Origin of the sequence: Pseudomonas sp. GM49, from assembly GCF_000282355.1 — a bacterium.
Taxonomy (GTDB): domain Bacteria; phylum Pseudomonadota; class Gammaproteobacteria; order Pseudomonadales; family Pseudomonadaceae; genus Aquipseudomonas.
Genome location: NZ_AKJL01000163.1, coordinates 1 through 53402 on the forward strand (window position 1 = coordinate 1; position 53402 = coordinate 53402).

49 protein-coding genes are annotated in these 53402 nt (G+C 59.4%); 21 read left to right on the plus strand and 28 right to left on the minus strand.

All coding sequences use genetic code 11. The features are described from left to right. A partial coding sequence (locus tag PMI29_RS14000; protein WP_007998508.1) for a PhzF family phenazine biosynthesis protein occupies positions 1-344 on the minus strand: 344 nt, incomplete at its 3' end. A gap of 106 nt (positions 345-450) precedes the next feature. Beyond that, entirely contained in the window at positions 451-921 is a 471-nt protein-coding gene (gene ybaK, locus PMI29_RS13995; protein WP_007971306.1) for a Cys-tRNA(Pro) deacylase, read from the minus strand. A 348-nt stretch (positions 922-1269) separates the two neighbouring features. On the opposite strand from ybaK, the gene PMI29_RS13990 reads away from it, so the two are divergent. The 4 genes from PMI29_RS13990 to glpD all read left to right on the plus strand — a co-directional run bounded on the left by PMI29_RS13990 (position 1270) and on the right by glpD (position 6384). Continuing rightward, positions 1270-2121 (plus strand): MIP/aquaporin family protein, encoded by an 852-nt coding sequence (locus PMI29_RS13990; RefSeq protein WP_007998509.1) that lies wholly within the window; start codon positions 1270-1272, stop codon positions 2119-2121. 74 nt (positions 2122-2195) lie between these two features. Further along, positions 2196-3701 carry a glycerol kinase GlpK gene (gene glpK, locus PMI29_RS13985; RefSeq protein ID WP_007998510.1) on the plus strand — a complete coding sequence of 502 codons (1506 nt, stop codon included), beginning with the start codon at positions 2196-2198 and terminating at the stop codon, positions 3699-3701. A 95-nt stretch (positions 3702-3796) separates the two neighbouring features. Beyond that, entirely contained in the window at positions 3797-4552 is a 756-nt protein-coding gene (locus PMI29_RS13980; RefSeq protein ID WP_007971301.1) for a DeoR/GlpR family transcriptional regulator, read from the plus strand. Between the two features lie 293 nt (positions 4553-4845). Further along, positions 4846-6384: a glycerol-3-phosphate dehydrogenase gene (gene glpD / locus PMI29_RS13975; RefSeq protein WP_007998511.1), complete on the plus strand. Its 1539-nt coding sequence runs from the start codon at positions 4846-4848 to the stop codon at positions 6382-6384. Positions 6385-6451: 67 nt separating this feature from the next. Here glpD and PMI29_RS13970 read toward each other — a convergent pair whose 3' ends face one another. From PMI29_RS13970 to PMI29_RS13960, 3 genes are all read right to left on the minus strand, one after another. Beyond that, the gene (locus tag PMI29_RS13970) at positions 6452-7558 is read right to left on the minus strand and encodes an NADH:flavin oxidoreductase/NADH oxidase (RefSeq protein WP_007998512.1); all 1107 of its coding nucleotides are present in this window, start codon (positions 7556-7558) and stop codon (positions 6452-6454) included. Between the two features lie 275 nt (positions 7559-7833). Beyond that, positions 7834-9543: a single-stranded-DNA-specific exonuclease RecJ gene (gene recJ / locus PMI29_RS13965; RefSeq protein ID WP_007998513.1), complete on the minus strand. Its 1710-nt coding sequence runs from the start codon at positions 9541-9543 to the stop codon at positions 7834-7836. A gap of 66 nt (positions 9544-9609) precedes the next feature. Further along, positions 9610-10152: a YaeQ family protein gene (locus PMI29_RS13960; protein WP_007998514.1), complete on the minus strand. Its 543-nt coding sequence runs from the start codon at positions 10150-10152 to the stop codon at positions 9610-9612. Between the two features lie 148 nt (positions 10153-10300). Between PMI29_RS13960 and PMI29_RS13955 the strand changes: the two genes are divergently transcribed. Next, positions 10301-11500 carry a CaiB/BaiF CoA transferase family protein gene (locus PMI29_RS13955; protein ID WP_007998515.1) on the plus strand — a complete coding sequence of 400 codons (1200 nt, stop codon included), beginning with the start codon at positions 10301-10303 and terminating at the stop codon, positions 11498-11500. Beyond that, positions 11454-12410 (plus strand): TIGR02285 family protein, encoded by a 957-nt coding sequence (locus PMI29_RS13950; protein WP_007998517.1) that lies wholly within the window; start codon positions 11454-11456, stop codon positions 12408-12410. The genes PMI29_RS13955 and PMI29_RS13950 overlap by 47 nt, the downstream gene beginning before the upstream one ends. A gap of 170 nt (positions 12411-12580) precedes the next feature. Here the strand turns inward: PMI29_RS13950 and PMI29_RS13945 are convergent, their stop codons facing one another. From PMI29_RS13945 to ffh, 11 genes are all read right to left on the minus strand, one after another. After that, positions 12581-12868, minus strand: a complete 288-nt coding sequence (locus tag PMI29_RS13945) for a DUF3509 domain-containing protein (RefSeq protein ID WP_007998520.1) — start codon at positions 12866-12868, stop codon at positions 12581-12583. Positions 12869-13028: 160 nt separating this feature from the next. Then, entirely contained in the window at positions 13029-14384 is a 1356-nt protein-coding gene (locus PMI29_RS13940) for a transporter substrate-binding domain-containing protein (RefSeq protein WP_007998522.1), read from the minus strand. Positions 14385-14503: 119 nt separating this feature from the next. After that, on the minus strand, positions 14504-15913 hold the full coding sequence (gene thrC, locus PMI29_RS13935) for a threonine synthase (protein ID WP_007998524.1): 1410 nt from the start codon (positions 15911-15913) through the stop codon (positions 14504-14506). A 109-nt stretch (positions 15914-16022) separates the two neighbouring features. Beyond that, positions 16023-17327 (minus strand): homoserine dehydrogenase, encoded by a 1305-nt coding sequence (locus tag PMI29_RS13930; RefSeq protein ID WP_007998527.1) that lies wholly within the window; start codon positions 17325-17327, stop codon positions 16023-16025. Positions 17328-17459: 132 nt separating this feature from the next. After that, on the minus strand, positions 17460-18191 hold the full coding sequence (dsbC, locus tag PMI29_RS13925) for a bifunctional protein-disulfide isomerase/oxidoreductase DsbC (protein ID WP_007998529.1): 732 nt from the start codon (positions 18189-18191) through the stop codon (positions 17460-17462). 208 nt (positions 18192-18399) lie between these two features. Beyond that, positions 18400-19296 carry a site-specific tyrosine recombinase XerD gene (gene xerD / locus PMI29_RS13920; RefSeq protein WP_007998531.1) on the minus strand — a complete coding sequence of 299 codons (897 nt, stop codon included), beginning with the start codon at positions 19294-19296 and terminating at the stop codon, positions 18400-18402. A 99-nt stretch (positions 19297-19395) separates the two neighbouring features. Then, positions 19396-19746, minus strand: a complete 351-nt coding sequence (gene rplS, locus PMI29_RS13915; RefSeq protein WP_003440273.1) for a 50S ribosomal protein L19 — start codon at positions 19744-19746, stop codon at positions 19396-19398. 45 nt (positions 19747-19791) lie between these two features. Then, the gene (gene trmD / locus PMI29_RS13910) at positions 19792-20544 is read right to left on the minus strand and encodes a tRNA (guanosine(37)-N1)-methyltransferase TrmD (protein WP_007998533.1); all 753 of its coding nucleotides are present in this window, start codon (positions 20542-20544) and stop codon (positions 19792-19794) included. A gap of 2 nt (positions 20545-20546) precedes the next feature. After that, positions 20547-21083 (minus strand): ribosome maturation factor RimM, encoded by a 537-nt coding sequence (rimM, locus tag PMI29_RS13905; protein ID WP_007990026.1) that lies wholly within the window; start codon positions 21081-21083, stop codon positions 20547-20549. Positions 21084-21088: 5 nt separating this feature from the next. Beyond that, positions 21089-21340: a 30S ribosomal protein S16 gene (gene rpsP / locus PMI29_RS13900; RefSeq protein ID WP_007972721.1), complete on the minus strand. Its 252-nt coding sequence runs from the start codon at positions 21338-21340 to the stop codon at positions 21089-21091. A gap of 250 nt (positions 21341-21590) precedes the next feature. Continuing rightward, positions 21591-22967 carry a signal recognition particle protein gene (ffh, locus tag PMI29_RS13895; protein WP_007998535.1) on the minus strand — a complete coding sequence of 459 codons (1377 nt, stop codon included), beginning with the start codon at positions 22965-22967 and terminating at the stop codon, positions 21591-21593. Positions 22968-23177: 210 nt separating this feature from the next. Here ffh and PMI29_RS13890 point away from each other — a divergent pair, with 210 nt between their 5' ends. The 5 genes from PMI29_RS13890 to rlmF all read left to right on the plus strand — a co-directional run bounded on the left by PMI29_RS13890 (position 23178) and on the right by rlmF (position 31141). Next, positions 23178-23990: a cytochrome C assembly family protein gene (locus PMI29_RS13890; RefSeq protein ID WP_007998538.1), complete on the plus strand. Its 813-nt coding sequence runs from the start codon at positions 23178-23180 to the stop codon at positions 23988-23990. 12 nt (positions 23991-24002) lie between these two features. Further along, a complete protein-coding gene (locus tag PMI29_RS13885; protein ID WP_007998540.1) occupies positions 24003-25235 on the plus strand; it encodes a transporter associated domain-containing protein in 1233 nt (410 codons plus the stop codon). A gap of 220 nt (positions 25236-25455) precedes the next feature. Continuing rightward, on the plus strand, positions 25456-26772 hold the full coding sequence (locus tag PMI29_RS13880; RefSeq protein ID WP_007998541.1) for an MFS transporter: 1317 nt from the start codon (positions 25456-25458) through the stop codon (positions 26770-26772). Between the two features lie 245 nt (positions 26773-27017). After that, positions 27018-29864, plus strand: a complete 2847-nt coding sequence (locus PMI29_RS13875) for a valine--tRNA ligase (RefSeq protein WP_007998544.1) — start codon at positions 27018-27020, stop codon at positions 29862-29864. A 245-nt stretch (positions 29865-30109) separates the two neighbouring features. Continuing rightward, entirely contained in the window at positions 30110-31141 is a 1032-nt protein-coding gene (gene rlmF, locus PMI29_RS13870) for a 23S rRNA (adenine(1618)-N(6))-methyltransferase RlmF (RefSeq protein WP_007998546.1), read from the plus strand. A gap of 155 nt (positions 31142-31296) precedes the next feature. On the opposite strand, the gene PMI29_RS13865 is transcribed toward rlmF, so the two are convergent. Next, complete coding sequence (locus PMI29_RS13865; protein WP_007998548.1) at positions 31297-31731, minus strand: DUF3757 domain-containing protein; 435 nt, start codon at positions 31729-31731, stop codon at positions 31297-31299. A 304-nt stretch (positions 31732-32035) separates the two neighbouring features. Then, positions 32036-32317 (minus strand): HU family DNA-binding protein, encoded by a 282-nt coding sequence (locus PMI29_RS13860; RefSeq protein ID WP_007905514.1) that lies wholly within the window; start codon positions 32315-32317, stop codon positions 32036-32038. A 396-nt stretch (positions 32318-32713) separates the two neighbouring features. Here PMI29_RS13860 and yejK point away from each other — a divergent pair, with 396 nt between their 5' ends. Together yejK and PMI29_RS13850 are read left to right on the plus strand one after the other, a co-directional pair. Further along, positions 32714-33718 carry a nucleoid-associated protein YejK gene (yejK, locus tag PMI29_RS13855; RefSeq protein WP_007998551.1) on the plus strand — a complete coding sequence of 335 codons (1005 nt, stop codon included), beginning with the start codon at positions 32714-32716 and terminating at the stop codon, positions 33716-33718. After that, a complete protein-coding gene (locus tag PMI29_RS13850; protein ID WP_007998553.1) occupies positions 33718-34068 on the plus strand; it encodes a glutaredoxin family protein in 351 nt (116 codons plus the stop codon). The genes yejK and PMI29_RS13850 overlap by 1 nt, the downstream gene beginning before the upstream one ends. A 100-nt stretch (positions 34069-34168) precedes the next feature. On the opposite strand, the gene PMI29_RS13845 is transcribed toward PMI29_RS13850, so the two are convergent. The 4 genes from PMI29_RS13845 to PMI29_RS13830 form a co-directional block, all read right to left on the minus strand. After that, positions 34169-35104, minus strand: a complete 936-nt coding sequence (locus PMI29_RS13845) for a glutathione S-transferase family protein (RefSeq protein WP_007998556.1) — start codon at positions 35102-35104, stop codon at positions 34169-34171. Positions 35105-35192: 88 nt separating this feature from the next. After that, the gene (locus PMI29_RS13840) at positions 35193-35513 is read right to left on the minus strand and encodes a GIY-YIG nuclease family protein (protein WP_007998557.1); all 321 of its coding nucleotides are present in this window, start codon (positions 35511-35513) and stop codon (positions 35193-35195) included. Positions 35514-35553: 40 nt separating this feature from the next. Then, the gene (locus tag PMI29_RS13835; RefSeq protein ID WP_007998559.1) at positions 35554-36024 is read right to left on the minus strand and encodes a nuclear transport factor 2 family protein; all 471 of its coding nucleotides are present in this window, start codon (positions 36022-36024) and stop codon (positions 35554-35556) included. Positions 36025-36144: 120 nt separating this feature from the next. Then, positions 36145-36771 (minus strand): response regulator, encoded by a 627-nt coding sequence (locus tag PMI29_RS13830; RefSeq protein ID WP_007998561.1) that lies wholly within the window; start codon positions 36769-36771, stop codon positions 36145-36147. Positions 36772-37229: 458 nt separating this feature from the next. Between PMI29_RS13830 and PMI29_RS13825 the strand changes: the two genes are divergently transcribed. The 5 genes from PMI29_RS13825 to PMI29_RS13805 all read left to right on the plus strand — a co-directional run bounded on the left by PMI29_RS13825 (position 37230) and on the right by PMI29_RS13805 (position 43166). Next, positions 37230-37964, plus strand: coding sequence for a fimbria/pilus chaperone family protein (locus tag PMI29_RS13825; RefSeq protein ID WP_007998563.1), 735 nt, complete (start codon positions 37230-37232; stop codon positions 37962-37964). A 134-nt stretch (positions 37965-38098) separates the two neighbouring features. Then, on the plus strand, positions 38099-40582 hold the full coding sequence (locus tag PMI29_RS13820) for a fimbria/pilus outer membrane usher protein (protein WP_007998566.1): 2484 nt from the start codon (positions 38099-38101) through the stop codon (positions 40580-40582). A gap of 10 nt (positions 40583-40592) precedes the next feature. Continuing rightward, entirely contained in the window at positions 40593-41735 is a 1143-nt protein-coding gene (locus tag PMI29_RS13815) for a DUF1120 domain-containing protein (protein WP_007998568.1), read from the plus strand. 86 nt (positions 41736-41821) lie between these two features. Then, positions 41822-42430, plus strand: a complete 609-nt coding sequence (locus PMI29_RS13810; protein WP_007998570.1) for a DUF1120 domain-containing protein — start codon at positions 41822-41824, stop codon at positions 42428-42430. Between the two features lie 85 nt (positions 42431-42515). Beyond that, positions 42516-43166: a DUF1120 domain-containing protein gene (locus PMI29_RS13805; protein WP_007998572.1), complete on the plus strand. Its 651-nt coding sequence runs from the start codon at positions 42516-42518 to the stop codon at positions 43164-43166. Between the two features lie 14 nt (positions 43167-43180). On the opposite strand, the gene PMI29_RS13800 is transcribed toward PMI29_RS13805, so the two are convergent. The 6 genes from PMI29_RS13800 to PMI29_RS13775 form a co-directional block, all read right to left on the minus strand. Further along, positions 43181-44482, minus strand: a complete 1302-nt coding sequence (locus tag PMI29_RS13800; RefSeq protein WP_007998574.1) for a CynX/NimT family MFS transporter — start codon at positions 44480-44482, stop codon at positions 43181-43183. Then, the gene (locus PMI29_RS13795) at positions 44472-45131 is read right to left on the minus strand and encodes a FadR/GntR family transcriptional regulator (protein ID WP_007998576.1); all 660 of its coding nucleotides are present in this window, start codon (positions 45129-45131) and stop codon (positions 44472-44474) included. Before PMI29_RS13795 ends, PMI29_RS13800 begins: the two co-directional genes overlap by 11 nt. A 244-nt stretch (positions 45132-45375) precedes the next feature. Beyond that, positions 45376-46140, minus strand: coding sequence for an amino acid ABC transporter ATP-binding protein (locus tag PMI29_RS13790; RefSeq protein WP_007998578.1), 765 nt, complete (start codon positions 46138-46140; stop codon positions 45376-45378). 28 nt (positions 46141-46168) lie between these two features. After that, positions 46169-47266: an amino acid ABC transporter permease gene (locus PMI29_RS13785; RefSeq protein ID WP_007998580.1), complete on the minus strand. Its 1098-nt coding sequence runs from the start codon at positions 47264-47266 to the stop codon at positions 46169-46171. Positions 47267-47276: 10 nt separating this feature from the next. Next, on the minus strand, positions 47277-48458 hold the full coding sequence (locus PMI29_RS13780; protein ID WP_007998582.1) for an amino acid ABC transporter permease: 1182 nt from the start codon (positions 48456-48458) through the stop codon (positions 47277-47279). Positions 48459-48523: 65 nt separating this feature from the next. Further along, positions 48524-49555 (minus strand): amino acid ABC transporter substrate-binding protein, encoded by a 1032-nt coding sequence (locus PMI29_RS13775; RefSeq protein WP_007998584.1) that lies wholly within the window; start codon positions 49553-49555, stop codon positions 48524-48526. Positions 49556-50022: 467 nt separating this feature from the next. Here PMI29_RS13775 and PMI29_RS13770 point away from each other — a divergent pair, with 467 nt between their 5' ends. From PMI29_RS13770 to PMI29_RS13760, 3 genes are all read left to right on the plus strand, one after another. Then, on the plus strand, positions 50023-50679 hold the full coding sequence (locus PMI29_RS13770) for an alpha/beta hydrolase (RefSeq protein WP_007998587.1): 657 nt from the start codon (positions 50023-50025) through the stop codon (positions 50677-50679). A gap of 98 nt (positions 50680-50777) precedes the next feature. After that, positions 50778-52268, plus strand: a complete 1491-nt coding sequence (gene rhlB, locus PMI29_RS13765; RefSeq protein WP_007998588.1) for an ATP-dependent RNA helicase RhlB — start codon at positions 50778-50780, stop codon at positions 52266-52268. 137 nt (positions 52269-52405) lie between these two features. After that, complete coding sequence (locus PMI29_RS13760; RefSeq protein ID WP_007998590.1) at positions 52406-53350, plus strand: ornithine cyclodeaminase family protein; 945 nt, start codon at positions 52406-52408, stop codon at positions 53348-53350. Positions 53351-53402: the final 52 nt, after the last annotated feature.

A 53402-nucleotide genomic window follows, 5' to 3' on the forward strand; every position in this document is an offset into this window, starting at 1 on the left:
AAATCCAGCCACAGGCGCCCACCTTCACGGGTCACGCTCAACGGTCCGGATTTGCAGGTGAAGTCCAGTCGCTCGACCGGCTCTTTATAGATTTCAAACAATACATAGGCGCTAGCCAGCGTCGCGTGACCGCACAATGGCACCTCGGTGGTCGGCGTAAACCAGCGGATGTGCCAGCCCTGCCCTTCGCGCACGACAAATGCCGTTTCGGCGAGGTTGTGCTCGGCGGCAATCTTTTGCATCAACTCATCGGCGAGCCAGGTTTCGAGCCGATAGACCATCGCCGGGTTGCCACTGAATGGCTGATTGCTGAACGCGTCGACCTGATGAAACTCCAGCTGCATAACCTTCTCCCTTTGTCAGATCGTCGAGCATGCCGTGCTGGCTTAACTGGCACCAGTGACAGAGCGGGCTGATTTTCACCATACAGCGCTGCGTTCACTTCGACGCTCATGCGCGACCGATATCGGCAAACTTCGCCTGGGTGTGTTCGGCCAGCACGGCCGGCGCCAGTTCGACTTCCAGTCCGCGCCGGCCCGCACTGACAAAAATACTGGCGAAGGGCTGGGCTGAATTATCAATGAAGGTTCGCAAACGCTTTTTCTGCCCCAGCGGACTGATCCCGCCCAACAGATAGCCAGTGGAGCGCTGCGCCGCCGCCGGGTCGGCCATTTCGACCTTTTTCACGCCAGCGGCGTGGGCCAGCCCTTTCAAATCCAGGCTGCCGACAACCGGCACCACCGCCACCAACAATTCGCCCTTTTCGCTGGCCGCCAGCAAGGTCTTGAACACCTGAGCCGGGTCGAGCCCCAGTTTCTCCGCTGCTTCCAACCCGTAGGAGGCGGCCTTCGGGTCATGTTCGTAACTGTGTACGCGATGTTCGGCCCGAACCTTTTTCAACAAATCCAATGCGGGGGTCATGGTAGCTCCAGATTGGGCGGCAGAAGAAAAATACTGCGGCGGATTCTAGGACATTGATCGTTAAAAGGCTCCAGGGCAGCGCATCCATGACGCCATAACCCAGCCTTCCCAGCACCCAAAGACTCGTTCATTCATGCGACGAATAGTTTATTTATGACCGACGGTTCACTTTCGACCTTTGACAGCAGTGTTTCTTGTCTATATTTTTTCGTTTCTGAAACTGCACGAAACGTCCTACCGCAGCATCCAGCAGTAAACCGCGATCAGGATGGGGATCCTGCCTCGCTGAAAACCGCGCTCCGACCATGATGGAAACAGCGCCAGACAACAAAAAAAACCGAGGTTTCAATGACAACTGCTTTACAACAACCGTCGCTCTCGAGCCAATGCATGGCCGAATTCCTGGGTACGGCGCTGCTGATCTTTTTTGGTACGGGTTGCGTTGCCGCGCTCAAAGTCGCGGGTGCCAGTTTTGGCTTGTGGGAAATCAGCATTATCTGGGGCGTCGGCGTCAGCATGGCGATCTACCTCACCGCCGGAGTTTCCGGGGCACATCTGAACCCCGCCGTCAGCATTGCCCTGAGTATTTTCGCGGACTTCGAAAAGCGTAAATTACCTTTCTACATGCTTGCTCAAGTGGCAGGCGCCTTCTGTGGAGCGCTGTTGGTTTACACGCTTTACAGCAATCTATTCTTCGAATTCGAACAAACGCACCATATGGTTCGCGGAACCCAGGCAAGCCTTGAATTGGCCTCCGTGTTCTCCACTTTCCCGAATCCTGTGCTGACCACCGCCCAGGCGTTTCTGGTCGAGGTGATCATTACGGCCATCCTGATGGGCGTGATCATGTCCCTGACAGACGACAACAATGGCCTGCCAAAAGGCCCGCTGGCACCGCTGCTGATCGGCCTGCTGATTGCGGTGATCGGCAGCTCGATGGGACCGCTGACCGGTTTTGCCATGAACCCGGCGCGGGACTTCGGCCCTAAACTGATGACTTTCTTCGCTGGCTGGGGTGAAATTTCCTTCACCGGCGGACGCGATATTCCGTATTTCCTGATTCCTGTTTTTGCACCGATTGTCGGTGCCTGCCTCGGTGCTGCCGCCTATCGCGGGCTGATTGCCCGCCATCTGCCCAGCGCCGTGCCTGCTACAAAGGACGCACTACCTGCCATTGACGGCAAACCCAGAACTTCTTGATACCGTTGGCGCGTGCCCCTGCCCTTTGATCGCGCGCCAGACCTCACTCCCTTATTCACCCCAAGGCAATCGACATGACCGACACACAGAATAAGAACTACATCATTGCCCTCGATCAGGGTACGACCAGCTCCCGCGCGATCATTTTCGACCGCGACGCAAATGTGGTCTGCACCGCCCAACGGGAGTTCGCCCAGCATTACCCGCAAGCCGGCTGGGTCGAGCATGACCCGATGGAAATCTTCGCCACCCAAAGCGCCGTGATGGTCGAGGCCCTGGCACAAGCCGGCCTGCACCACGACCAGGTGGCAGCCATCGGTATCACCAACCAGCGCGAAACTACCGTGGTGTGGGACAAGAACACCGGCCGCCCGATCTACAACGCAATCGTCTGGCAATGCCGACGCAGCACCGAGATCTGCCAGCAGCTCAAACGCGATGGTCACGAGCAATACATCAGCGAAACCACCGGCCTGGTCACCGACCCTTACTTCTCCGGCACCAAGCTCAAGTGGATCCTCGACAATGTCGAAGGCAGCCGCGAACGCGCGCGCAACGGCGAGCTGCTGTTCGGCACCGTCGACAGCTGGCTGATCTGGAAATTTACCGGCGGCAAGGTGCATGTCACCGACTACACCAACGCTTCGCGCACCATGCTCTTCAACATCCACACCCTGGAGTGGGACGCGAAGATGCTGGAGATACTGGATATTCCGCGCGAAATGCTGCCGGAAGTTAAATCGTCCTCGGAAATTTATGGCCGTACCAAAAGCGGCATCGCCATCGGCGGCATTGCCGGTGACCAGCAAGCCGCCCTGTTCGGACAGATGTGCGTCGAGCCAGGCCAGGCGAAAAACACCTACGGCACTGGCTGCTTCCTGCTGATGAACACCGGTGACAAGGCGGTGAAATCCCGACACGGCATGCTGACCACCATCGCTTGCGGCCCACGTGGCGAAGTGGCCTACGCGCTGGAAGGCGCGGTGTTCAACGGCGGCTCTACCGTGCAGTGGCTGCGTGACGAACTGAAAATCATCAACGACGCCCACGACACCGAATACTTCGCCAACAAGGTCAAGGACAGCAACGGTGTGTACCTGGTGCCGGCCTTCACCGGTCTTGGCGCTCCCTACTGGGACCCGTACGCCCGTGGCGCACTGTTTGGCCTGACCCGCGGTGTACGCGTGGATCACATCATTCGTGCCGCGCTCGAGTCGATCGCCTACCAGACCCGCGATGTGCTGGACGCCATGCAGCAGGACTCCGGCGAACGCCTCAAGGCCCTGCGCGTGGATGGCGGCGCGGTGGCCAACAACTTCCTGATGCAGTTCCAGGCCGACATCCTCGGCACCCAGGTCGAGCGCCCGCAAATGCGCGAAACCACCGCACTCGGCGCCGCTTACCTGGCCGGCCTGGCCTGTGGCTTCTGGGGCAGCCTGGAAGAGTTGCGTGGCAAGGCCGTGATCGAGCGCCAGTTCGAGCCGACCCTGGATGAAGCTGCGAAGGAAAAACTCTACGCCGGCTGGAAAAAAGCCGTCAGCCGCACCCGCAATTGGGAGGCTGAAGACGCGGCTGAATAAGCCTGGTCCCAGACTCGTATCTGGTTGTAACTGGTAGGGAGCGGATTCCTGCGGCATCATGGGCAAATTTTGCACGGCAGCCCAAAGGACGCCCCATGAATCTGCCTCCCCGTCAGCAGCAAATCCTCGAACTGGTCCGCGAACGCGGCTATGTCAGCATCGAGGAAATGGCCACGTTGTTCGTTGTTACACCGCAGACCATCCGCCGCGATATCAATCAGCTCGCGGAAGCCAATTTATTGCGTCGCTACCACGGTGGCGCCGCCTATGATTCCAGTGTCGAAAACACCGCCTACGCCATGCGCGCCGATCAGATGCGCGATGAAAAACAGCGTATCGGCGAAGCCATTGCCGCGCAGATTCCCGACCATGCCTCGCTGTTCATCAACATCGGCACCACCACCGAATCCATCGCCCGGGCACTGCTCAACCACAGTCACCTGAAGATCATCACCAACAACCTGCATGTGGCGTCGATGCTCAGCGCCAAGGACGACTTCGACGTGCTGCTGACCGGTGGCAACGTACGGCGCGACGGCGGTGTGGTGGGTCAGGCCAGTGTCGACTTCATCAACCAGTTCAAGGTTGATTTCGCCCTGGTGGGCATCAGTGGTATCGATGAGGACGGTAGCCTGCTGGATTTCGACTATCAGGAAGTGCGGGTATCCCAGGCGATCATCGCCAATGCCCGGCAAGTGATCCTCGCGGCCGACTCCAGCAAGTTCGGGCGCAACGCCATGATTCGCCTGGGGCCGATCAGCCTGGTCGATTGCCTGGTCACCGATCAGCAACCTTCGCCGGCGCTGGCGCAGCTGTTGAACCAGCACAAGGTTCGGCTGGAAGTCGTTTAACCCCACCATCTCCAGTGCCTACACTGGCGCTATCGCGGGCAAGCCCGCTCCCACAGGCCCGTGTGATCCTTGTGGGAGCGGGCTTGCCCGCGAAGACGATCGCACATACAGCATCCCTCTTGCGCCATAACGCGCATCAAAATGTTCGTAAATTTTCCTTTAACGGCCCTTCGATGAGTATTTTCAATCGAAGCTGACTGGCTGTGCGCCTCTTTATGGGCTAGTATTTTCGCAAATGAACATTAATGTTCGATTTCAAATACAGAACATAAAAGAATTCCGAGGCCGAGCCGATGCCCACTTCCACCTTGTCTACGCCCCCTCTCGCCGAGGTTTACGATATCGCCGTCATCGGTGGCGGGATCAATGGCGTGGGGATCGCAGCGGATGCTGCCGGTCGCGGCCTCTCGGTGTTCCTTTGCGAAAAGGATGACCTGGCCAGCCATACTTCGTCGGCCAGCAGCAAGCTGATCCACGGTGGCCTGCGCTACCTCGAACATTACGAATTCCGCCTGGTGCGTGAAGCCCTGGCCGAACGTGAAGTGCTGCTGGCCAAAGCCCCGCACATCGTCAAGCAAATGCGCTTCGTGCTGCCACACCGCCCGCACCTGCGCCCGGCGTGGATGATCCGCGCCGGTCTTTTCCTCTATGACAACCTGGGCAAACGCGAGCAACTGCAAGGTTCGAAAAGCCTGAAGTTCGGTCCTGACAGTGCCCTGAAAAGCGAGATCACCAAGGGTTTCGAATACTCCGATTGCTGGGTCGACGATGCGCGACTGGTGGTGTTGAACGCCATGGCCGCCCGGGAAAAAGGCGCCCACGTTCACACTCAGACCCGCTGCGTCAGCGCACGGCGTACCAAGGGCCTGTGGCACCTGCACCTGGAACGCGCCGATGGCAGCCTGTTTTCGATCCGCGCCAAGGCATTGGTCAATGCGGCCGGGCCATGGGTCGCCAGGTTCATTCGTGATGACTTGAAGATGGAATCGCCATATGGCATCCGCCTGATCCAGGGCAGCCACCTGATCGTGCCGAAACTGTACGAAGGCGAACACGCGCACATCCTGCAAAACGAAGATCAGCGCATCGTGTTCACCATTCCGTACCTGAACCGCTTCACCCTGATCGGCACCACCGACCGCGAGTACACCGGCGATCCGGCTGCCGTTGCAATTACCGACGGCGAAACCGATTACCTGTTGAACGTGGTCAACGCCCACTTCAAAAAGCAAATCAGCCGCGACGACATCCTGCACAGCTATTCCGGCGTGCGCCCGCTGTGCAACGACGAATCCGATAACCCGTCGGCCGTGACCCGCGATTACACCCTGGCGCTGTCGGGCTCTGGCGAAGAAGCTCCGTTGCTGTCCGTATTCGGCGGCAAACTCACCACTTATCGCAAACTGGCCGAGTCGGCGCTGGCGCAACTGGCACCGTACTTCAAGCACATCAAGCCAAGCTGGACCGCCAGCGCCACGCTGCCGGGCGGTGAAGACATGACCACCCCGCAAGCCTTGACCTCGCGTATCCGCGACAGATTCGACTGGGTACCGAGCGAGATCGCTCGCCGCTGGGCCACCACCTACGGCAGCCGTACCTGGCGCATGCTCGAAGGCGTACAGGACCTCAGCGATCTGGGTGAACACATCGGCGGCGGTCTCTATACCCGTGAAGTCGACTATTTGTGCAGCGAAGAATGGGCAACCAGCGCCCACGATATCCTCTGGCGTCGTAGCAAGCTCGGTTTGTTCACGACGGTGGCCGAACAGGAAAAGCTCAAGGACTACCTGAACAAGGTCGAACAGAACCGCAGCAAGATCGAAGCGGCCTGATCGAGACACGTAACAAACAAAAGCCCCTGAATCTCACGATTCAGGGGCTTTTTCGTATCGATGGATTTCAGTCGCGCAAATCCGATTCGTGAATGGGCTGCTCACGGTGGGTCGCCCGCTGATACTGCGCCGGCCACACGGCCTTGTGCCCGCCCAGATCGTCATCTGCATGCAGCGCCCAGTACGGATCGCGCAACAACTCACGGGCCAGGAAAATGATATCGGCCTGACAGGTGCGCAGGATGTGCTCGGCCTGGGCCGGCTCGGTGATCATGCCAACCGTGCCGGTGGCCATGCCCGACTCCTTGCGCACACGCTCGGCGAAGCGGGTCTGATAACCAGGCCCTGTGGGAATCTCCGCATTCGCCGCCGTCCCGCCCGACGAGACATCGATCAGGTCCACGCCCAGGTCTTTCAGGCGGCGCGCCAACTCCACGGTTTCATCAGGGTTCCAGCCATCTTCCACCCAGTCGGTGGCCGAGACCCGGACAAACACCGGCAACTCTTCAGGCCACACCGCACGCACCGCTTCGGTGACCTGCAGCACCAGCCGAATGCGATTTTCGAACGAACCGCCATATTGATCGCGACGCTGATTGCTCAACGGCGACAGGAACTGGTGCAGCAGGTAACCATGGGCCGCGTGGACTTCGACCACCTTGAAACCGGCAATCAGAGAGCGCTTTGCTGCGTCGACAAACGCCTGGATCACCTTGGCGATCTCGCCGTCATCCAGTTGTCTGGGTTGCGTGTGCTGTGGATCGAACGCAATGGGTGAAGGTCCGACCGGCAACCAGCCGCCATCGTTGGGTTTGACGCTACCGTGTTTGCCAAGCCATGGCCGGTAGGTACTGGCCTTGCGCCCGGCATGGGCCAATTGAATGCCGGCAACGGCGCCCTGGGCGCTGATGAAGCGGGTGATGCGTTGCAGGGGTTCGATCTGCTCGTCATTCCACAGACCAAGGTCCTGAGCGGTGATACGCCCGTCGGCGGTGACTGCCGTGGCTTCGGTAAACACCAGCCCTGCCCCGCCGACAGCACGGCTGCCGAGGTGGACCAGGTGCCAGTCATTGGCCAGGCCATCGGAGCAGGAATACTGGCACATCGGCGATACCGCGATGCGGTTGGGCAGGGTCAATTGGCGAATGGTAAAGGGTTCAAGCAGCAGACTCATGGGGCACCTCTCGAATCAGTGGGCAGGCTCCAGGTTCTGTTTGAATAGTCGACGAGTGACAGGAAAAAGGTACAACACCCGCCCCCGCGGGCAAAAAATTCGACAAGACGTCACAAGGCTAAAATCAAGCAGTGTTTAGAGCCTAGTCGACATCGGGGGATGTTGCCCCTTGTAGGAGCGAGCTCGCTCGCGATGGACGACAGGACACCGCGGGGTATCAGGTCCCCAGCGCCATCGTTCACGTCCATCGCGAGCAAGCTCGCTCCTACAGGGGGTCAACGCGGTTCGATGTGGGCAATCATCAGCTGAACCGTCTCGTTCCCGCGAAACTCGTTGAGGTCGAGTTTGTAGGCCAGTTCCACCCACTTGATGGTCGGATTCGGCCAGATGTCGCGATCGATCCCGAAGGCAATGCCGTCGAGTTTCACCGAACCACATTCACTTTTGAGCACGACTTTGAGGTGCCGTTCGCCAACGACGCGCTGCTCGACCAACTGGAACACCCCATGAAACAACGGCTCCGGGAAGTGCTGCCCCCATGGGCCGGCATGCCGCAGGGCACGGGCCAGTTCCAGGTGAAACTCTTCCACCGCCAGGGTGCCGTCCGACAGCAGGCGGCCAGTCAGGTCTTCCTCGCGCAGTTGCCGGCGCACTTCAGCGTCAAAAGCTTCGGCGAACAAAGGGAAATTCGCTTCCGGCAGCGTCAGGCCAGCCGCCATGGCGTGGCCACCGTACTTGGTGATCAGGTTCGGATGTTGCGCCGCCACCACACTCAAGGCGTCGCGGATGTGAAAGCCCTGGACCGAACGCCCCGAGCCTTTGAGCAGGCCATCTCCGGCATCGGCAAAGGCGATGGTCGGGCGGAAATAGCGCTCTTTCATCCGTGACGCGAGGATACCGATGACGCCCTGATGCCACTCGGGATCGAACAGGCACAAGCCGAACGGCATCGACTCCACTGGCAGATCCTTGAGCTGCGCCAGCGCTTCGCGCTGCATGCCCTGCTCGATGGACTTTCGATCCTGGTTCATGCCGTCCAATTGAGCAGCCATCTCACGGGCCAGACCTGAGTCTTCGGTCAGCAGGCATTCAATGCCCAGGCTCATGTCATCCAGGCGCCCCGCCGCGTTCAGGCGCGGGCCGACAATGAAGCCCAGGTCGGTGGAGGTGATACGCGCATGATCGCGCTTGGCCACTTCGAGGATCGCCTTGATCCCCGGCCGGGCACGTCCGGCACGAATCCGTTCCAGGCCCTGATGCACCAGAATCCGGTTGTTGGCATCCAGCGGCACCACGTCGGCCACGCTGCCCAAGGCCACCAGATCGAGCAATTCGCCGATATTCGGCTGCGGCTTGCTTGTGTACCAGCCGAGTTCGCGCAATCGCGCACGCAGGGCCATCAGCACATAGAAAATCACCCCGACACCGGCCAGTGCCTTGCTCGGGAACGCGCAACCCGGCTGGTTCGGATTGACGATGGCGTCGGCCAACGGCAGTTCGTCGCCGGGCAAGTGGTGGTCGGTGACGAGCACCTTGAGCCCGGCCTTTTTCGCCGCGGCCACGCCATCTACGCTGGAGATGCCATTGTCCACGGTGATCAGCAGATGAGGCTGGCGCTCCAGCGCCACCGCGACGATTTCCGGTGTCAGGCCATAGCCGTAGTCGAAACGGTTAGGCACCAGGTAATCAACATGTGCAGCACCCAACAGGCGCAAACCCAGGGTACCCACGGTGCTGGCCGTCGCACCGTCGGCATCGAAGTCGCCGACGATCAGAATGCGCTGACGCTGTTCGAGCGCCGTCACCAGCAGGTCCACGGCGGCATCGATACCCTTGAGTTGCTGGAACGGAATCAACCGCGCCAGGCTCTTGTCCAGTTCCGCCTCGGATTGCACGCCCCGCGCCGCGTACAGGCGGGTCAGCAGCGGCGGAATATCACCGAGGAATGGCAGGGTATCGGGCAGCAGGCGAGGTTCGATGCGCATGGGGTGACAGGGGCTTCTCTTGAATACGTAGGATAAAACCGGGTGACACGCTAAAGCGGCGAAAAATCAGCCGCGCTCACCGGCCAACCACTGCAACTGAACTTCGTGCTGACCACGGTCGTCGGTGACGAAGATCGTCCCTTCGCTGATCATCACGTCCCACTTGATAACCCGTGGCATGTCTTTGGCCAGGGTCTCCAGGACTTCCTGAGGCACGGCAGCGATGTTGACGTTCTTCAGGTTTTTCACCGCCGGCACCACTTTGCCTTCCCACACGCGCAGGCTGCCATAGGCCAGCAGGCTGGTGCGCTCAGTGCGGCGCGAACACCAGGTCAGGCGCTCGGCATCCGGCTGGCCGACTTCTATCCAGTGCAGGACACGGTCATCCAGGCTTTTTTCCCACAAGGCCGGTTCATCCACTTCCGACAGACCACGGCCAAACGACAGCTGCTCGTTGTACCAAAGGGCGTAGGCCAGCAGGCGTACGGTCATGCGCTCTTCGGTTTCCGAAGGGTGACGGGCGATGGTCTGCTTCACGTTCTCATAGACGCTGCGGTCAAGGTCGGTGAGGTTCAGTTCAAACTTGTAGGTCGTGGACGGCTGGGCCATGAACGGGCTTCTTGATACGAGGAAAGTCGGCAAGTCTACCCGATGCGACGGGCAATCCACGAATAGAACACAATCAAGCTGGAGCGTCGGACAGTCGGCTATGTTAAAACCCTCTATTCGCTCAACCTTTGCCCCCACAGGATCCAGCATGTCGCTCACCGCCAAACCGCTTTCCGGTCTGAAAGTCATTGAATTGGGCACCTTGATTGCCGGCCCGTTTGCCTCGCGCATTTGCGCCGAATTCGGTGCCGATGTGATCAAGATCGAATCCCCGGACGGCGGTGATCCATTGCGCAAATGGCGCAAGTTGTATGAAGGCACTTCGTTGTGGTGGTTCGTCCAGGCGCGCAACAAAAAGTCCCTGACCCTCAATCTCAAGCACCCCGACGGTCAGGCGATCCTGAAACAGCTGCTGGGTGAAGCAGACATTCTGATCGAAAACTTTCGTCCCGGCGTCCTGGAAAAACTCGGCCTGGGCTGGGATGTCCTGCACGCCTTGAACCCGAAACTGGTCATGGTGCGGCTGTCGGGTTTCGGCCAGACCGGCCCGATGAAGGATCAGCCCGGCTTTGGCGCGGTCGGTGAATCCATGGGAGGCCTGCGCTACATCACCGGCTTCGAAGACCGGCCACCGGTGCGTACCGGCATTTCCATCGGCGACTCGATTGCCGCGCTCTGGAGCGTGATCGGCGCGTTGATGGCCCTGCGTCATCGCGAGGTCAACGGCGGCCAGGGACAAGTGGTGGACGTGGCGCTGTATGAAGCCATCTTCGCAATGATGGAAAGCATGGTCCCGGAGTTCGACGTGTTCGGCTTCATCCGCGAACGCACGGGCAATATCATGCCCGGCATCACCCCGTCCTCGATCCACACCAGTGCCGATGGCAAGCATGTGCAGATCGGCGCCAATGGCGACGCGATCTTCAAACGCTTCATGCTGATCATTGGCCGGGAAGACCTGGCCAACGACCCTCTGCTTGCCAGCAACGATGGCCGCGATGCCCGACGCGACGAGATCTATGGCGTCATCGATCGCTGGGTCAACTCGTTGCCGCTGGACAGGGTGCTGGCGCTGCTCAATCAGGCCGACGTGCCGGCCAGCCGGATCTTCAGCGCCGAAGACATGTTCAATGACCCTCAGTACCTGGCGCGAGAAATGTTCCTGCAAGCCAAACTGCCGGATGGCAAAGACTTCAAGATGCCGGGCATTGTGCCGAAACTCTCAGAGACGCCCGGTGAATGTGAATGGGTCGGGCCACAACTGGGTGAGCACAACGCACAGGTACTCCAGGAACTTGGCTATGACGCGACGCAGATCGCACAGTTGCGCAAAGACGGAGCCATCTGAACTCAGGCGCCTGCCTCGACGCTGCCCTTCGCTCGACGGGTGGCTGCTGTGCATGCTGGCGATTTTACTCTTGCTCCTTGAACCGCTCCCGTCAGCCCTGGCGCAAACCAGGGAACCCCTGATCTGGCTCAAGCGCGACCTGCCGCCGCTGACGATTTTCGATGGGCCGAAAAAAGGCCAGGGTGTCATCGATCAACTGCTTCCACTGTTGATTGCCGGCATGCCGCAGTACCAGCACCGCGTGATGAGGGTCAATCGCGCGCGTGGACTGCAAATGCTCCACGAACCGTCTCTCGTCTGCGACGCGGCGCTGAACTGGAGCAAGGAGAGGGAACACTGGATCGCCTTTTCCATCCCGGTCTTCCGCGCCATGAGCAATGGCCTGGCCGTGCGGCGTGCTGACCAGAAAGTGTTGGCCCCCTTTATCAAGGATGGCGAAGTGGACCTGGCAGAGCTCCTCGCCAGCGGCAGTGAAAAACTGGGGATCATTGCCGAGCGCAATTACGGCGAATACCTCGACGGGCTGCTCAAGCAAGCGCCAGCCGAAGCGCTGACCCCTCATTACGGCAACGATGCCTTGGGCAGCCTGCTGCAAATGCAGCGCCTGGGACGCTTGCACCTGCTGCTGGGCTATCGCCCGGAAATTCGCTACCAGGCCTCGTTGCAAGGCATCGCCGAGGATGAATTGCAGTTCTATCCGATTCGCGGCACGGGCAAATACCTGTCCGGCTACATCGGTTGTACCGACACGCCAAAGGGCCGGCAGGCCATTGTCGAGATCAACCAGGTGCTGCGCACCCTTCCCCGCGAACACCTTGACGAGGCCTACGCCGCCTGGCTGGATCCGGAGAGTCGCAGCGATTACCTGAAAGACACCAAGGCGTTTTTCGACAATCTGGCGCAACCATGACAAATCCCGGGCAAAAAGAAACCCCGGGAAGTGGGGAGACGACCCGGGGTTAAACGTGGCCTGCTTGAAGACCAGTAGCAGCAAGCTACAAGCACCGGAGCACAATGCTTGATCCTGCCGTTACAAAGTCTGACTGACCTGGGCGCGGGAAGGTTCCCACAAAAATCCGTTCAATTGCGGCTGGCCAGAAGCTTGTCCTGGGCAGCATTGCGCAATGCCGCGATGACACAAGGCTCCAGGCGTCCTTCAGCGATCAGCACGTCGCGATGCAATCCGTCGACCACATCCGTCAGCAGGCGTTTGTCATTGAACTGGGCTTGATTGAACTCGCGCTCGACCACGGTCGCGCCGATAGCATTCTTCAGGGTCACCCGGCATTCGCCACGAATACCTGACGGGGTCAATGTGACCTGATACGGGCTCAGCGCCTCACCGAGCAACAAACTGATACTTTCCATCCCGATCACCACTCAATAGTCCGAAACAACGTGCCTGGGGCATGCCTAAAACAGATGACCGCTGGCCCGAGAAGAAAGTTCTGGATACTGACCGCAGATGAAACTACAGGTCAGTCAAGAGAGCATGCACGGCGAACATGACAGAGAAAAAACGCAACCGTCACGTTTGTCGGGTACGCCTGGCGATATCGGCCCAGCCCCCCAGCAATCCTCGTAGCTGGCCATCCGCCGTGTAAAACGGCACCGTCCACTGGTAGATATCCCTGACACCTTCCTTGAACATCAATTGGCGCTCGAAGAAGCGCGTCCTGCGCGTACTCAACTGAGCCAGGAACTCGGCATGCAGCAGTTCCGCGGTTTGTCTGGGCATGACATCGACCTCGATCAACTGCCGCCCCTGCATCCGGTCAAAACGCGTCGACAAGGCGTCCTCATAACTTTTGTTGCACATGATCAAACGCCCTTGCAGATCACGGACAAACATCGGGTCAGGCATGGCATCCATCAGGGCATGCTGGAATGCGAGCTGATCGCGCAGGCACCTTTGGGCCTCGAGCCGCTGCCTGACCACCACCGCCAACCGCCGGTTCCAGAGCAGGGACAACAGGCCGAACAGGCTGAGCACAAACATGCCCCAGCAGACCCATTGGTCAAGCCGCTGCCAGAAGCCAGGCGCCTGTGGCACGGTAGCGCCACCGAACCACTTCAAGCGAAGGTCGCGCAGTTCCTGCGCAGGAAACGCCTCAAGCGCCTTGTTGAGGATACTCAGCAACTGCGGCTGGCCTTTGCGCACCGCCAGATAATCCGCATCCCATTTGCCCGGCACCACAGCCCCGATCTGCAGCCGGCCCGACGGAATAAGCTGGGCGCCGATTTCGCTTTCGATGGTTACATAGGCTTCGCCGCTTTCAACCCAGGCACGGGCTTCGGCGTAGGTCTTGACCGAACGCAACTCTATGGACGGATAATCGCGACGGATCGTCGCCTCCAGTGCATGCCGGGTCGGCAGCACCAGTACCCGCTTCGCCAGATCCTCCAGCGACTGCACCGGCGGTGCCCCGGCCTGCCCGACAAAGACCCATCCTGCACCGCCGAACGCATGGCTGAAATCGAGAAACGCCTTGCGTTCGTCATTAACTGACAGCGTGGTGCTCAAATCCGCCGCGCCGCTTTCCAGGCGTGCCAACATCTGATCGACTGAAAAAGACTCTTCGTAAACGAACTGCAACCCCGTCATGTCACTGATGCGCTTGAGCAGGTCACTGTTCAGGCCCGTCCATTGACCATACTCATCCTTGAACTGGTACAACGGGTATTCCAGTGCGGTGACCACGACCCGTGGATGGCTGGCTATCCACTGCACCTCCTGGTCATCCAGCACGACCACTGAACGTGCGACAGTCTTCCCACGCTCCTGAATCGATGCAGGGCTTGCCCCTCCCCATCCGGCGGCTCCCAGGATGCCGAATAAAATCAGCCAGCGCGCGACTGGCTTGAACACACTTGTAAACCGCATTCCCATGTCCTTGGTGATCCACTCGCCTGTCCTTTCGCGGCGATAACACGACAAGTGTGCATGCAGAAATGAAAAAGCCCGTCAGGAGACGGGCTTCAAAATGTAACAGCGCTGACCGGTTATAGCGGCTTGCCGCGGTTGCCATGCTGACTGACAAAGGCCTGCACGGCCTTCAGGTCATTTGGCAATACGGTGCAACGTTCGTCTCGTTCAAACAAATCAGAAAGATGTGCAGGCAGTTCGAGAGCTTTTCCTACACCGGCTTTTTCCACGGCGTCCGGGAATTTGACCGGGTGGGCGGTGCCCAGGATCACCATTGGAATGTCCAGGCTGCGGCGGCACTCCCGCGCAGCTTTCACCCCGATGGCAGTGTGTGGATCCAGCACTTCGCCAGTCTGCTCGTAGACTTCGGCGATGGTTTCGCAGGTTTGCGCGTCATCCACGGCCAGCGAGTCGAACAGCTTGCGGGCTTCGGTCCAGCGCTCTTGCTCGACGCTGAAACCGCCGCCCTGCTTGAACGAATCCATCAGCCCGGCGATTGCCGCGCCGTTGCGGCCATGCAGGTCGAACAGCAGGCGTTCGAAGTTCGACGACACCATGATGTCCATGGACGGCGACAGCGTCGCGTGCAGGGTTTCCTTGACGTACTGGTTGCCGCTCATGAAGCGGTGCAGGATGTCGTTGCGGTTGGTGGCGACGATCAACTGATTGATCGGCAGGCCCATGTTGCGCGCCAGGTAACCGGCGAAAATGTCGCCGAAGTTGCCGGTCGGCACTGAGAACGACACCGAACGTGCCGGGCCGCCCAGTTGCAGGGCCGCGTGGAAGTAGTAAACGATCTGGGCCATGATCCGCGCCCAGTTGATCGAGTTCACTGCGACCAGGCGCGTGCCCTTGAGGAAACCCTGGTCGGCGAAGCTGGCCTTGACCATTTCCTGGCAGTCGTCGAAGTTGCCTTCGATGGCGATGTTGTGAATGTTCTCGCCGAAAATGGTGGTCATCTGCCGACGCTGTACTTCGGACACCCGGTTGTGCGGGTGCAGGATGAAGATGTCGACGTTTTCGCAGTGCTTGCAGCCTTCGATGGCGGCCGAACCGGTGTCACCGGAGGTGGCACCGACGATCACCACGCGCTCGCCGCGCTTTTCCAGCACGTAGTCGAGCAAACGACCGAGCAGTTGCAAGGCGAAGTCCTTGAACGCCAGGGTCGGGCCGTGGAACAGCTCCAGCACCCATTCGTTGCCGTTCAACTGACGCAGCGGCGCAACGGCGTTGTGGGCGAATACGCCGTAGGTTTCTTCAAGGATTTTTTTGAAATCGGCATCCGGGATGCTGCCGGTGACGAACGGGCGCATGACGCGGAAAGCCAGCTCGTGATACGGCAGGCCGGCCCAGGAAGCGATTTCTTCCTGGGTGAAGCGTGGCAGGTTTTCCGGGACGTACAGACCGCCGTCGGTGGCAAGGCCTGCCAGCAGGACGTCTTCGAAATTCAGGGCCGGTGCCTGGCCGCGGGTACTGATGTAGCGCATAAGGGCAAACCTTCGGTTTGGGCTGCAAGCTTCAAGCTACAAGCTGCAAGTAAAAGCCTATCTGCCTTTGACTTGCCGCTTGTAGCTTGCAGCTTGCCGCTGCTTTTAATTAATTCAGGTGCTCGACACGGATCCGTACGACCGGACCAACCACGCCCGCCAAGGCTTCCAGGGCGGCGATCGCATCGTTGATGTGCTGCTCCAGCACTCGGTGGGTCAGCAGGATCATCGGCACCAGACCGTCGTGTTCCTCGGCTTCCTTCTGCATGATCGACTCGATGTTGATGCCACGCTCCGAGAGGATGCTCGCGACCTGAGCCAATACGCCCGGATGGTCCTTGGCCTGAATACGCAGGTAGTAGGCGCTTTCGCAGGCTTCGATCGGCAGGATCGGGTGAGCAGACAGCGAATCCGGCTGAAACGCCAGGTGCGGTACGCGGTTTTCCGGGTCGGAGGTCATGGCGCGAACCACGTCCACCAGGTCGGCGATCACCGACGAGGCGGTCGGCTCCATGCCGGCACCGGCGCCGTAGAACAAGGTTGAACCGGCAGCGTCACCATTGACCATCACCGCGTTCATCACGCCGTTGACGTTGGCGATCAGACGATCGGCCGGGATCAGCGTCGGGTGCACGCGCAGTTCGATACCGGCCGCGGTGCTGCGTGCCACGCCCAGGTGCTTGATACGGTAGCCCAGCGCTTCGGCGTAGTTCACGTCAGCCGTGGTCAGCTTGGTGATGCCTTCGGTGTATGCCTTGTCGAATTGCAGCGGGATGCCGAACGCAATGGACGCCAGGATCGTCAGCTTGTGCGCGGCGTCGATACCCTCAACGTCGAAGGTCGGGTCGGCTTCGGCGTAACCCAATGCCTGGGCTTCGGCCAACACGTCTTCGAAGGTGCGACCCTTCTCGCGCATTTCCGTCAGGATGAAGTTGCCGGTGCCGTTGATGATGCCGGCCACCCAGTTGATGCGGTTGGCGGACAGCCCTTCGCGGATCGCCTTGATCACCGGGATGCCACCGGCCACCGCCGCTTCGAACGCAACGATCACGCCCTTCTCGCGGGCCTTGGCGAAAATTTCATTACCGTGAACGGCGATTAGCGCCTTGTTCGCGGTGACCACATGCTTGCCATTCTCGATGGCCTTGAGTACCAGCTCGCGGGCAACGGTGTAGCCGCCCATCAGCTCTATGACGATGTCGATCTCAGGGTTCGTGGCCACTTCGAAGACATCGTTGGTAATCGCAATACCGGTCGTTTGGAACTGAGGCTTTGGCGTGCGCATGGCAATTTGTGCCACTTCGATCCCACGCCCGGCACGACGAGCAATTTCCTCGGCGTTGCGCTGAAGTACGTTGAAGGTACCGCCACCGACGGTTCCTAACCCACAGATGCCTACTTTGACCGGTTTCACTGTGAACTCCCCATAAAACGGCCGACTCAAGGCCGGCCGTGAAAACAACCGCAGACTCGCGGTTCTCTATTGATGGCCCGGCGATGTCGCTACCGGACCATGATCGTCAAGGCTGGCCGTGACGATGCGAATTTACTTCGCGCCCAGCGCCAGTTTGGCGACTTGTGGCGCAGGCTGGTAGCCCGGAATGACCTGACCGTCGGCCAAAACGATGGCCGGTGTGCCGTTCACGCCAATCGACTGGCCGAGAGCGAACTGCCTGGAAACCGGGTTATCGCACTTGGCGGCCTTGATTTCCTTGCCGTCGACCATTTTGTCCATGGCTGCTTTCTTGTCTTTCGAACACCACACCGCTTGCAGTTGTTCGTCACCCGGCGAACCCAGGCCCTGACGCGGGAACGCCACGTAACGCACTTCGATGCCGCGTTTGTTCAGCTCAGGCACTTCGGCGTGCAGTTTGTGGCAGTACGGGCAAGTGGTGTCGGTGAACACGGTAATGTGCGACTTGGTTTCGCCAATGGCCGGGTACACCACGGTTTCAGCGACCGGAATATCGTTGATCAGCTTGGAAATGCCCAGGCGCTCGGTCTTCTCGGTCAGGTTGACCGGCTTGCCGTCCTTGAGATCGAACAGGTAGCCCTGAACCACGTACTGGCCGTCGGCACTGGCGTACAGTACACGGCTGCCTTTGAGCTTGACTTCGTACAGGCCTGGCAACGGGCTGGCGGTGATGCTTTCCACCGGGACTTCGAGCTGGAGGTTTTCCAGGCTTTTACGAATGGCTTTGTCGGCCGCGTCATCGGCGACGGCAAAGGTGCTGACCAACGCAATGGCGGCGGCGGCGAAAATCTGGGTCAGACGCATGAGAACTCCTGAAGGCGAACATATGGGACGATCAGAACGCCCGTGCCGAAACACCGGGTCATAATCGCCCATCGTGCAAACCGGCCAAGCCTATCACATAAGGTTCCCGGGGCCGAATGCGCCTGATGCACGACATTTCGCTCACGTTGCACGACGCATTTATGTAGCAGCCGGACGCAGGCTTCGCCAGCTGCTACACAGTCCCGTGCTAACCGCGCGGGTGGTGTTTGGCGTGCAGGTCCTGCAAGCGTGCGCGTGCCACGTGGGTATAGATCTGGGTGGTCGACAAATCGCTGTGCCCCAGCAGCATCTGTACCACCCGCAAGTCTGCACCGTGGTTGAGCAGGTGCGTGGCGAAGGCATGGCGCAGCGTGTGCGGTGACAGCGACTTGCCGATCCCGGCCACCTTGGCCTGATGCTTGATCCGGTGCCAGAAGGTCTGGCGGGTCATCTGCTCGCCACGCTGGCTCGGGAACAATACATCGCTGGGACGCCCGCCAAGCAGTTCGCTGCGGGCATCACGCATGTAGCGTTCGACCCAGACAATCGCCTCCTCGCCCATTGGCACCAGTCGTTCCTTGCTGCCCTTGCCCATCACACGCAACACGCCTTGACGCAAATTGACTTGTTCAAGGGTGAGGCTGATCAGCTCGGTCACCCGCAGTCCGCAGGCGTACAGCACTTCGAGCATGGCGCGGTCGCGCTGGCCGATGGCTTCGCTCAGATCCGGCGCTTTTAACAAGGCCTCTACATCTGCTTCCGACAAGGACTTTGGCAATGGCCTGCCGAGTTGCGGCATATCGACGCGAAGGGTCGGATCGACAGCAATCAGCTTTTCCCGCAGCAAATAGCGATAGAAGCCACGCACGCCGGAGAGAAATCGGGCGGTCGAACGGGGTTTGTAGTTTTGCTCCAGGCGCCAGGCCAGGTGATCGAGGATCAGCTCGCGGCCTGCGTTGATCAGTTCCAGGCCTTTTTCCTGCAGCCAGCCGTTGAACAGCGCAAGGTCACTGCGATAAGCATCGCGGGTGTTGTCGGAGAGACCTTTCTCTAGCCACAGGGCGTCGAGGAACTGGTCTATCAAGGGATGATCAATGGCGGGCATAAAGGCTCAGGCAAGACCGGCAACACGGTCAACGAAGATAAATCGCAGACAACAAAAAAGCAGCCCGAAGGCTGCTTTTTTCTGCATCGGAATCTGGACTTAAGCCAGTTTTTCCTTGATGCGAGCTGCTTTACCCGACAGATCACGCAGGTAGTACAGCTTGGCTTTACGTACGTCACCGCGACGCTTGACAGCCATGCTGTCGATTTGCGGGGAGTAGGTCTGGAAAGTACGCTCTACGCCAACACCGTTGGAGATTTTACGAACGGTGAATGCACTGTTTACGCCGCGGTTACGCTTGGCGATAACAACACCTTCGAACGCTTGCAGACGCGAACGGTCGCCTTCCTTCACTTTCACCTGAACGACAATGGTGTCGCCCGGGGCAAAGGGAGGGATCTCTTTGGTCATCTGCTCTGCTTCGAGTGCAAGGATGATTTTGTTAGTCATGCTGTGCTCCTAAGGTAAATCGTCTGATCTACCATCGATACGTTGTTAACTATCGTCCCGCTCGCGGATGTATTCCTCGAGCAGCTTCTTCTCTTCTCCAGAAAGCGAGCGGCTTTCCAGAAGATCGGCGCGTCGTTCAAAGGTCCGACCAAGGGACTGCTGTAAACGCCAACGCCGGATGTGCGCGTGATTGCCACTTAGCAATACGTCGGGAACACGCTGATCCGCATACACCTCCGGTCGGGTGTAGTGCGGGCAATCCAGCAAACCATCCGTAAAGGAATCCTCCTCGGCGGAGTCCGCATGCCCTAAAGCTCCAGGCAGCAGTCGTGTAACCGCATCGATCAGGACCATCGCCGGCAGCTCGCCGCCAGACAGTACATAGTCACCAATCGACCACTCTTCATCGACATGAGCATCTATAAAACGCTCGTCAATGCCTTCATAGCGGCCGGCAATCAGGATCAATGCATCCAGATTCGCCAACTCGCGTACCGCCGACTGAGTCAGTTGACGGCCTTGGGGGGACAGGTAAATTACCTTCGCTCCCTCCCCGGCGGCTGCCTTGGCCTGAACCAGAGCATCTTCCAGGGGCTTGATCTTCATCACCATGCCCGGACCACCGCCAAACGGGCGATCGTCCACAGTGTGATGTCGATCCGTCGTGTAGTCTCGCGGATTCCAACAGGTGAGCTGCAAGAGCCCCTGTTTCACCGCACGACTGGTGATGCCGTAATCGCTGATGGCGGAGAACATCTCGGGAAACAGACTGATCACTTCTACGCGCAAATTAGCCACGCTTAGAAATCCGCATCCCAATCCACCTTCATCTCGCCTGCGGCCAGGTCGACGGCCAACACGCATTGCTCCGTATAGGGCAACAGGCGTTCGCGATCATCCAGGCTGCCAGCGCAAGGTTTGACCACCATGACATCGTTCGAGCCGGTCTCCAGCAGGTGATCGATTTTCCCGAACAGTTGTCCGAGCGTGTCGATAACCTTGAGACCTTCCAGCTGGTACCAGTAGTACTCGCCGTCGGTAAGTTCAGGGAACAGGTTGCGCGGCACGCAGATCTCATAACCGGCCAGAAGACGAGCTTCTTCGCGATCATCGAGACCCTTGAGCTTTGCGACCAGGAACTTGTCATTCCCGCGTCCGCTGACCAGCTCTACCTGCTTTACATTACCCTCACGCTTGAGCGTCCAGGTTTTGTAGTCCAGCAGGTTTTTAATCGGATCAGTAAAGGAGTACACCTTCACTTCGCCGCGAACGCCGTGAACAGAATAAATCTTGCCGATAACGATCAAATCATCAGCAATGGCTGGCGTCGCGTTCATATTGCTCAGGCCGCAGCCTTAGCAGATTCCTTCAACAACTGAGCAACGCGCTCAGAAGGTTGTGCACCAACGCTCAGCCAGTAGGCTACGCGCTCTTGGTTCACGGACAGACGAACTTCCTGACCACGGGCAACAGGGTTGAAGTAGCCAACCTGTTCCTTGTGCGAACCGTCGCGCGGGTTGCGGCTGTCGGTTACGGTCAAGTGGTAAAACGGGCGCTTTTTGGAGCCGCCAAGGGCAAGACGGATTGTTAGCATGTGAACATCGTTCCTGTAGTCGGTGCTGCAAATCTAAATGCACAGCGGGCATGGGTGCCCGAAAGGCCGCATATTCTAAGGAATATCCGGACTTTTGCAAATGACTTTTTCCGGCGCCTACCGGCCGCCGTGCAGATTTGCTATAGAGCCGTCGTTGAAAACGGCCGGTCAGCTCCCGCCAAATGCGGGTTTGCTGGAGATCCCGCTTCCTTGCGGGGTCTGCGCCGGTGCGATGACCGGCGCGGATTCTTTAGAGCTTTGGCATGCCGCCGCCGGGCAACATACCGCCCATGCCGCGCATCATCTTGGCCATTCCGCCTTTCGCCGAGAACTTCTTCATCATTTTCTGCATCTGCTTGTGCTGCTTGATCAAGCGGCCGATGTCCTGCACCTGGGTGCCGGAACCCATGGCGATCCGGCGCTTGCGCGAACCGCTGATCATCTCAGGGTCGCGGCGCTCGGCCGGGGTCATGGAGTTGATGATGGCTTCCATCTGCTTGAATTGCTTTTCTGCCGCGCCCTGGGCGCTGCCCATCTGCGCCAGGTTCACGCCGCCCATGTTCGGCAGCTTGTCCATGAGCCCGCCGAGGCCGCCCATGTTTTTCATCTGTTGCAGCTGATCGCGGAAGTCTTCGAGGTCGAAGCCCTTGCCCTTCTTCAACTTTTTAGCAAGCTTGTCGGCTTTGTCCTTGTCGAGCGTCGCTTCCGCCTGCTCGATCAGGCTGAGCACGTCGCCCATGCCGAGGATGCGCGAGGCGATACGCTCGGGATGGAACGGATCGAGCGCTTCGCTCTTCTCGCCCATACCGATGAACTTGATCGGCTTGCCGGTGATGGCACGCACCGACAGCGCGGCACCGCCACGGGCGTCACCGTCGACCTTGGTCAGGATCACACCAGTCAGCGGCAATGCATCGCCGAAGGCCTTGGCCGTGTTGGCGGCGTCCTGGCCGGTCATGGCATCGACCACGAACAGGGTTTCGATCGGGTTGATCGCGGCATGCAGCGCCTTGATCTCGCCCATCATCTCTTCGTCGATGTGCAGACGACCGGCGGTATCGACGATGACCACGTCGATGAATTTGAGTTTTGCTTCCTTAATAGCCGCGTTGGCGATGTCGACCGGCTTCTGGCTCAGATCCGACGGGAAGAACGTCACGCCGATGTCGTTGGCCAGGGTTTCCAGCTGCTTGATCGCCGCTGGACGGTAAACGTCGGCGGACACGACCATGACCGACTTCTTCTTGCGCTCTTTAAGGAAGCGCGCGAGCTTGCCGGCGGTGGTGGTCTTACCGGCGCCCTGCAAACCGGCCATCAGGATGACCGCTGGCGGAACGGCGCTCAGGTTCAGGTCTTCGTTGGCCGCGCCCATCAGGCTTTCGAGTTCGGCCTGGACGATCTTCACGAAGGCCTGGCCCGGCGTCAGGCTGCGCGACACCTCGGTGCCAACGGCGCGTTCCTTGACCGAATTGACGAAGTCCTTGACCACCGGCAGGGCGACGTCGGCTTCGAGCAACGCCATGCGCACTTCACGCAAGGTGTCTTTGATGTTGTCTTCAGTCAGCTTGGCCTTGCCGGTGACATGGCGCAGCGTCTGCGAGAGACGGTCGGTTAAGTTTTCAAACATTGCGCGATCCTTTCAGGCCCTGTGTAGACCGGGATAATGGCGGCCCGGACCGGACTAAATGTGTGCTCGGCGAGCCTGCGGCGTGGGCAGGTCGCGGATTATAGCGAAGACTGTGGCTGGCGGACACCTCGCTGTCGGGTTGCGCGGTCTTTCGTGTGGTGTGGGTTCTATGCCAAACTCAGCGACTTTCGGGCTTGCCTAACAGGATTTATGCTCCCCTTGTCACCCAGCTTGCTAACTACCCTCGCCGCCGCCTGCTTGTATGCCGCTGCGACCATTTACCAGGGCACTCGCCTGGCGTCCGGCGCCAAGGTCAACAAACGCCTGCTAGTCATGCTCGGCGTGCTCGCCGTATTGGCCCACAGCGTCAGCCTGCTCACCCACCTGCTGACCCCGACCGGCCTGGCCCTGGACTTCTTCAGTGCCGCGAGCCTGATTGCCGTGGCGGTCATCGCGCTGACCCTGCTGGCCTGCTCGCGGATACCGGTAGAGAACCTGCTGGTCCTGCTGTTCCCGCTTGGGGCCTTGACCGTGATGCTGGCGCATTTTGCCCCCGCCGGCACGGTACAGGTCATCGATGAGGAGCCGGGCATCCTCGCCCACATACTGCTCTCGATCCTTGCCTACGGCATGTTCACCATCGCGGTGTTCCAGGCCTTGCTGCTGCTGGTTCAAGACCACCAACTCAAGCACAAGCACCCATCCGGGCTGATCAAGAACTTCCCGCCGCTGCAAACCATGGAAAGCCTGCTGTTTGGTTTCCTCTGGGCCGGCTGGACGCTGTTGTCGCTGTCGCTGATTTCCGGCTGGCTGTTCGTCGAAAACCTGTTCGCCCAGCACCTGGTGCACAAAACCCTGCTGGCCTGCCTGGCCTGGATCGTTTTCAGCGTGCTGCTTTGGGGCCGCAATCGCCTCGGCTGGCGCGGGCACAAGGCCATTCGCTGGACCCTGGCCGGCTTTTGCCTGCTGATGCTGGCGTATTTCGGCAGCAAACTGGTTCGTGAATACATCCTGCATATCTGACGGGCGGCATTAATGGACGACTTGCCCATAGGGCCGATGCTCGCGGTAGTGACCCTGCTGATTTTATGGTCGGGGCTGTTTACCGCCATCGAAGCGGCGCACCAGTATTTGCTGGCCCAGCGCACCGCGACGCGTTCCAGCGACAAACCGGTGGCGAAACTCAGCTTCCCCCTGGCCAGCCTGATTTTTTGCAACACCCTCTGCCGCGCACTCGTGGTGGTCATCAGCACCTTGCTGGCCATTTTCACCTGGACCGAAAACGGTCCGTGGGTCGCTTGCCTTGGGGCGGGCGCCATATTGCTGGTGTTTTCCGACTACTTGCCACGCGCCCTCGCCGTCCGCTATCCGGATGCGATCCTGGCCCAAGGCAACAATCTGCTGCGCGTGCCGCTGAAAATCATCTATCCCGCGGCATGGCTGCTCAACAGCATCAGTCAGTTGCTGATGCGACCGTTCGCCCGTAAAGCCAAAGTAGTGCAACGAAGTGAGGACGAAACACTGACGGAGCGGCAGGACACGCCGGAAACCGTAAGCCGCCCTCACCCGCTGTCAGGCATCCACGCGCTGGACAACATCACGGTCAATGACATCCTGGTACCGCGCAGTGATGTGGACGGCATCAATCTCGATGACTCCCTCGAAGAAATCATCGAACAATTGCGCCACAACAAACGCACTCGCCTGCCGGTGTTCCACAGTGATATCAACCAGGTCGAAGCCGTCCTCAACACCCGACACATCCTTCACTTGCTGCCTGATGCGAGCCTGACCAGGGAAGCGTTGCTGGCGGCCAGTCACGAGCCGTATTTCGTGCCGGAAAGTACCCCGTTGCAGCTGCAACTGCTCAACTTCCACAAGCAGCAGCGGCGCCTGGGCATGGTGGTCGACGAATACGGCGAAGTGCTGGGCATCGTCACACTGGAAGACATTCTCGAAGAAATCGTCGGCGAGTTCGAAAGCCAGCACAGCCTGGACAACCCGCACATTCATCCCCAAGCCGACGGACGCCTGGTGATCGACGGCGCCGCGTCCATTCGCGAGCTGAACAAGAGCCTCGGCTGGCACCTGCCCAGCGATGGCCCGAAAACCCTGAACGGCCTGGTCACCGAGGCACTGGAAACCATTCCCGAAAGCGCGGTGTGCCTGAGGATCGGTCGGTATCGCCTGGAAATTCTCGAGACCGAAGACAACCGTGTCACGCGAGTATTGATCTGGCAGACCAGCTCGATGCCTGTGGTTATCTAGGATCGAGGTAATTGTCTGTGGCGAGGGAGCTTGCTCCCTTGCCACAAATGCCAGCCCCCAAGCCACTTGTTTGATCGTTAGCCACCTTCCTATAATCGAACCGCTTACCCAAGCCCCGCCACACCCTGTGCCACCCGCACTCTGCGTTAAGCCCACATCCCTGGGTTCTCGACCATAATAATTCGCTCCACTGGAGCACATGACTGTCAGGGATAACCGCATGACGACCAGCACGACTTACAGCGACTCTACACCTGCGCAACCGACGAACTCCGCCACCCGCGTGGCCACCGCGAGCTTCATCGGTACCGCCATCGAGTTCTACGACTTCTACGTCTATGCCACCGCCGCTGCGCTGGTGATCGGCCCGGTGTTCTTTCCACAGACATCCGGCACCGCCCAGATGCTTTCGGCGTTTCTCACGTTCGGCATCGCCTTCCTTGCACGCCCCTTGGGTTCGGCCCTTTTCGGCCACTTCGGCGACCGTATCGGTCGCAAATCGACCCTGGTCGCCTCGCTACTGCTGATGGGCGTGTGCACCACGCTGATCGGCGTTCTGCCGGGTTACGACAGCATTGGCGCCTGGGCACCGATCCTGCTTTGCGTCCTGCGCTTCGGCCAAGGCCTGGGGTTGGGCGGCGAATGGGGTGGTGCGGCATTGCTGGCCACGGAAAACGCGCCGAAAGGCAAACGCGCGTGGTTCGGCATGTTCCCGCAGTTGGGTCCGTCCATTGGCTTTCTGGCGGCCAACGGCCTGTTCCTGACATTGGCCGTGGTGCTGGACGATGAACAATTCCGTTCATGGGGCTGGCGTATTCCATTCCTGCTCAGCGCCGCGCTGGTGTTGGTCGGCCTGTACGTGCGCCTCAAGCTGCATGAAACCCCGGTGTTCGCCAACGCCGTGGCGCGTCAGGAACGGGTGAAGATCCCGCTGTTCGAGCTGTTCGGCCAATACTGGGTGCCCGTATTGCTGGGAGCCGGCGCGATGGTCGTGTGCTACGCGCTGTTTTATATCTCCACCGTGTTTTCCCTGAGTTACGGCGTGACAACGCTTGGCTACAGCCGCGAAACCTTCCTCGGCCTGTTGTGCTTCGCCGTGCTGTTCATGGCGGCCGCCACCCCGCTGTCGGCCTGGGCCTGTGACCGTTATGGGCGTAAACCGGTGCTGATCGTCGGTGGCGTGTTGGCGATCCTGTCCGGTTTCCTGATGGAGCCGTTGCTGACTCAAGGCTCGACCTGGGGCGTGGCGCTATTCCTGGGCATCGAACTGTTCCTGATGGGCGTGACGTTTGCGCCCATGGGTGCGCTGCTGCCGGAGTTGTTCCCCACCCATGTGCGCTACACCGGCGCCTCGGCGGCCTACAACCTGGGCGGTATCGTCGGCGCCTCCGCGGCGCCGTTCTTCGCACAGAAACTGGTGGCGATGGGTGGTTTGAGTTACGTCGGCGGGTATGTGTCCGGGGCGGCGGTGCTGAGTTTGATTGCAGTGCTGTGCCTGAAGGAAACGCGGCATAACGATTTGAATCAGGTTGCCTGATAGACCGCTATCGCGGGCAAGCCACGCTCCCACAGGTCTTTTGTCGAACCACTATTTTGTGATCGACACTGATCCTGTGGGAGCGGGCTTGGTCCGGGCGGCGTTCCGACGAAGGGGCCCCCCCAGACAAAATACCAACCACAACTTTTCCCCCACCCATTGTCACCTCGCTCTACGCGCATCGGCACATCCCCGCTATACTTCCCGGCTTTTCCTGAATAAATGCCAATAGGGTCCCGCCGCGCATGGATAAGACCTACCAGCCGCACGCCATTGAAACTTCCTGGTACAACACCTGGGAGTCAGAGAATTACTTCGCCCCGCAAGGCGCGGGCGAGTCCTACACCATCATGATCCCGCCGCCGAACGTCACCGGCAGCCTGCACATGGGTCACGGTTTCAACAACGCGATCATGGACGCCCTGATCCGTTTCCGCCGCATGCAGGGTCGCAACACCCTGTGGCAGCCGGGCACCGACCACGCCGGTATCGCCACGCAGATGCTGGTAGAGCGCCAGCTCGAAGCCAAGGGCCAGAGCCGCCACGACCTGGGCCGCGAAAAATTCCTCGAAAAAGTCTGGGAATGGAAGGATGAGTCCGGTGGCAACATCAGCCGCCAGATCCGCCGCCTCGGCTCGTCCGTCGACTGGAGCCGCGAGCGCTTCACCATGGACGACGGCCTCTCGGAAGCAGTAAAAGAAGCGTTCGTTCGTTTGCACGAAGACGGCCTGATCTACCGCGGCAAGCGCCTGGTCAACTGGGACACCAAGCTGCACACGGCGATTTCCGACCTTGAAGTGGAGAACCACGACGAGAAAGGTTTCCTGTGGAACCTGAAGTACCCGCTGGCCGATGGCGCCAAGACCGCTGAAGGCAACGATTTCCTGATCGTCGCGACCACTCGCCCGGAAACCATGCTCGGCGACTCCGCCGTTGCGGTGAACCCGAACGATGATCGCTACAAAGCCCTGATCGGCAAGTTTGTCGAGCTGCCGCTGGTTGGCCGCCGCATCCCGATCATCGCAGACGATTACTGCGACCCTGAATTCGGCACCGGCTGTGTGAAAATCACCCCGGCCCACGATTTCAACGACTACGAAGTCGGCAAGCGCCACAACCTGCCGCTGCTGAATATCTTCGACAAGAACGCAACCGTTCTTCCAGCGTGCCAGGCGTTCAACCTCGACGGCACACTGAACGAGACCATCGACGGCAAGATCCCGGCCGAATACGCCGGCCTGGACCGCTTCGAAGCGCGCAAGCAGATCGTGGCCGCGTTCGACGCTGCCGGTCTGTTGGTCAGCGTTGACGATCACGCTTTGAAAGTACCGAAAGGCGACCGCTCCGGCACCGTCATCGAGCCGTGGCTGACCGACCAGTGGTACGTGTCCACCAAGCCTTTGGCCGAGCCTGCGATTGCTGCCGTTGAAGACGGCCGTATCCAGTTCGTGCCGAAACAGTACGAAAACATGTACTTCTCGTGGATGCGCGACATCCAGGACTGGTGCATCAGCCGTCAGCTGTGGTGGGGGCACCGGATTCCGGCCTGGTACGACGAGTCGGGCAAGGTCTATGTCGGTCGCGACGAAGCCGAAGTGCGGGCCAAGCATAACCTCGGCGCCGACGTGACACTGCAACAGGACAATGACGTTCTCGACACCTGGTTCAGCTCGGGCCTGTGGACGTTCTCCACCCTCGGCTGGCCGGAGAAAACCGAATTCCTGAAGAAGTTCCATTCCACCGACGTCCTGGTAACCGGCTTCGACATCATTTTCTTCTGGGTTGCCCGGATGATCATGCTCACCATGCATTTGGTGAAAAACGAAGACGGCACGCCGCAGGTCCCGTTCAAGACGGTGTACGTTCACGGTCTGGTGCGTGATGGCCAGGGTCAGAAGATGTCCAAGTCCAAGGGCAACGTCCTTGATCCGCTGGACATCATCGACGGCATCGACCTGGAAACCCTGGTGCAGAAACGCACCTCGGGCCTGATGCAGCCGAAACTGGCGAAGAAGATCGAGAAGCAGACCCGCGACGAGTTCGCCGAAGGCATCGCCAGCTATGGCACCGACGCCCTGCGCTTCACCTTCTGTTCGCTGGCGTCCACCGGTCGCGACATCAAGTTCGACATGGGCCGCGTCGAAGGCTACCGCAACTTCTGCAACAAGATCTGGAACGCAGCGCGCTACGTGCTGGACAAGGGCGAAGACTGCGGCCAGAACGGTGAAGCCTATGAACTGTCCCTGGCTGATCGCTGGATCATTTCGCAGCTGCAACGTACCGAAGCCGAAGTGACCCGCCAGCTTGACCAGTTCCGTTTCGACCTGGCCGCACAAGCCCTGTACGAGTTCATCTGGAACCAGTATTGCGACTGGTACCTGGAACTGTCCAAGCCTGTGCTGTGGGACGAAAACGCACCGGTCGAGCGCCAGCGCGGCACCCGTCGCACCCTGGTTCGCGTACTGGAAGTCGCCCTGCGCCTGGCGCACCCGTTCATGCCGTTCATCACCGAAGAAATCTGGCAGCGCATCGCGCCGCTGGCCGGTATCGAAGGCAAGACGATCATGCTGCAACCGTGGCCAGTGGCCAACGAAACACGCATCGATCAGGCCGCCGAAGACGACATCGAATGGCTCAAGGGCCTGATGCTCGGCACCCGTAACATCCGTGGCGAAATGAACATCGGCCCGGGCAAACCGCTGCCGCTGTTCCTGAAGAACGTCAGCGCCGAAGATCAGCGTCGCCTGACCGAAAACGAAGCCCTGCTGAAGAAACTGGCGCGCCTCGAATCGATCACCGTACTGGCTGCTGGCGAAGAAGCGCCTCTGTCCGCCACCGCACTGGTCGGCGAAATGGAAGTGCTGGTGCCGATGGCCGGTTTGATCGACAAAGGTGCGGAACTGGCGCGTCTGGACAAGGAAATCCAGCGTTTGCAAGGTGAAGTGCAACGAGTCGGCGGCAAGCTGTCCAACGCCGGCTTCGTCGACAAGGCGCCAGCCGAAGTCATCGAGAAAGAACGTGCCAAACTGGCCGAGGCCGAACAGGCCCTGGGCAAGCTGGCCGAGCAGCATGCGCGGATTGCCAGCCTGTAACGGCAGATAGCAATGAAAAAGGGGGGCCCAAGTGGCCTCCCTTTTTTATGCCTGCCACTTTCTTACATCTCATGAGCATCCCCTGTAGGAGCGAGCCTGCTCGCGATGGCGGTGTATCAATCAACGATGATGGCGACTGACCCACCGCATTCGCGAGCAGGCTCGCTCCCACATTTGGTCGGTGTTGCCCCACAGATGTGGGACAATGCCCCCCACTTTCAGCCATACCCGAATTGACCACCGCCATGACCGCCCCTCGCCCACCGAAACCTGCGCGCAAAAAGCCTTCACCCGCGACCCCGGCCAAAGCCGTGGAACCCCGCGAGAAGGCCAGCCTGCACCCGCGCAATCGCCATCAGGGTCGCTACGACTTTCCGACGCTGATCAAAAGCGCTCCGGAACTGAAGAAGTTCGTGATCATCAATCCGTACGGCAAGGAAAGCATCGACTTCGCCAGCCCCGAAGCCGTGAGGGTGTTCAACCGGGCGCTGCTCAAGTCGTTCTACGGCATCGCTCACTGGGACATTCCGGCCGACTATCTGTGCCCGCCGGTGCCAGGTCGTGCCGATTACGTGCACTTCCTTGCCGACCTGCTGGCCAGTGGCAATGACGGTGTGATCCCCCGTGGTGCCGCCGTGAAGGTGCTGGACATCGGTATGGGCGCCAACTGCGTATATCCGCTGATCGGTTACAGTGATTACCGCTGGCATTTTCTCGGTTCCGATATCGATGCGACCGCCATCGCCGCCGCCAAGGCAATCATTGCGTCCAACGGCTTGAACAAAGCCATTCAGGTGCGCCAACAGAGCAATCCCAAGCAGATCCTCACAGACCTGCTGGAAAGTGCCGAGTGTTTCGACCTGACGATGTGCAACCCGCCGTTCCACGCATCGCTGGACGAGGCCACACGGGGCAGCACGCGCAAATGGCGCGCCTTGGGTAAAGCCGATCCGAAACGCAAGCTGCCGGTGCTGAACTTCGGCGGACAAGCGGCGGAATTGTGGTGTGAGGGTGGGGAAGTGCGTTTCGTCACGCAACTGGTCAGCGAGAGCGTGCAAGTGGCGCAACAAGTGCTGTGGTTCAGCACGCTGGTGTCAAAGGCGTCAAACCTGCCGGCGATCCAGACCGCCTTGAAAAAGGCCGGAGTGCTGGACAGTCAGGTGGTGGAAATGGGTCAGGGCCAGAAGCAGAGCCGCTTCGTCGCCTGGACTTTCCAGAGCAAAGCGCAGCAACAGACCTGGCGTCAGGCACGATGGTCGAAGGCTACAACCGAGTAAAAAGCCAGGCGCACAAAAAAGCCGTGCCCGGATGACTCCTATACACGGCTTTTAACAAACCTTAACGGTTAACAGTGACGCTCAGATCTGTAACCACCAACTGCCTGACAACTTTCCTGCAACTTCGATAACAGGAAAGTTTAGATATCTTCGTTTTAACGTTTTGCACGAACATTCTCTTTGAACACACAGGCTCGCGCCTCTTTGCTATCGCAGTAATACTGACCATACCATTCCTCCCATGGCCCACTGGTATCAATACTTACGACAGTGCCCTCTCGCTTGTACCTCATATCCAGTTCGCCTCCATTCTTCAGCATGTAACCGCAACGCAGAATTTCACCGGCGACAGTACCGCCCTCGGCCGTTATGCGAGGTGCGAATATCGCCAGTTCGAAATCACCAACCGGCCCACGCCCCGCTTGCGAAACACCGTACCATTCCCCGTCGCCACTTGCTGTCGGGGCTTTATAGGCACCAGCTGCCAACTCCTTGATGTCAGCAGGGCTTGGGCAGTACTCGGTCACATTTGCCAAAGCCTGACCGGACACCAGAAACGATACGCACATCAACAACTGTTTAACTTTCATAAAATCATCCCTGTAACCAGCAACTGAAATTTGGTTTTGGCTTTTTACGCAAAGCCGAGCGCTACGCCTTATTGATACTACCGACCCAAGGCGCACACTCAACTATCAGTTCTGTAGGAGCGTTCGCTTTATACAGAGAGAAAAGTTCAATTCAGCGCAAACAGCTATTCCTGTCAGGTGCGCAGGTAACAACTACTTTCAAACAAAGGAATTATCCCAACAATTTACCTTGCGTAAATCGTTATAACGCCCACAAAAAAACCGTGCCCGGATCGCTCCGGCGCACGGTTTTTTTTAACAAGTCTTACTTGTTGACAGCGTCGGTCAGGCCTTTGGCCACAACCAGCTTGATCACTTTCTTGGCAGCGATTTCGATGGCAGCGCCAGTCGAAGGGTTGCGGCCGGTACGGGCAGGGCGCTCAGTCACTTTCAGTTTGCCGATACCTGGCAGAGTGATTTCGCCGCCATTTTCCAGCTGATCGGCAACGATTTGGCCCAGTTGGTCCAGAGCGTTACGCGCGGTGGTTTTCGGCGCGTCGATAGCTTCAGCGATGTCGGCGATCAGTTGGTCTTTAGTAAGAGCCATTTAGTGTTCCTTCCCTATCAAATTCATATGGATTGCAGAGTGCAATGTCAGCTATCGAGCCCGATCTTCTGGATCTGGCACCCTCGGCCAAATAACCTCGGGATCGGGGTTATAGATACCGAAATCAGGGTTTGGTTCGACCTGACAAATGCTGACTGCACGCTTAACGCAGTGACTTCGCGCAAGACCGGGCAAAGCTAGCACACAGACGTGGAAATATCCGCCTCTAGCTACCCATTTGGTCAGCTTTATTGTGCTAAAACCGTAAAAAACTGCATAAGCGCCGTCGGTCGCCCGACAATTGCCCTTCGCACCGCGCCAAAACCAGTGGTTGCGGTACACTGAGCGCTTTTTCGGGGGAGCACGCCCTCCTCTCTTCATTCAGCCGAGAAGCCCATGCCGATCCGTCATTGCATCGTCCACCTGATCGACAAAAAACCCGACGGCACACCCGCAGTTCTCCACGCTCGTGACTCTGAACTGGCTGAGTCCGCGGCCATCGAGAACATGCTCGCCGACCTCAACGAAAGCTATAACGCCAAACAGGGCAAAGCCTGGGGCCTGTTTCATCCCGAGTCCGGGGCCTTTCCATTCAGCGGCTGGCTGAAGGAATACTTCGAGGGTGGCAAGGACTTCACGGCGTTCAGCCGAGTGGCGGTGGAGCATCTGCAAAAGCTGATGGAAGAGTCCAACCTCTCGGTCGGTGGCCACGTACTGTTCGCGCACTACCAGCAAGGCATGACCGATTACCTGGCCATCGCCCTGCTGCACCACAGCGAAGGCGTCGCGGTGACCGATCAACTGGACGTGACCCCTTCCCGTCACCTGGATTTGGGCCAGTTGCACCTCGCGGCGCGGATCAACGTGTCCGAGTGGCAGAACAACAAGCAGTCCAAGCAGTACATTTCGTTCATCAAAGGCAAGAACGGCAAAAAGGTTTCGGAGTATTTCCGCGACTTCATCGGCTGCCAGGAGGGCGTCGACGGCCCAGGTGAAACCCGCACCCTGCTCAAGGCCTTCAGTGATTTCGTCGAAAGCGAAGACCTGCCGGAAGACGACGCCCGCGAGAAGACCAAGACCCTGGTGGATTACGCCAGCAGCCAGGCCAAACTTGGTGAGCCGATGGGCCTGGAAGAGTTGTCGGGCCTGATCGACGAAGAACGCCCGAAAGCTTTCTACGACCACATCCGCAACAAGGACTATGGCCTCTCGCCGGAAATCCCGGCTGATAAACGCACCCTGAACCAGTTCCGCCGATTCACTGGCCGCGCCGAAGGCCTGTCGATCAGTTTCGAAGCGCACCTGTTGGGTTCGAAGATCGAGTACGACGAAGAAGCCGGCACGTTGATTATCAAGGGCCTGCCCACTTCGCTCACCGATCAGCTGAAGCGTCGCAACTGATGCTCGGCGGCGTACTGAAAAAATGCCTGCTGATCCTGCTGGTGGTCGTGGTTTATCAGAACTGGGGCAAGATCGAGCGGGTGTTCAATCCATCGCAAGTGGTGTCTGCGCAGACGCAGGCCCAGGCCGACGTCGTGCTCTACGCCACCGAATGGTGTGGCTACTGCAAGCTGACCCGGCGCTTTCTCGATCAGAAAGGTATTCCGTACAAGGAATTCGATATCGAGAAAGATGCCGTCGCGCGCAAGGACTATGAAGCCTTGGGTGGCGCAGGAATTCCGATCATCGATGTAAACGGAACCCTGATTCGCGGGTATGACCCGGATGCGATTCTGGCTGCGTTGAATTAACTGTGGGAGCGAGCTTGCTCGCGATGAGGCCAACGCAGCCAACAATCTTGTTGAATGTCAGTCCGCCATCGCGAGCAAGCTCGCTCCCACAAGGTTTTTTTCAGCAGGCTTCGATCCGGAAACCTAACCGCGGGAAGTGCACATGCACCACACCGCCGCGCTCGTCCTCTCGCCGTACAATCAGCTCTTCGCGGCCGGCAAACAACAACTCCCCCGCCACCGGATCAACGCCGTAGTCCGTGGCTGCGATCACCACCTGCTGCCCCGCCGTGAATCCATTCGGATCGACGAATTGCTCATCGGGCAATGCCGCTGGCGTGGACGTGCGCGCCACCTCCAGCGCCTCCTCGGACGTCATCTCGCTGGATGCACCGTGACCGAAGCCCAGCACTCGCGCATGCCACGCACTGACCGCCGGATAAGCATCGACCAGCGGTGCAGTGACCGGCGTGGCCTTGAGGAACCACAGTGAGTGCGCCAGGGCAAAGTCGGCAATCGACGGTTCACCGAACAGGAAATCACCCTCTTCGCGCTGCAACTGCAACTCCAGGCGCGACATGAACGTTGGCCACTGATGTTTGGCCTGCTCGGTGGACAGTTTTGTCGCGCTACCACCACTGAACAAACCGGCACGGTCGGCCAGAAACGCCTTGATCGCTTCCGGCGACAGATTGCCAAAGCGCACCGCTATCGATTCCGGCTGGAACACCAGGCTGACCGCATGCTGGAACACCACCGAATCGGCCCAAGCTGCAAACGACGCGGCGATCATTTCCTGACCTTCCGGGAAAAACGCCGGCAAGGCTTTTTCCTGTTCCAGTCGCCGGGCAATCAATGCCGTGTCGCAATAAATATCTGCACCGATCTGCAACACCGGTGTCTTGCGGTAGCCACCGGTCAGCGCCGTGAGATCCGGTTTTGGCATCACTGGTGAAATCTTCACCGAGCGCCAGGACAAGCCCTTGAAGCCCAGCAGCAGGCGGGCCTTCTCGGCAAAGGGGGACGTCGGGTAATGATGCAGAATCAACTCGGACATGCTCGGCTCCGCCGCAAGGATCAGGAGCCAGCAGCTTAGCGCGCAATCACTTGGCAGCCTACAGATCTGCCTGATGGGAACCGATCAGTCAGAGTGATAAGTCTGAGGTGGCGTTCGCTGCGTTCGCCACCAGGCATTCCTTGGCGCTCTTCTTGAGTTTTTTGATCAGCCGTTCCTGACGCAACGCATCGCTTTTGTCGCGACAGCGTTCTGTGTAGACCAGAGCCATGGCAGGGCTGGAGAGAAAGAATCGTGCGCCCTTGCCGCTTTGATGCTTGGCGAAGCGGCGCACGGGATCATCGCTGATCCCGCAGTAGAGCGAACCGTTGGCCGCGCGAACGAGGTAGACGAACCAGGTTTTGCTCGCGGGTGTTTCGGCGTCAATCGGGCTTTCGCTGAGGGTGGTCACGTAACGATCAGGGCTTGAAGGAAAACAAGCCGCGATCTTATCAGCGACTGGCCTGGAATGCCTTCAGGCCCTTCAATGCCTGTGCGCGAACGGCGTTGCGCACCAGCGGCGTCCAGCCCAGCAACAGGCCTTTGAAACCCAACGCCTGACGCGACCAGGTCCATAGATCGAAACTGTCGTGATGTTCGCAAATCTTGCCGTCACGGAAGATGAAACGCGCCTGGATATCGTTGACCACGGTGTTGCCGGTCTGGCTGAACAGATAGGTCGCGACCCAATGGGCACCGCCGGTGCGCTCGTCGGCGTGAACATGATCGAAGGTCAGGGAAAAGTCCTTGGCCCGAGTGGTCAGCATGCGCCACATGTCACTGGCATCACGACCGCGAAGCTCACCGAACGCCGGGTCGCTGAACACCACATCATCGGTGTAGCAGGAAGCCATGGCTTCGGCATCCAGGCGCTGGAAAGCCTGGTAGAAACGGGTGATCAAGGCGCTATGGGCTTCACTCAATTGCGGGCTCCCCTGGATTTACATAATGGCTGCGAAAGATTGCCTGCACGATAGTCTGCAAATGCATCGAACACTATCGGCATTCATGACGAAAATAGCGCAATGACTATTCCCGTCATTTCAGTACGACATTCCGCTGTCCCGGGCGTAGGAAAAAAGATCAACGTCCGTGGAAATACCCAGCCGGTGCATGGCCATGTTCTTTTGTTTGCTGATGGTCGACACGCTGCGTTTGAAGTGACTGGCGATTTCACTCACGGTCATGCCACTGGCGAGCATTCGGACCACTTCATGTTCCTTGGCTGACAGTGGCGACTCGTGAATCTGACTGCGGGTATTGACCAGCAACGTGCGCAGGGACTCGCTGAGGTAGCGGCGCCCTTCCTCCACCGCATTGATTGCCAACGGCAACTCCGTCGCCGATGCGGTTTTGGCAACGATGGCCTTCACCCCTTGAGCCAATGCAGCCCTTGCCGTCGCCACACTGGTAAACATCGTCACCAGAATAATCGGCAAGGCCGGGTAATGGCGTTGAATCGTACTCAACATTTTCAAGCCATCGGCCTGCTGTCCTCCCGGCATGGAGAAGTCAGTGATCAGCAGGTCGCAGGATGTGCTTGATAGCAGACTCATCAGGCTGTCGGCACTGTCGGCCTCGCCGACGATCACGCATCGTCGGCTAGCGTTGATGAGTATGCGCAGCCCGACACGAACGACGGAATGGTCGTCAGCAATTACGACTCGCATTGTGGGATACCTCCTGCTTATGGCGCGAAGGCGCGGAAAATAGCGCCGTTCTTACCCCTTCTACAACGCCCCGAAAAAACCTCCAACGTCGCACCCTCAATGAATTCAATGGGCTAACTCTTTGCCCATCTAACAAACAGATGGTTCCTACATTGCAGCGCGATGACGACTACGCGGGAGGACTACAACCAAAGGACTCCCCCGTTAGAAAACGCTACGTAGTCCGCAACACTCTTTCATACACGCCTCTCTCTCTTTTCGTATTTGTTGCATTCCTCCCGCCTTACCTGCTCGCTAAGTTGTGGCCCGCCAAGCAGTCCTTCGTACCCGTACAGAACTGCGCTCACTCAGTGCCTGACCATCGAATACATGAACAAGACGCCAATGACCTTGCTCACGCAATCCCTGCGGTGCCTGTATTTCGAGCCAAGCCAACGGTCTTTTATCCGGGAACTTCAATGAGAGACTTCAAGACAATGTTTTTGCAGCAGGTGCGCCGCTTGACCCATACGGGCATCGGTGCCTGCGTTCTGTTATGGACCGCACAGGTCCACGCCGACGGCATGGTGCCCGATACCTCCGTGGTCATCGTCAATGAGGCCAATGGGGAAACCGCTGTATCAGTGACCAACACCGACGCCACCCTGGCACTGCTACACGTCACCATCGAAGACATTCCCGAAGACACCGAGCCACTGGTGTTCGTGACGCCACCCTTGGCACGCGTTGAAGCCGCCAAGACGCAGTTGGTGCGCTTCATCCTGCAATCAGAAAAACCCCTGCTCACCCAGCGTTTGAAGCGGGTGATTTTTGAAGGCATCCCCCAAGGCAAATCTGCTCCCGAAGCCGGGCATGCCCGCGTGGGTGTGACGGTGCGCCAGAACCTGCCGATCATCCTTCACCCCGCAGGCCTGGCGCCCAACCGCACACCGTGGACCGACCTGAAATGGTCGCTGCTGGATGGTCAACTGACCGTACGCAACGAAACACCTTATGTCGTACGCCTGGCTCAGGCGGTACAACTGCTGCCTTCCGGGGGCGGTGCAACGCTACCGCGAACCTATGTGCTGCCTGGTGAGCACATCAGTGTTTCGGTACCGGCAAAGGCTGCCACCCAGGTTCGAATTCATCCCGCGACCGTCTATGGCTTTGCCGTGCCTCCCTATGACGCACCGCTCACGCCCCAGAGCTGACACCACCGATAGCGCCGCACAGGGAAGAGCAGACGCAGACATTTCAACGTGACGGCCTGTTTTGCCGTCGCTACATGCGTAACGGAAGCCGTAGCGGATTAAGCCGGCGCCCAGACATAACCCAAGTGAACCTCATGAACACCGTATTGAAATACCGTGATGGCGAAGCCATGCCTGCGATTCGGTCGGCCAGCACGTCCCCTTATCTGTCGCGGGTTCGGACCGGCATGGTGCTACTGCTGAGCAACGTGCTGATAGGGCTCGAAGCCAATGCCGAAGATCTCAATGCTGCTGCGTTGCTGACCTCCTTTGACCAGAAAATGCTGAGTCAACGCGGTATCGACCCCAGTCTCGCCACCCTGCTGCTGACTGCTCCGAGCTTCACCGCTGGCCGACATCCGATCACCCTCACGGTCAATGGTCTGCGCCGTGGCCGAGTGGACGTCACATTCAATCGGGAAGGCGACTTGTGCTTTGACCGTGCCCTGCTCGATGCGGCAAACCTGACCGTGCCTTCAATTCCGGTCAACGACAAAGGCTGTTTCGATGTGCTCGCCACCTGGCCGCAGTCCCGAATCGAACAGGATCCAGCCAACCTCGGACTGTCATTGATAGTGCCCACCCAGGCGATACGTCCGACAGTCCGGGATATCTCGGGTTATCAAACCGGAGGCATCGCCGGGTTACTCAACTACGACGTCAACAGCCTTCACAGCCAATACGGCAATCAATCGAACCGCTACCTCTCAGCCAATACCGAAGTCGGTTTCAATGCCGGAGACTGGATTGTGCGCAGTCGTCAGGTGCAGACCTGGCAGAACGATGTGTCCCGCACCACTCACCTGGCGGCTTACACCCAGCGCACCTTTGCCAGCCATGAGACGGTGCTTCAAGCGGGTCAGGTCAATCTCTACAACCCGGTACTGGCCGGCGCGCAGATCACCGGCGTGCAAGTCATGACCGAGCAGGCCCTGCAGGTGGAAGGCCAAAGCACTCCCATCGAAGGGATTGCCCAGAGCCAGGCTCAGGTCGAAATTCGGCAGAACGGTTCGCTGATCCACTCGACAGTGGTGCCGGCCGGACCGTTTTCCCTGAGTAACGTACGTCGACTCAACAGTCGCTCCGATGTTGAAGTCACCGTCAAGGAAGCGGATGGCAGCGAGCAACGCTTCACGGTACCCGTCGCCATGCTCGGTGTTGGCCTGCCGGCTCCCGGCTTTTCGTTGGCCGCCGGCCAGGTACGCAGTCTCGGCGCGGCACAAAGCGCCGAACCATGGGTGATCAGCGGCGGCTGGAGTGGAGCACTCAATCCGAATGTCCTGCTCAGCACCGGCGCCACAGGCGCCGCCGACTACCGTGCTGCGGGCACAGGCCTGAGCTTGCTGCCAGGGTCCGGCACGCAGATCCAGACCACCCTGCAAATGGCCGACACCAGCACCCGCCAAGCCGACAGAGGGCTTCAGGCCGACCTGAATATTTCGCAACGTTTGGGTGAACAGTGGTCGATCAATGCCGCAACTTCGCACCGGACCTTTGGTTATCGCGAACTGTCGGAGGCGGTGATTGACACTCGATCGGAACGTAGCCAGTCGCGTTACCGCGATCAGCAAAGCTTGTCACTGGCCTGGTCAACTCCCGGGCTTGGCGCGTTCAGCAGTGGCTTCAGCCGCTCAACGACATTCGATGGGCAAAGCAGCAGCCGCGCCCTCGCGTCCTGGGGCACCAACATCAGAGGCGTGTCCATCTCGGCCACAGCGCAAAGGCAAGTCAGCGGTACACAGCGCAGCGATGACAGCGTTTACCTGAGCCTCAGTATTCCTCTAGGTGAAAACCGCCGGGCGCGCACCTGGGTGCGCAGTTCCGCTGGCGATTACCGCAGCGGTGTCGGCCTGAACGAGCAGGTCAACGATCAGTTGGGTTACCGGGTCGGCGTTGAGTACGACACACGAGACAAGCAAGTGCAGTCCTCGGCGGGGGTTTCCCTGCTGCCGCGTTACAGCCAATTGGACTTGAACTACACCCGCTCCGATGCCGAACGCTCCAGCTACCAGGTTGGCGCGCGTGGCGGCATGGTGCTGCACGGCGACGGCTTGACGTTATCGCCATACCCCGTACGGGACACCTTCGCGCTGCTCTCGGTAGGTGATGCTAGTGCCATCAAAGTCTCGACCCCCAGCGGTCCGGTCTGGACCGATTGGCAAGGTCGAGCCGTGGTTCCCCAGCTGGCCGCCTATGGTCGCAGCCCGATAGAAGTCGACACCCGCTCGCTGCCGCGCAACCTCGATATCAACAACGGACTGGCCGTGGTTTCCGCGGGGCGCGGGGCCGTCGACAAGGTCGAATTCGGTATCACGCTGACCCGTCGTGCCTTGCTCAAAGTCACCACGGACAACGGTGCCCCTCTGCCCCGTGGCGCGACGGTAAGCACCGCAAACGGTGAGTTCGTCACGCTCGCTCAAGAAGGTGGACTGGTGTTTCTGCCCAACGTCCTCGACAACCGCGAGCTGTGGATAACCGCACCGGGGCTGGAGCGCTGCGAACTGCGCTTCGAACTGCCGGCCAAGGCCAATACCCAGGTGTATTACGAGACCGCCGCCGCCCAGTGCCGGACTCTTTAAGGATGACCTTATGAAGCAGCGCCCCCATTTGTTGTTAACACTCGCCATGCTGATGTTGAGCGCACTGACGCCTCAGGCCTGGGCGTTCGCCGATGAATGCCAGCTCACCCTGAGTCAGCCGGTAGTCGATTACGGTTTGACGAATCGGGCCATACGCGCCGATGCCTCAGCAGAGCGAACCTTGGGCGAGCGCCGCTTGAGCCTGAACCTGAGCTGCACCCAACCCACCGACATGACCCTGTTCTACCGCGCCATGGCCGCGACCGCCGAGCGCTTTCGCTTTGCCGAACGCGGCAGCTATGCGGTGCGTATGGGTGACGCCGTACTCGATGGGCAACCTGTGAGTCTGGGCCTGATTTCCGCCGTCGGCCAGGTACCTGACGAAACCGCTTCGAGTCTGCTTTGGCGACCTCGGCAGGCCATCGTTCCGGTTCGGGGCGGTGTCGCGGTGCAAGGGCAAAATCTTTCGGCGCAACTGGAACTGTCAGCCTGGGCGCAGGAAAAAGCGTTGCAGGTACGTGACGCCGTTGTCTGGGAAACCACCGGCCTGTTGGATGCGGTCGCTACGGGACGCTCAAGGGAGATAACCCTGCGCGCCAGTTTCGCGCCTGCCGCATGCAACGTGGAACTGTCCAATGGCGGTCTGGTGGATTTCGGCCGGCTATCGAAAAACGACCTCAACCCCGACAAAAGCACCCGACTGCCGCCCAGGGATTTAACCCTGCGGGTTGGTTGCGACGCCCCGACACAGTTTGCCCTGGTCATGCATGACAACCGCTCAGGCTCGGCGACGGCCGACAGCGAGATTTACTACGGGCTGGGTCTGGATCACCGCAGCAACAAAATCGGCCTGTATTCACTCAACGTCAATCCCGCCAACGCCAGCGCCGACAGCTTTGCCCGCGTGTATCGAACCGACTCCACCACCCTGGGCGTGGCCTGGAGCACCTCCAGTTCGAACCCCATACCGATCGCCCAGAAAAGCTACCTGGGCTTTACCGACAGCGCCGCCAGCACCGCTGGGCCGGCCTCGATCCAGAACCTCACAACCACGGTTACGGTCGATGCCGTCATTGCCCCCACCGTGAGCCTGGACCTGAGCACCGCCGTTCACCTCGACGGCTCAGGGACCATCGAAATTCTTTATCCGTAACACCCACCCTGCCTTGTTGCAACCGAGGCGCACTCAAGCGCACCTGGCCATTCAAGGTCAACAACGAAAGAAAGGAAGTTTCATCCATGAAAAAGTACCTCGCAGCACTTGCTACAACAGCCGTGATCAGCACCGCCCCTCAGGCCTTCGCGTTGGACGATACCCTGACGGTCAGAGGCCTCATCACGCCTGTCGCTTGCACGCCGACCTTCTCTGGCGGCGGTGTCATTGATCTCGGCAGGATCTCGTCAGGAGACCTCAATGAGGAGGAGAACACTCTGGTTGGCAGTCATCCGCTTACTTTGACCGTGAACTGCAATGCAGCTGCTACATTCTCCATCAATCCAATCGACAATAATCCCGGTACGGCACTTGATGGTTGGTTTGGCCTTGGCCTGACCGATGACGGGAAAAAGCTGGGATTCTTTTACCCAGAAATTCTGCGAGCCACAGCCGATGCATCCGCGGCTGACCCTATCGAATCAAACGACAGCGGAACCACATGGGCGAAAGCGGACTCTGCTCAACCGGGATATTGGCTGTCCGTTGCCAATACTGGCGATACCGATCCGATCGAAGCACAGGTTGTCACCATGGACTTTAAGGTTGAGACATATATTGCCGCCACCCGCGAGCTGGACCTGACCAACGATGTCAACATTGATGGCTCCGCGACGTTCGAAATTGTTTACTAATTAGAGCCAAGGCGCTGAACCGTTCGTTGCCTGAATGAACGAACGGTTCAGCACCCATACCTTCTTCTCGAAAAGGAATTTACCGATGAAGCGTATCCCTACAACCCTGGCAGCAGTGTTGCTGGTGAGCGCGGCGACTTGCGCCCTTGCGGCGTCTACCGAAGGCCTGACAGTCAACGGCATCATCACTCCGGTCGCCTGCACCCCGACTTTCTCCAACAACGGTCTTGTCGACTACGGAAAAATCTCCCGGCAGGACCTGAGCGTCGATAATCGGACACAACTGCGTGACAAATCCCTCGACCTCAACATCAGCTGCACGGCACCTGCCCGTTTCGCCTTGATCATGCGCGACAACCGGGAAGGCTCGGCCATCGTCAACAGTGAGATCTTTTACGGCCTGAAGTTCGACCGCAGCGGCAACAAGATCGGTCTGTATTCACTGAACTTCGATCCCGCCAGAACCGTAGTGGACGCACTGGCTCAAGTGTATCGAACCGACTCCACCACTGGGGGGCGGGCGTGGAGCACCTCCAGGTCCAACCCCATACCGATCGGCGCCAAAGGCTATCTGGGCTTCACTGATGTGGCGGGCAGCACCGCAGGTCCTGTCGCGATTCAGAACCTGAGCAGTCGGGTCACGCTTGTCACGGTCATTGCACCCACCTCAACGCTCGACCTGACTGACGATGCAACACTCGATGGCTCGGCGACTCTGGAGGTTGTCTATTTGTAGACGCTCCATTGCATTTAAGTTTTCTCACTGCTGACCTGCACATACAGCGCCCGCCCGGCCCCGAGACCGGCGATGATCGCCCCCAGGCCGATGACGCCGAAGATCCAGCCCACGGCTGTCCAGCCGCCGGTCCAGTCATGCACGATACCGACCGCGAACGGCCCCATGGACGCCAGGGTGTAACCAAAACCCTGGGCCATGCTCGACAGGTTCGCCGCCACATGGGAATCCCGCGAGCGCAGCACAATCAGGGTCAACGCCAGGCTGAAGGTGGCGCCCTGCCCCAGCCCCAGCACAATTGCCCAGCCCCACAAGCCTTCGATCGGTGCATACAGGCAACCGAACAGACCGCCGAGGGTCAGTGCCATCACGATCACAATCGCCAGGCGCTGATCCTTGCCGCGTGTAGCCAGCCATGGCGCGGCGAGGGAGCTGACCAGTTGCACGATCACCGACCCCGACAACACCAGCCCGGCCTGGGTCGGTGTCAGACCGCGCCCGATCAGAATCGACGGCAACCAGCCGAACACGATGTAGGCCAGGGACGATTGCAGCCCCATGTACAAGGTCACCTGCCAGGCCAGCGGATCGCGCAGCAATCCCCGAACGCGATAGGCGACGTTGTGCGCGCCGTGTTTTTGGCCGACTTGCGGCAGCCAGAACAGCGCCGCCACTAATGCCGGAATAACCCAGATACCGAGACCCAGCGCCCAGCTCTTGTCGAAATGCTCGCTGAGCGGCACCGTTGCACCCGCCGCCATCGCCGCGCCCAGGCATAGAGCCATGGTGTAGACGCCGGTCATGGTTCCGGCCTGTTTCGGGAAATCACGTTTGACGATGCCTGGCAGCAACACACCGATCACGCCGATGCTGGCACCGGCCAGCACACTGCCGGCAAACAGGCCGATCTCACCGAACGAACTGCGCAGGATGATCCCGCCAGCGAGTGTCAGCAGAATGCTCAACACCACCCGCTCGGCACCAAAGCGGCGGGCCAGTACCGGCGCCAACGGCGCAAACAGGCCAAGACACAACACCGGCAACGTCGTCAGCAAACCGGCCTGCGATGCCGACAAACCAAGGGACTTCGAGACCTCGCTGAGCATCGGCGCCATGCTCGACAGCGCCGGGCGCAGGTTCAAAGCCACCAGAATCAGTCCCAGCAGCAACAGCCATGGACGGCGCAGGACCGGGTGAGTTTGCTGGACCTGTTCATCATCGGCCTCGGCGTCGATCAACAGCTCTTCAAGCTCCGCCGTGCGTTTGGACAGTGAAAGGTGATGGGTGGTCAGGCTGTTCTCGGTTTCACGGTTCATTGATCAACTGCCTCGACAGGGCTTTGGCACGCTCCGGGTCGCGTTGTTCGACGGCATCGAGCAACTCGATGTGCAGGTCGAACACTTCCTGGCGGCGCGGGACGATGTTCAGGGTCTGGCGCAACTGCGCGCCGACGATGCTGGAGAAATAGCGATACAACTCGCTGAGTGTCGGGTTGTGCGCGGCGTCCACCAGCCGGCGGTGGAACACCAGATCGCAGGCGATGTAGGTATCGAGATCGCCATGGTAGTGACTGCCACTGACACCCAGCGCCTCGCGCAACGCCACCAGGTCTTCATCGGTGCGGCGCATGGCTGCCAGCCCGATGGCCTCGACTTCGAGGATGCGCCGGGTTTCCCGGGCCTGCTCGAGGGAGCAACGGGACAGCGCCTTCAAGGTATCGAGCGGATCGACCACCGCCCGCAAGTAACTGCCGTCGCCCTGACGGATCTCGATCAGCCCGGAAAACGCCAACACCCGCATGGCTTCGCGCACGGTGTTGCGGCTGATGCCCAGCTCGGCGGACAACTCAGGCTCGGTGGGTAAACGCTGGCCCACGACCCACACGCCTTGGTTGATGCGCAAGCGCAGTTGGTCCAGAGCCTGATCGACCAGGGATCGTTTCACTAATGGAGAAATTTCTGACATGGAATTCGCCCTTTCATCCAATCATAGGATGAATTTTCTGACATGTTAGTCAACATATTCCAGAACGGCAACAGCCCCCTGTAGGAGCGAGCTTGCTCGCGATGGAATCGAGAACGCCGCGGGGTATCAGGCACCCAGCGTTATCGTTGACGTCCATCGTCGGAACGCCGTCCGGAGCAAGCTCGCTCCTACAGGCAAAAAAAACCCGGAACATGTCCGGGTTTATTTCACTGCCTGGATTCGATCAATGCAGGATCTGACTCAGGAACAGCTTGGTGCGTTCGTTCTGCGGGTGGTCGAAGAAGTCGTTCGGCGCGGCCTGCTCGACGATTTCGCCCTTGTCCATGAAGATCACGCGGTTGGCCACGGTGCGGGCGAAGCCCATTTCGTGGGTCACGCAGAGCATGGTCATGCCGTCTTCGGCCAGGCCGATCATGGTGTCCAGTACCTCTTTCACCATCTCCGGGTCGAGTGCCGACGTCGGTTCGTCGAACAGCATGATTTTCGGCTTCATGCACAGCGCGCGGGCGATCGCCACACGCTGTTGCTGACCGCCGGACAGTTGCCCCGGGAACTTATGCGCCTGCTCCGGAATGCGTACGCGTTCCAGGTAATGCATGGCAATTTCCTCGGCCTTGCGCTTGGGCATCTTGCGCACCCACATCGGCGCCAGCGTGCAGTTCTGCAAAATGGTCAGGTGCGGGAACAGGTTGAAGTGCTGGAACACCATGCCGACTTCACGACGGATCGCCTCGATCTGCTTGAGGTCGTTGGTCAGTTCCACGCCGTCGACCACGATGCGGCCCTGCTGGTGTTCTTCCAGACGGTTGAGGCAGCGGATAGTGGTGGACTTGCCGGAACCCGAAGGGCCGCACAGCACGATTCGCTCGCCCTGCCTGACGTTGAGGTTGATGTCCTTGAGTACGTGAAACTGGCCGTACCACTTGTTCACGCCCTGCATCTGAATAATGCCTTCAGGGCTCACAGGTTGTTTGATTGCTTCGCTCATCACAAAACTTCCTAAATTAGGTAGCGACTTAGCGCTTGTGGCCAGTGTCGAGCTTGCGTTCCAGATGCATGGAATAGCGCGACATACCAAAACAGAAAATCCAGAACACCAGGGCGGCGAACACATAGCCTTCAGTGGCCATGCCCAGCCATTTCGGGTCAGCGGCGGCTTGCTTGACACTGTTGAGCAGGTCGAACAGGCCGATGATGATCACAAGGCTCGTGTCCTTGAACAGCGCGATGAAGGTGTTAACGATGCCGGGGATCACCAGCTTCAGGGCTTGCGGCAGAATCACCAGGCCCATGCTGCGCCAGTAGCCCAGCCCCATCGCTGACGCCGCTTCGTACTGACCTTTGGGAATCGCTTGCAGGCCACCGCGCACCACTTCAGCCACGTAGGCCGACTGGAACAGGATCACACCGATCAGTGCCCGCAGCAGCTTGTCGAAGTTCATGCCTTCAGGCAGGAACAACGGCAGCATCACCGAGGACATGAACAGCACCGTAATCAACGGCACGCCGCGCCAGAACTCGATGAAGGTCACGCAGACCACCCGAATCGCCGGCAGGTTCGAACGACGGCCCAGGGCCAGGACAATCCCCAGCGGCAGCGCACCGGCAATGCCGACGGTGGCGATAACCAGGGTCAGCATCAGGCCGCCCCACTGGCTGGTCGCCACGTTGGTCAGGCCGAAAATGCCGCCATGCAACAGGAAGTAGGCAATGATCGGGTACAACACCAGGAAGCCCAGCCCGTGTACCGCTTTATGGTGAAAGCGCGAGATGAACAACGGTGCCACGCCGACGATCGCCAGCCACACGGTCATGTCCACGCGCCAGCGCAGTTCCGGCGGGTAGTACCCGTACATGAACTGGCCAAAACGCTGCTGGATGAACACCCAGCAAGCTCCGTCCTTGGTGCAGTCGGCGCGGGTCGTGCCCACCCAGTTGGCGTCGAGGATGGCCCACTGCAGGATCGGCGGTACCACCAGGTAGATGAGGTAGAACGCAAACAGGGTCAGCAGGGTGTTGAGCCAGCTGGAGAACATGTTCGCGCGCATCCACGCCACCACACCGATGCTGCGGCCCGGTGGAGGCATGTCAGGTTTGAAAGTATGAGTACTCATGCGCTATTCCTTACCGCTCGATCAGCGCAATGCGCTTGTTGTACCAGTTCATCAGCAGGGAAATGCTGATACTGATCGCCAGGTACACACTCATGGTGATGGCAATCACCTCGATCGCCTGACCGGTCTGGTTGAGCACGGTGCCGGCGAACAGCGAGACCATTTCCGGATACCCGATACCGGCCGCCAGCGAGGAGTTCTTCGCCAGGTTCAGGTATTGGCTGGTCAGCGGTGGAATGATCACGCGCAGGGCTTGCGGGATGATCACCTTGCGCAGGGTCGGACCGTTGCGCAGGCCAAGGGAATGCGCCGCCTCGGTCTGGCCATGGCTGACAGACTTGATGCCCGAACGCACGATCTCGGCGATGAACGCCGCGGTGTAAACGGTCAGGGCCAGTGTCAGCGCCAGCAGTTCCGGGATCAGTACCCAGCCGCCGATGAAGTTGAAGCCTTGCAGCTTCGGCATTTCCCAATGCAGCGGTGCACCGAAGATCAGCGCGCACAAGGCCGGGATCACCAGGAACAGCGCCAGGCCGACCCAGAACTTGTGGAACGGCACACCGGTTTCTTCGAAGCGCTTGGTGGCCCAGCGGCTCATCAGCACGATGGCAACGATCGCCACCACGATGCTGACTACAAACGGCCAGAAGCCGTCCGCCATCAACGCCGCCGGCATGTTCAGGCCACGGCTGCTGACGAAGAAGGTATCGCCGAAATTATGGCTGTTGCGCGGCCCCGGCATGGTCAGGAACACCGCGAAGTACCAGAACAGGATCTGCAGCAGCGGCGGGATGTTGCGGAAGACTTCCACGTACACCGTCGCCAGCTTGGCAATGATCCAGTTCTTCGACAGTCGTGCCACACCGACGATGAACCCCAGGATCGTCGCCAGGATCACGCCGATGAAGGTCACCAGCAAGGTATTGAGCAGGCCGATGACAAACACCCGGGCGTAAGTGTCCGCTTCGGTGTAGTCGATCAGGTGCTGGGCGATACCGAAACCGGCACTGCGCTCAAGAAAGTCGAAACCGGAGGTAATGCCCCGGTGCTGAAGGTTGGTTTGCGTGTTGTCGAACAGAAACCAGCCTAACGAGACCACCCCGATAATCGTGATGATCTGGAATACCCAAGCACGCACGCGTGGATCGCTGAGGCTGAGCCTCTGCTTTGGTGCGCCGATTGAATTTTGCATGAAGTGCCCCGGAAATAATGGAACAGAACATCACCCGGCGGTTGGCCCACCGGGTGATAGAACCATCAGCGCACTGGTGGTGCGTATTGAATGCCGCCAGCGTTCCACAGAGCGTTCAGCCCGCGGTCGATTTCCAGCGGAGTGCTCTTGCCGAGGTTTTTCTCGAACACTTCGCCGTAGTTGCCGACTTGTTTGACGATCTGCACGACCCAGTCTTTCTTCACTTTCAGGTCTTTGCCGTATTCACCGTCAGTGCCGAGCAGACGGGCAACGTCAGGGTTCTTGGTGCCCTTGGCTTCGGCTTCGACGTTCTTCGAAGTGATGCCGGCTTCTTCAGCGTTGAGCATGGCGTAGCCAGTCCAGCGCACGATGGCCAGCCACTCGTCGTCGCCATTACGCACGACCGGGCCCAGAGGTTCCTTGGAAATGGTTTCCGGCAGAACCACGTAGTCCTTCGGCGAAGCCAGCTTGCTGCGCTGGGCGAACAGCTGGGATTTGTCGGAGGTCAGTACGTCGCAACGACCGGATTCCAGCGACTTGGCGCTCTCGTCGGAGGTGTCGAAGGTGATCGGGGTGTATTTCAGGCCGTTGCCGCGGAAGTAGTCGGAAACGTTCAGCTCGGTAGTGGTACCGGCCTGGATGCAGATGGTCGCGCCGTCCAGCTCTTTAGCGCTTTTCACGCCCAGCTTGTTGTTTACCAGGAAGCCGATGCCGTCGTAGTAAGTGATGAAGCCCGGGAATTTCAGGCCCATGCCCGCGTCGCGGGAGCTGGTCATGGTGGTGTTGCGCGACAGAATGTCGATTTCGCCGGATTGCAGCGCGGTGAAGCGCTCCTTGGCGTTCAACTGGCTGAACTTGACCTTGGTCGCGTCGCCGAAGACCGCAGACGCTACAGCACGGCAATAGTCAGCATCGATACCTACGATCTTGCCGGTGGAATCCGGAACCGAGAAGCCTGGCAGACCATCGCTGACGCCACACTGCACGAAACCTTTCTTCATCACTGCATCCAGGGTTGCGCCCGCCTGGGCAAACCCGCTGACACCGAGTACCGCGGCTGCAGTCACGATAGCCAGGGTGGATTTCAACATCTTCATTCAAACCTCCAGTTTTGCTCTTGTTGTGTCGGAGCGTGAGTCCTGTCGCACCCTTTTGAGGCGTAGTCGACCCGTGTTGGCTTGTTTTGGGGTCAACCGACGTAAGACGTTAGCTATGAGTCTAGTAGGAGAAAATCCACGTCATGGAAAACTCACTCTCACCAGTCGGCCGAACGGGCGGTAGCCCTTTCACGTTCGCGAAGCCCCGTAGCGGCCCTTGGCGAACATCCATCACCGGATTCATTGCTATCCCACAGTCGGCAGTACACTGATAGTGTTACCGCCGGGCATGAGATGTGTTGCACCGTTTCTCCATAGCAAAGCCCGTACCACACCGCCTACTAAAGCGGTTCAGCAGCAGGTCAATAGCAAAACTTGTACCCTTGCGACATCTTCTTAACGGATCAACCCGACGCGCACTTGGATCACGCACTTAATGAGCGCGCACGCACAACATTGGAGCAGCCATGACCAACCCCCTGATTCTTGAACCTGTCAAGACCGCAGACGCCTGCGTCATCTGGCTGCATGGCCTGGGCGCCGACCGCTATGACTTCTTGCCGGTGGCCGAAGCGCTTCAGGAAAGCCTGCTGAGCACCCGCTTCGTTTTGCCCCAGGCACCGAGCCGCGCCGTGACCATCAATGGCGGTTACGAGATGCCGAGCTGGTACGACATATTGGCCATGAGCCCGGCGCGCGCGATCAATCGCGAACAACTCGAAGAGTCGGCCAACTGGATTATCGAACTGGTTGAAACGCAGCGCGCCAGCGGAATAGACGCCTCGCGGATTTTCCTGGCAGGTTTTTCCCAGGGCGGTGCCGTGGTGTTCCACACCGCGTTTCTGAAATGGCAGGGACCACTGGGTGGCATCGTTGCCCTTTCTACTTATGCACCAACCTTCGGCAATGAACTGGAACTGTCCGCCAGCCAGCAGCGCATACCGGTACTGTCGATGCACGGCCAATATGACGATGTGGTGCAAAACTCGATGGGACGCAGCGCCTACGAGCATTTGAAGCAGCGTGGTGTCACCGTGACATGGCAGGAGTACCCAATGGGTCACGAAGTGTTACCCGAAGAAATTCGCGACATCGGCACATGGCTCGCCGAGCGCTTGCGTTAAGCATTCCTGTTTAAAAGCGCCCTTTGATCCATCCCACTACGCCGCGCCTGATTCTTGCATTACACTGGCCGGCGTACATTCCTTAACCAATTGATGAGATGACCGTGCTCAAAGCACTCAAGAAAATGTTCGGTAAAAGCGAGACTGAGCAACTCGCGCCAGTTCCCAGCCCTGCGTCTCACGCTCCCGGCCACCGCACCGACGGTAATCAGTCTGAACGGGCCGCCACCACCGCGGCACCCAAGCATGAGCCAAAGACCGCAAAAGCTGCCCAGCCTGCGGCGATAACAGCCCCGGAGCAGCCGCTCAGCGAAACGCCGAAACCCGCCAAACCGCGTCGCGAACCCAAGCCCAAGGCGCCGGTGATCCCATGGAAACTCGAAGACTTCGTCGTCGAACCCCAGGAAGGCAAAACCCGCTTCCACGACTTCAAACTCGCCCCTGAACTGATGCACGCCATCCAGGACCTGGGCTTCCCGTATTGCACGCCGATCCAGGCCCAGGTGCTGGGCTTCACCCTCGCGGGCAAAGACGCCATCGGCCGCGCCCAGACCGGTACCGGCAAGACCGCTGCGTTCCTGATCTCGATCATCACCCAGTTGCTGCAAACCCCGCCGCCGAAAGAGCGCTACATGGGTGAGCCACGGGCACTGATCATCGCGCCGACCCGCGAACTGGTGGTGCAGATCGCCAAGGACGCCGCCGACCTGACCAAGTACACCGGCCTCAACGTCATGACGTTCGTCGGTGGCATGGACTTCGACAAGCAGCTCAAGCACCTCGAAGCCCGCCACTGCGACATCCTCGTGGCCACGCCGGGCCGCCTGCTGGACTTCAACCAGCGCGGCGACGTGCATCTGGACATGGTCGAAGTGATGGTGCTGGACGAAGCCGACCGCATGCTCGACATGGGCTTCATCCCGCAAGTGCGCCAGATCATTCGCCAGACGCCGCCGAAGTCCGAGCGTCAAACGCTGCTGTTCTCCGCGACCTTCACCGAAGATGTGATGAACCTGGCCAAGCAATGGACCACCGACCCGTCGATCGTCGAGATCGAGTCGCAGAACGTGGCCAGCGAAAACGTCGAGCAGCACATCTACGCGGTGGCCGGTGCCGACAAATACAAACTGCTCTACAACCTGGTCAACGACAATGGTTGGGAGCGGGTCATCGTCTTCGCCAACCGCAAGGATGAAGTGCGACGCATCGAAGAACGCCTGGTGCGCGACGGCATCAACGCCGCGCAACTGTCCGGCGACGTGCCACAACACAAGCGCATCAAGACCCTGGAAGGTTTCCGCGAAGGCAAGATTCGTGTCCTGGTCGCCACCGACGTGGCCGGTCGCGGTATCCACATCGACGGCATCAGCCACGTGATCAACTTCACCCTGCCGGAAGTGCCGGACGACTACGTGCACCGCATCGGGCGTACCGGGCGTGCCGGTGCCGACGGCGTGTCCATCAGCTTTGCCGGTGAAGACGACTCCTACCAGCTACCGTCCATCGAAGAACTGCTGGGCCGCAAGATCAGCTGTGAAACGCCACCGACACATCTGTTGCGAGCGATTGAGCGCAAGCGTCCGCACTGAGTGACGTTGCAAGAACAAGCGCAGCCGGAAACGGACTGCGCTTTTTTTTCGTCCGGCTTTTTTCAACAGGTGCTTGCTCACGACAACTAAAAGTCCATAATAGACAAATTAGTTTACTTCCAGCTCCGGAGCCGATCATGTCCAGTACGCCGCAAGTGATTACCCAAGCCCAGGCTCGCGAGCTACTGGCGCAGGTCGATGTGCCGCAGATCCTGCGCAAACTGTTCCGTGACCTGGCCGCCGGGCAAGCCGTACAACCGGCGCAGCAACTGGTGGAGTTTCCACAGGGCGCCGGCGACTTCATCAACTACCTGGGCGTGCTGGCCGAAGACGGCGTGTACGGGATCAAAACGTCGCCGTACATCGTCCGTGAACAGGGACCGTTGGTGACAGCGTGGACACTGTTGATGTCGATGCAAACCGGCCAACCGCTGCTGCTTTGCGATGCAGGCGAACTGACCACGGCACGCACCGCTGCGACCACAGCGGTGGCCGTCGATGCCCTCGCGCCGCTAACAGCCAATCGCCTGGCCATCATCGGCAGCGGCAAAGTGGCCCAGGCGCACCTGCATTACGTGAAAGGCCTGCGCGACTGGCAGAGCATCTGCCTGTACTCGCCGAGCCTGAGCGAAGATGCCGAGACCGTGAGCCTGCTGAAAAACATCGAGCCACGCCTGAACATCGTCGACAGTCGCGAAACCGCCGTTCAGGACGCCGACGTGATCATGCTCTGCACTTCGTCCGCCGGTCCGGTGATCGATCCGTCGAGCTTGCGCAAACCGGCGCTGATCACCTCCATCAGCACCAACGCGCCGCGCGCCCACGAAGTGCCGCCGCAGTGCCTCAACGACATGCAGGTGTACTGCGACTATCGCCTGACCACCCCGGGCTCGGCCGGTGAAATGCTGATCGCCGCCGAGCAGCACGGTTGGGACAGGAGCGCGATTGTCGGCGACCTGCCCGACCTGCTCAGCGAAAAAGTCCAGCGCCCGGATTACGATCGCCACGTGTTTTTCCGCTCGATTGGCCTGGGCCTGGAAGACATTGCGCTGGCCAATGCGATCTACCACCTCACGCACTGACACCAACAGTCACTTGTGGGAGCGAGCTTTTGTGGCGAGGGGGCTTGCCCCC

Excerpts from the sequence above, each read along its gene's own strand:
- ybaK (WP_007971306.1), bottom strand. The coding sequence starts at position 921 with ATGACCCCCGCATTGGATTTGTTGAAAAAGGTTCGGGCCGAACATCGC.
- PMI29_RS13990 (WP_007998509.1), top strand. The coding sequence starts at position 1,270 with ATGACAACTGCTTTACAACAACCGTCGCTCTCGAGCCAATGCATGGCC.
- glpK (WP_007998510.1), top strand. The coding sequence starts at position 2,196 with ATGACCGACACACAGAATAAGAACTACATCATTGCCCTCGATCAGGGT.
- PMI29_RS13980 (WP_007971301.1), top strand. The coding sequence starts at position 3,797 with ATGAATCTGCCTCCCCGTCAGCAGCAAATCCTCGAACTGGTCCGCGAA.
- glpD (WP_007998511.1), top strand. The coding sequence starts at position 4,846 with ATGCCCACTTCCACCTTGTCTACGCCCCCTCTCGCCGAGGTTTACGAT.
- PMI29_RS13970 (WP_007998512.1), bottom strand. The coding sequence starts at position 7,558 with ATGAGTCTGCTGCTTGAACCCTTTACCATTCGCCAATTGACCCTGCCC.
- recJ (WP_007998513.1), bottom strand. The coding sequence starts at position 9,543 with ATGCGCATCGAACCTCGCCTGCTGCCCGATACCCTGCCATTCCTCGGT.
- PMI29_RS13960 (WP_007998514.1), bottom strand. The coding sequence starts at position 10,152 with ATGGCCCAGCCGTCCACGACCTACAAGTTTGAACTGAACCTCACCGAC.
- PMI29_RS13955 (WP_007998515.1), top strand. The coding sequence starts at position 10,301 with ATGTCGCTCACCGCCAAACCGCTTTCCGGTCTGAAAGTCATTGAATTG.
- PMI29_RS13950 (WP_007998517.1), top strand. The coding sequence starts at position 11,454 with ATGACGCGACGCAGATCGCACAGTTGCGCAAAGACGGAGCCATCTGAA.
- PMI29_RS13945 (WP_007998520.1), bottom strand. The coding sequence starts at position 12,868 with ATGGAAAGTATCAGTTTGTTGCTCGGTGAGGCGCTGAGCCCGTATCAG.
- PMI29_RS13940 (WP_007998522.1), bottom strand. The coding sequence starts at position 14,384 with ATGCGGTTTACAAGTGTGTTCAAGCCAGTCGCGCGCTGGCTGATTTTA.
- thrC (WP_007998524.1), bottom strand. The coding sequence starts at position 15,913 with ATGCGCTACATCAGTACCCGCGGCCAGGCACCGGCCCTGAATTTCGAA.
- dsbC (WP_007998529.1), bottom strand. The coding sequence starts at position 18,191 with ATGCGTCTGACCCAGATTTTCGCCGCCGCCGCCATTGCGTTGGTCAGC.
- xerD (WP_007998531.1), bottom strand. The coding sequence starts at position 19,296 with ATGCCCGCCATTGATCATCCCTTGATAGACCAGTTCCTCGACGCCCTG.
- rplS (WP_003440273.1), bottom strand. The coding sequence starts at position 19,746 with ATGACTAACAAAATCATCCTTGCACTCGAAGCAGAGCAGATGACCAAA.
- rimM (WP_007990026.1), bottom strand. The coding sequence starts at position 21,083 with ATGAACGCGACGCCAGCCATTGCTGATGATTTGATCGTTATCGGCAAG.
- rpsP (WP_007972721.1), bottom strand. The coding sequence starts at position 21,340 with ATGCTAACAATCCGTCTTGCCCTTGGCGGCTCCAAAAAGCGCCCGTTT.
- ffh (WP_007998535.1), bottom strand. The coding sequence starts at position 22,967 with ATGTTTGAAAACTTAACCGACCGTCTCTCGCAGACGCTGCGCCATGTC.
- PMI29_RS13890 (WP_007998538.1), top strand. The coding sequence starts at position 23,178 with ATGCTCCCCTTGTCACCCAGCTTGCTAACTACCCTCGCCGCCGCCTGC.
- PMI29_RS13885 (WP_007998540.1), top strand. The coding sequence starts at position 24,003 with ATGGACGACTTGCCCATAGGGCCGATGCTCGCGGTAGTGACCCTGCTG.
- PMI29_RS13880 (WP_007998541.1), top strand. The coding sequence starts at position 25,456 with ATGACGACCAGCACGACTTACAGCGACTCTACACCTGCGCAACCGACG.
- PMI29_RS13875 (WP_007998544.1), top strand. The coding sequence starts at position 27,018 with ATGGATAAGACCTACCAGCCGCACGCCATTGAAACTTCCTGGTACAAC.
- rlmF (WP_007998546.1), top strand. The coding sequence starts at position 30,110 with ATGACCGCCCCTCGCCCACCGAAACCTGCGCGCAAAAAGCCTTCACCC.
- PMI29_RS13865 (WP_007998548.1), bottom strand. The coding sequence starts at position 31,731 with ATGAAAGTTAAACAGTTGTTGATGTGCGTATCGTTTCTGGTGTCCGGT.
- PMI29_RS13860 (WP_007905514.1), bottom strand. The coding sequence starts at position 32,317 with ATGGCTCTTACTAAAGACCAACTGATCGCCGACATCGCTGAAGCTATC.
- yejK (WP_007998551.1), top strand. The coding sequence starts at position 32,714 with ATGCCGATCCGTCATTGCATCGTCCACCTGATCGACAAAAAACCCGAC.
- PMI29_RS13850 (WP_007998553.1), top strand. The coding sequence starts at position 33,718 with ATGCTCGGCGGCGTACTGAAAAAATGCCTGCTGATCCTGCTGGTGGTC.
- PMI29_RS13845 (WP_007998556.1), bottom strand. The coding sequence starts at position 35,104 with ATGTCCGAGTTGATTCTGCATCATTACCCGACGTCCCCCTTTGCCGAG.
- PMI29_RS13830 (WP_007998561.1), bottom strand. The coding sequence starts at position 36,771 with ATGCGAGTCGTAATTGCTGACGACCATTCCGTCGTTCGTGTCGGGCTG.
- PMI29_RS13825 (WP_007998563.1), top strand. The coding sequence starts at position 37,230 with ATGAGAGACTTCAAGACAATGTTTTTGCAGCAGGTGCGCCGCTTGACC.
- PMI29_RS13820 (WP_007998566.1), top strand. The coding sequence starts at position 38,099 with ATGAACACCGTATTGAAATACCGTGATGGCGAAGCCATGCCTGCGATT.
- PMI29_RS13815 (WP_007998568.1), top strand. The coding sequence starts at position 40,593 with ATGAAGCAGCGCCCCCATTTGTTGTTAACACTCGCCATGCTGATGTTG.
- PMI29_RS13810 (WP_007998570.1), top strand. The coding sequence starts at position 41,822 with ATGAAAAAGTACCTCGCAGCACTTGCTACAACAGCCGTGATCAGCACC.
- PMI29_RS13805 (WP_007998572.1), top strand. The coding sequence starts at position 42,516 with ATGAAGCGTATCCCTACAACCCTGGCAGCAGTGTTGCTGGTGAGCGCG.
- PMI29_RS13800 (WP_007998574.1), bottom strand. The coding sequence starts at position 44,482 with ATGAACCGTGAAACCGAGAACAGCCTGACCACCCATCACCTTTCACTG.
- PMI29_RS13795 (WP_007998576.1), bottom strand. The coding sequence starts at position 45,131 with ATGTCAGAAATTTCTCCATTAGTGAAACGATCCCTGGTCGATCAGGCT.
- PMI29_RS13790 (WP_007998578.1), bottom strand. The coding sequence starts at position 46,140 with ATGAGCGAAGCAATCAAACAACCTGTGAGCCCTGAAGGCATTATTCAG.
- PMI29_RS13785 (WP_007998580.1), bottom strand. The coding sequence starts at position 47,266 with ATGAGTACTCATACTTTCAAACCTGACATGCCTCCACCGGGCCGCAGC.
- PMI29_RS13780 (WP_007998582.1), bottom strand. The coding sequence starts at position 48,458 with ATGCAAAATTCAATCGGCGCACCAAAGCAGAGGCTCAGCCTCAGCGAT.
- PMI29_RS13775 (WP_007998584.1), bottom strand. The coding sequence starts at position 49,555 with ATGAAGATGTTGAAATCCACCCTGGCTATCGTGACTGCAGCCGCGGTA.
- PMI29_RS13770 (WP_007998587.1), top strand. The coding sequence starts at position 50,023 with ATGACCAACCCCCTGATTCTTGAACCTGTCAAGACCGCAGACGCCTGC.
- rhlB (WP_007998588.1), top strand. The coding sequence starts at position 50,778 with ATGACCGTGCTCAAAGCACTCAAGAAAATGTTCGGTAAAAGCGAGACT.
- PMI29_RS13760 (WP_007998590.1), top strand. The coding sequence starts at position 52,406 with ATGTCCAGTACGCCGCAAGTGATTACCCAAGCCCAGGCTCGCGAGCTA.